This window comes from Corynebacterium sp. p3-SID1056 (assembly GCF_025152525.1).
Classification (GTDB): domain Bacteria; phylum Actinomycetota; class Actinomycetes; order Mycobacteriales; family Mycobacteriaceae; genus Corynebacterium.
In genome coordinates, this window is the sequence record NZ_JALXXL010000001.1 from 340,059 (window position 1) to 396,288 (window position 56,230).

Consider the following 56,230-nt stretch of genomic DNA (forward strand, 5'->3'; position numbering starts at 1 on the left):
CCAGCCGATCGGCGTGGGTCGAGGAGCCGGAGGCGAAGCCGAAGTCTTCGCGGATGCGCTTCAGCACCGCCTGCCCGCCCAGGTCATCCAGGTCGAAACCGCCGTCTTTGACCTTGGTGCCGAAAAGTTCGGCGGTTTTCGCGGCGTCGCGCGACAGGGCGTCGAAAAGCATGCGCTCGAAGTTGGAGGCCTTGGAGATGTCCATCGACGGCGAGGACGTCGCCTGGGTCTCGGCGGCCGAGCGCGGGCGGTAGTTGCCGGTGCGGAAGAACTCGTCGAGCACGTCGTTTTCGTTGGTCGCCACGATCAGGCGGTCGATGGGAAGGCCCATCTGCTTAACGACGTGACCTGCACACACATCACCAAAGTTGCCCGTCGGCACCGCAAAGGAGATCCGCTCGTCGTTGGACTCGGTCACGCGCAGGTAGGTGGAGATGTAGTAGACCGTCTGCGCGAGCAGGCGCGCCCAGTTGATCGAGTTGACCGCGCCGATGGCGTACTTCGCCTTGAAGGCGGCGTCCGCGTTGACCTCCTTGACCACGTCCTGGCAGTCGTCGAAGACCCCGTCGAGGGCGATGTTGAAGATGTTCGGGTCGTCCAGCCCAAACATCTGCGCCTGCTGGAAGGGCGTCATGCGGCCGGCCGGGGTAAGCATGAACACGCGGATGCCCTCGCGGCCGCGCATCGCGTACTCGGCGGACGAGCCGGTATCGCCCGAGGTCGCGCCCAGGATGGTCAGCGTCTCGCCGCGGCGGGCGAGCTCGTACTCGAACAGCTCGCCGAGTAGCTGCATCGCCATATCCTTGAACGCGGCGGTCGGGCCCTCAGAGAGGTGCGCGAGCGAAAGCTTCTCGTCCAGCTCGGTCACCGGCACGATGTCCGGGTGCGCGAACTTCGGGGTGTGGTAGGCCTTGGCGGTCAGCTCCTCGATCGAGGCGTCCGGGATGTCGTCGACGAAGAGTTTGACGACCTCGGCGGCAAGTGCGGCGTAGCCCTTGTCGCGCAGGAGCGTGCGCCAGTCGTCGAGAAGCGCGGGCGAAAGCCGCGGGTAGGTGGCGGGCATGAACAAGCCGCCGTCGGCACTCAAGCCGCCGAGCAGGATGTCGGTGAACTTGTGCGGGGTGGCGGTCTGGTCGCGAGTCGAAATGTAATCCACGGGACTTAAGCTTACGGGACGAGCACTCGCCACGGTGCGACAACCGAAAACGCCTAATGTTAGTGTGCGCGCATGAGAAAAACTACGGTGTCGTATCACCCGCGCGAACAGGTTACACGCACCGCGCTCGCCGTCTGGTGGGGTGCGGTTGCCGTATACATCATCGCGATCTTCGGGCGGACCTCCTTCGGCGTGGCCAGCATGGACGCCATGGAACGTTTCGACGTGAGTGCCTCCCGCATTGCCGTATTTACCGCAGTGCAGGTCGGCGTATACGCCGCCGCACAGGTCCCCACAGGCCTGGCAATCGACCGCTTCGGTCCGCGCTTCATGCTGGTCACCGGCGCGCTAGTGATGGCCTCCGGCCAGATCACGCTCGGGTTGACCGACAGCTACAGTGTCGCACTCGCCGCGCGCGTACTCATCGGCGCAGGTGATGCCACCGCGTTTTTGTCTGTGATGCGGATTCTGCCCTATTGGTTCCCGCCACAGAAGACACCGCTGTATACGCAGCTGACCGGCGCGCTCGGCCAGGTCGGCCAGTTCCTCTCCGCTGTGCCCTTCCTCGCGCTGTTGGGCGCGCGCGGGTGGACCGTCGCGTTCGTCTCGCTCGGTGCGCTCGGGCTCATCTTCGCGCTCGTCGCCGCACTCGTGGTGTCCGACTCCCCGGAATGGTCGGCGATGACGCGCGAGCAGCGCCGCGAGGTCCACTCCCAGAAGCGGGCACGGCGCGTGCCACTTGCGTTTACGCTGCGCACCGTGGTGCGCTCCCCTATCGCGTGGGAGGCCTTCTTCATCCACGGCTGGGGCATCTTCTGGATGTTCTCCTTCTCCCTTCTCTGGGGCGTGCCGTTGATGACGCAGGGCATGGGCCTGTCCGAGGCGCAGGCCGGCACCGCGCTGATCCTGTTTAGCGTGGGCAATGTGATTGCCGCGCCGATTATGGGCGTGGTCTCCGCTAGACTCGGCGTGCGCCGCGACCTCGCTGCACTCTGGATCGGCGCGATCGTTCCCATCGCCTTCGCGGTGCTCTTCGCCTCACCTACGCCCCGCGGCTTCGGCGCGGCGCTGGTGATCACCTCGCTGCTCGGGTTGTGTATGCCTTCGGGGAACTTCGGCTTTGACACGCTGCGCGAGTACCTGCCGGCTGAGATGGTGGCTACCGGCACGGGCTTCGCCAACATGGGCGGGTTCATCGCCTGCATGATCGGCTCGCAGCTCGTCGGGGTGCTGCTCGACTGGTCTGCGGACGGCGCAGCGTTTACATGGCACGATTTCCGTATCGCCTGGCTGGCGTTTTTCGGCACGGCGGCAGTGTGCCTTATCGGTTTGCTCGTCTCACGCAGGAAGGCGAAGCGGTTTACCCGGCACGTGCCTATTGTCAACCGTGGATGATTGCACGCTGCGCAAACCCGCTAATTAACATAAGCTGCCATGGCAAACAATCACCCACGCGAACAGCTCACCTCCCAAGCCCTCATCGTGTGGCTCGGCGCAGTCGCTGTGTATGCCGTAGCGATCCTTGGACGCACGTCGTTCGGCGTGGCAAGCGTGGAAGCTATCGACAGATTCGACGTCGACGCATCACGAATCGCAGTGTTTACCGCAGTCCAGGTCGGCGTCTACGCCTTCGCACAGATCCCCACGGGACTGCTCATTGACAAACTCGGGCCCCGCTTCATGCTCGTCGCCGGTGCCATCATCATGGCCGTCGGGCAGATCGTCCTCGGCCTGACCAGCTCCTACGGCGTGGCCATCGTCGCCCGCGTGCTCATCGGCGCGGGCGATGCCACCGCGTTTCTGTCCGCCATGCGCATTTTGCCGTACTGGTTCCCACCAAGGAAGACGCCGCTGTTTACCCAGCTGACCGCCGCGGTCGGCCAGCTCGGCCAGTTCCTCTCCGCCGTGCCCTTCCTCGCGCTGCTCTCCGCGCAAGGCTGGACCGTCGCGTTTGTCTCGCTCGGCGCGCTCGGCTTGCTCATCGCCCTGCTTGCTGCGGTTGCCGTTGCGGACACCCCCGAGTGGGCCGAGCTCACGCGCGGGCAGCGCCGCGAGATCAAGACACAGCGGCAGGAGTCGTCCTCGGCCATGCCGATCGGGCACATCTTGCGCACCGTCGTGCGCTCGCCGGTCACATGGGAGGCGTTTTTCATCCACGGCTGGGTCATCTTCTGGATGTTCAGCTTCTGCCTCCTCTGGGGCCTGCCACTGATGACCCTGGGCATGGGCTTGAGCGAAAGCCAGGCCGGCACCGTGCTCATCCTCTTTACCGCCGTGAATATCGCCGCCGCCCCCGCCATCGGCGCGCTGTCTGCCCGTATGGGCTCCAGCCGCGACCTTGCCGCGATCGCCCTCGGCGCGGTCACCCCGATTTCCTGGATGCTCTTCTTCGCATCCAGCACCCCGCGCGGCTACGGTGCCATCCTCACCATCGCCGTGCTCATGGGCCTGTGCGTGCCCACGGCGAACTTCGGCTTCGACGCGGTGCGCGAGCACTTGCCCGCCAACATCGTCGCTACCGGCACCGGCCTGGCGAATATGGGCGGATTCATCTCATGCATGATCGGCGCGCAGGCCGTCGGTGTGATGCTCGATCACTCCGCGCACGGCCAGACCTACCAGTGGGGCGTTTTCCGACACGCGTGGATCGCCTTCTATCTCACCGCCGCGCTCCTGCTCGTCGGCCTTGTGGTTTCGCGCCACAAGGCGAAGCACCACCTCGCCCCGAGCGTGAAGATCGTCAGCGAGGAGGCTCCTGGCGCCCGGTGAGGATGTCCACCACCGAGCGGATCGCCGCATCGCCTAGCTGCGGCAGCTGCCCGCCGGGCGTGGGATGCTCCGTGCGGGTGGTGCCGCGGCGCGTGTCGGGCTCGACTTCGAGCGAAAGCGTCGTGTCTTCGAGGTTGAGCCGGGCCTGCTTATCGACGCCCGCAACACGCGCCCCTTCCACCAGCGCCACCAGGTCAGCGTAGGTGGCATCGTTGAGATCGATTGAGAAATGCACAGCCATGTCCCCCACTCTAGGCTCAATCGAACTCGCGGGTGGGCTTCTCGCCCCAGAACACCTCCTCGATGACCTGGTGCGCGCGGCGGGTGATGCGCAGGTAGTCCTCCAAGAACTGCTGCTGCTGGTCCGGGTCGTAGCCGGCGGAGCCCGCCACCTGTGCGAGCTGCGGACCCGGCGCGGGCAGCTGGTCGGTGCGCTTGCCGGCGACCAGCACGAGCGCGCTGCGGGCACGGGTGGCGGTCAGCCACGCGGTGCGCAGGATCTTCGCCTGCGCGGCGGGCAGCACGTCTGGGTCGTCGAGCTCGGCAAGGAAGTCGAGCGCATCCAGGGTGGAGGTGGTGTGCAAGCCCTCATGCTCGTGGGCGTGCATCATGGTGAGCAGCTGAACGGTCCACTCGACGTCGGCAAGCGCGCCGCGGCCCAGCTTGGTGTGGGTGGCGCGGTCGGCACCGCGCGGGAGGCGCTCGTTGTCCACGCGGGCCTTGATGCGGCGGATTTCGCGGATGTCTGACTGGCTCGCCCCGCCCGAGGGGTAGCGGAACTGGTCGATCATGCGTAGGAAGGCCTCGCCGGTTTCGGCATGCCCCGCGACCACGGTGGCGCGCTGTAAGGCTTGCTTTTCCCAGACCTCGCCCCACTGGCTGTAGTAGCGCTCGTAAGAGGCGATCGTGCGCGCCACGGCCCCGGAGCGGCCCTCCGGGCGCAGGCCGAGGTCGACCTCCAGCGGCGGGTCGTCGGAAGGCTTGGCCAGGCGCTTGCGCAGCTGGTCCACGATGCGCGCGGCCCAGGCAGTGGCGTCGGATTCCGAGGTCTCCCCGACCGGTTCGGCCACCACCATCACGTCGGCATCCGAGCCGTATCCAAGCTCCGCGCCGCCGAGCCGGCCCATGCCGATAAACGCGATGCGGGCGGGCTGCTCGGCAAGGCCCTGGGCGACAAGGTCTGCGTGGATCTCGGACTCAAGCGCGGCCTGCAGCACCGCCTCCCACACGATGGTCAGTTCGGTGCAGACCTGGCGCACGTCCATCATGCCGAGCAGGTCGGCCGAGGCGATGCGCGCCAGCTCCGCGCGGCGCAGCGAGCGCGCCACCGCGACCGCCTTGTCCGGGTTCTCGCGGTGACGGTTCGCCGAGTTGATGATCGCCTTGTGCACCTGGTCGGGCGCCGGTTCTAACAGGCGCGGACCGCTGGAGCCGTCGCCGAGCAGCTTGACCACATCGGGCGCGGAGATGATGAGGTCGGAGGTGTACGGCGAGTTGCCGAGGATGTGCATGAGCCGGGTGCCGACCACGCCCTCGTCGCGAAGCATGCGCAGAAACCAGCTCCGATCGAGCGCGGCGTCGGAGAGCTTGCGGTAGTTGAGCAGGCCCGCGCCGGGGTCGGCGGTGCCGGCGAGCCAGTGCATGAGGGTGGGCAGCAGGATCGCCTGGAGTTTCGCCTTGCGCGAGGTGCCCTTGACCAGGGCGTTGAGGTGGTCGTAGGCGCGCGCCGGGTGGCGGTAGCCGAGCGCGGCGAGCTGCGCCTTGACGGCGTCGGCGGAAAAGGTGGCCTCGCCAATCGACAGGTCGACGACGGCCTCGAGCAGCGGGCGGTAGAAGAGGCGCTCGTGCAGGTTGGCCACCACCCGGCGCAGCTGGGTCAGCGCGCGCTGCATCTCCTCAACCGCGGTGCGGCGCGCCGTAGCCTGAAACCCGGCGGTGCGCGCGAGCCAGCGCAGGCGCTTCTCGTCGTCGGTGGCGGGCAGCTGATGCGTGCGCTTGAAGCGCTGCAGCTGGAGGCGGTGCTCGAGCAGGCGGAGGAACTCGTAGGCGCGGATGAGCTTGTCGGTGTCCTCGCGGCCCACGTAGCCGCCGACCATGAGCGAGGTCAGCGCCGCGACCGTGTTCGGCTCGCGCAGGCTCTCGTCGATGCGCCCGTGGACGAGCTGCAACAGCTGCACGGCGAACTCCACGTCGCGTAAACCCCCCTCGCCGAGTTTGAGCTCGCGCTGGCGCAGCGACTCCGGCACGTTGGCGAGCACGCGCCGACGCATCGCCTGGACATCCTCGACGAAGGAGTCGCGCTGGGAGGCCTCCCACACCAAGGGCGCAAGCTTTTCGACGTAACGCTCACCCAACGTAAGCGCACCGGTGAGCGGGCGCGCCTTGAGCAGGGCCTGGAACTCCCAGGTCTCGGCCCAGCGCTTGTAGTAGGTCACGTGGCTGTCCAGGGTGCGCACGAGCGCGCCCGCCTTGCCCTCGGGGCGCAGGTTGGCGTCGATTTCGAAGAAACAGGCGGTGCCCAGCTGCATGAAGTCGCTGGCGGTACGCGTGGCCTTGGCGGTGGCCTCCTCGGCGACGAAGATGACGTCGACGTCCGAGATGTAGTTCAGCTCGCGGGCGCCGCACTTGCCCATCGCGATCACGGCGAGCGCGGTGTCCGGTTCCTCCTCTCCGTAGACCTGGCGGATGGCGACGGCGAGGGCGGCGGTTAAGGCGGCGTCGGCAAGCGCGGTGAGCAGCGCGGTGGTGCGCTGGTACCCCAAAGGCTCGGCGCCGCCGTGGCCCTTGAGCGGGGTGAACGTGCCCGCGAGGTCGGCGGCGGCGATGCGCATCATGAGCGTGCGGTAGGTTTCGCGCAGCGCGTCCTTGGCCACGTGCTTGTCGGCGAAACGGGCGCCTGCGCGGTAGGTCGCCTCCTCGATGTGCTCCGCCTCGACGGCACGAAGCATCGCCTCTCGCATCTCTTCTTCGGTCGGCAGCGGGGCGGCGAGCTCGCGCCACAGGTGTGGGTTGGCTACCAGGTGGTCCGCGAGCGCCGTCGAGCCGCCGAGCAGGGCGAAAAAGCGGGTGCAGAACTGCGCGTCGGCCGCCAGCGCCTCGCGGACCTCGCGCCACTCGGATTCCGCGGGCAGCGCGCCGGCGAAGCGGTGCGCAGTATTGAGGGCGAGGTCGGGGTCGCCGGCGCCGGCGAGGGTCCAGAGCAGCTCCGCGTCGTCAAGCGACAGCTCCTCGATGTCTTGCGCCGCGCGCGGCGAGGTGAGCCCGAGTTTGGCCGGGGTGGGAAGCGCCATTACAGGTCCATCCCGCTATCGAGCTCCCAGGGCGTGACCTGGCTGGTGTATTCGTGCCACTCGTCCCACTTGGCGCGCAAAAAGTACTCGAAGACCTGCTCGCCGAGCACCTCAGCCATGAACTCGGACTGTTCGAGGTAGCGCAGCGCCTGGTCGAGGGAGTTGGGCAGGTCGCGGTACCCCATCGCGCGGCGCTCGCGGCGGGTCAGTGCGAAGACGTCGTCGCGGGCCGGCTCGTCGAGCTCGTAGCCCTCGGTAATCCCGCGCAGCCCGGCGGCCAACACTGCGGCATAGGCCAGGTACGGGTTGGCCGCCGAGTCGAGCGAGCGAACCTCGATGCGGCGCGACTCCGCCTTGTGCAGCCGGTAGGTGGGCACGCGCACCATCGCCGAGCGATTCGACACGCCCCAGGTCGCCGCCGTGGGCGCCTCCGAGCCGAACTGCAGGCGCTTGTACGAGTTGACGTACTGGTTGGTCAGCGCGGAAATCTCATTGGCGTGTTCGATGATGCCGGCGATGAACTGGCGGCCCGTCTTGGACAGGCTGATTTCGTCGTCCGGGTCGTGGAAGGCGTTCTCGTCGCCCTCGAACAGGGAGAAGTGCGTGTGCATCGCCGAGCCGTCCATGTGCGGAAAGGGCTTGGGCATAAACGTGGCGTGCACGCCGTTGGCCTCGGCGACCGTTTTCACGATGTAGCGGAAGGTGAGCACGTTATCCGCCATGGTCAGCGCGTCGGTGTGGCGTAGGTCGATCTCCTGCTGGCCGGCGCTGGCTTCGTGGTGGGAGAACTCGGTGACAATGCCCATGTACTCTAAGGCGGCGATCGCCTGACGGCGCAGCTTCGGCGCCTCGTTGCGCTTGGCCTGGTCAAAGTAGCCGCCGAGGTCGGCGGGCTGGGGGCGCTCGCCGGGTTCGAAGGGCTTGACCACGTAGAACTCGATTTCTGGGCTGGCCATGAATTCGAAGCCCATGTCGCGGGCGTTTTCGATCTGGCGGCGGAGCACCTGGCGCGGGTCGCTGTAGAGCGGCTCGCCGTCGGGCATGGTGATGTCGCAGAACATGCGCCCGGTCTGCAGCCCGGAGTCCTCGTCGAAAGGCAGCGCCTGGTAGGTCGACGGGTCGGGCTTGAGCAGGGTGTCCGACTCCGAGATGCGGGTAAAGCCCTCGATGGAGGAGCCGTCGAAGCCCGCACCCTCGTCGAAGGCGGATTCCAGCTCGGCGGGCGACATCATCACGGTCTTCAGCGAGCCGAAGATGTCGGTGAACCACAGCCTTAAAAACGCAATGTCTTGCTGTTCGACTTTGCGCAGCACGTCTTCCTGTTGAGTGTTCATACTCCCACTGTAGCGACGCTAGGCTTGGGGTTGAGTCGATGTGAGGGAGATGAACCATGCCGCAGGAGTTTTTAGAAGTTGAGGTCAAGCTCGCCGTGGACGAGGGGGTCAAGCCGCCGGGCATCTCGCTTGTCGACGCCACGTTGTCCATTACCTCCACCACCACCCACCACCTCTCCGCCACCTATTTCGACACCGAAGATCTGCGGCTCACGCGTGCAAAAACGGCGCTGCGTCGCCGCACGGGCGGCACCGACGACGGCTGGCACGTCAAGCTGCCGGGCGAAGGCGGGGCGCGCCGCGAGCTGCAGGTGCCGCTGCAGGATGCCCCCGGCGACGAGGTCCCGGCCGAGCTGCGCAAGGCGGTCGCGGACATCGTCGGCGATGCGCCCCTGGTCCCGATCGCGCGGGTGGACAACCGGCGCGTGGAGTCCGTCCTGGGCCGCGAGGGCACCGCGTACGCCGAGTTCTGCGACGACCACGTCACCTCCGAGTCCTACCTGCCCGGCGGCCAGGCGCAGACCTGGCGCGAGTGGGAGCTGGAGTTAAGCGAGGCGATCGCCGGGACCGAGACCGGCGAAACACTGCTGCACAACGCCACCGAGGCGATGCTGGCGGCGGGCGCACGCCCGGCGGATGCGCCGTCGAAGCTGGTCAAAGCGCTGGGCGAGAGCCTGCCGGCCGGGCCGGTCGATGAGGCGCTGCGGCGCACGCGCGAAAGGATCGTCGACTACATCCCACGCGTGCGCGCCGACGAAGCCGACTCCGTCCACCAGATGCGCGTAGCCACCCGCACGATGCGCTCCCTGCTAGCAACCTACGGCGTTGCAGGCGGTCACGCTGATGCGGCCCACGTGGAGGCCGAGCTCAAGTACGCGGCCGGGGTGCTGGGCACTGCGCGCGACGCGGAGGTCGTCGAGCAGCGCTTACGCGACCTCATCGCGTGTGATACCACCGGCACGATCGATGCGGCCACCGCGGCCCAGATCAACCGCGACCTGCGCGGGATGTACGACGCGGCGCACGCCGAAATCGTCGAGATGCTTGACTCGGAGCGCTTTGCGGGGCTGCTCGCGGACGTCGAGAAGCTGCACGGTGCCGCAGAGCACAGCGACGCGGAGCTCTACACGCAGCTGTGCGGCGCGTACACGAAGCTGCGGAAGCGCCACGCGAAGATGGAGAAATACGCCGAGGACGCCGCGCTGCCGCTGGCCGAGCGCGAGGCCTACATCCACGCCGTGCGCAAGGCGGCGAAGAAGCTGCGCTACGCCGCCGTCGCCGCCGAAGGCTCCGGGTTGAAGACGGGTCCGCTGGTCAAGGCGTGCACGCGCCTGCAGTCGGTGCTCGGGGACTTTCAGGACTCGGTCACCGCGCGCGAGCACCTCGTCCAGCTCGCGCAGGACGCGCACGCTCGCGGCGAGGACACCTTCGCCTACGGCGTGCTCTACCAGCGCGAGCTGGAACTCGGCCAGGCCGCGCTTGCCGGCTACCCGAAGGCGATGAAGAAGGTGAAGAAGGCCTTCAAGAAGCTCTAGTCTTCCCAGGCCTCATCCGCCTCGTCGGCGGCCTTGTTGCGCTGCGCGGCGATCTCGAGCGCGTGCGCGGCCTCCTCGCGGGTGTCGTACGGGCCCATGCGGTTGTCCCACGAGGCGACCTTGCCCTGGGAGACCTCGCCGGTGGTGGGGTTGAAGTAGAACTTGTCGTCAGCCATTGGTCTGCTCCTTTTTCACGGGGATGTTTTCGCCCACCCTACCCGCCTTGCGCGGTTGGTAGTCTAGGGTTTCACGCCAACTGCACACACCGTGGAGAAAGAACACTCAATGTCTTTGTGGACCGACCCGACCGACCAGCACGCCGCCCCGGTTGCAGACCGCGCACGCGCCGCGCACGAAACGCGCACCGGCCACGCGCCCGCGCACGCCGCGAGCGCGCCGGCGACGTGGATTTTGGCAGGCGAGAACGTGGACCACTTCGGCGGTGCCACACTGATCGGCCTGTCCAGCCTGCGCGCCGGGGTGGCGGTCAGCCCCCGCGACGACCACCAGCTCGTCTTTTCCGCTTCCGCGCCGGCCTCCGAGCCGGTGGTGGCGAGCGCGCCGCTCGGCGAACCCGCGGGCGCGGACCACCCGCTGGCCAAGCGCTGGGGCGGGCTGGTCCACCAGCTCATCCAGCGCCAGGTGCTTTCCCGCGACACGGCGGGGTTAGACGTGACGGTAATGTCCGACATTCCGCTGGGCGCGGGCCTTGGCGCGCTGTGGGCGGCGGATGCGGCGATGTGCCTCGCCCTTGCCGCGGGCCATGCGGAGCTTAACGAGGCGCCGTTCCGCGCCCGCCTGGCCGATATCGCCTCGCAGGCGGTGGAGACCTACTCCGAGCTCACGGGCTTGCGCTCGCGGCACACGGCAGCCCTGCGCGCGAGCGGGACCGGCATCGCGGTCATCGATTACGCGGACGGCTCGCTCACCGAGGCACCGCACCCCGGCCGCGAGGGCGTGCGCATCTTCTCGGTCGCGGAGAAGTTCGGCGAGGCGGACTACGGCGAGGTCGCCCACATCGCCGAGCACCGCGCGTTCATCGACGCCGCCTCCGCCAACTTCGGCGTCACCTCGCTGCGCAAGCTTCCCGACGCCATCGAGCGCGTCGTCGAGTGGGTCACGGCGCGGCGCACCGTCGGCGACGAGACCGCGCCGACGCCGGAGAAGGCGCGCGCCTGGGTGCACTTCTGCGAGGCGGAGACGCTGCGCAGCATGGCCGTAGCCAAGGCACTGCGCTCGCGCCACACGAACGACCTGTTCACCCTGGTCAACTCGCCGACCGAGATGCGCGGGCTCGTCCTGCCGGACGCCCTGATCGAGCTGTGCAAAACGCGCGGGGCGCTCGCGGCCCGGCCGGCGGCTACCGGCTCATCCAAGGCGGTCCTCGCCCTGGTGCCGTTGCGCGAGGCCGATGAGTTCGCCCGCGTGATGGCCAAGGAGTTCGACGTCGTGGAGATCACGCCGGGGCGCACCGCCTGCCTGGAGGACTCACCCGCGGACTAGTCGGCCGGCCAGGCGAACCCCACCTCGCGCGCGGCCACGTCGGCGCGCACGAGCGAGAACTGCGTCTCCGTGCCCTCCCCCGGCGCGCCGTGCGAGGGCGCAAGCACCGGCGGGTCCGCGACGAAGATGCGGGCCTCGTCGGCGTCGTTGACCTGCAGCGTCACGCCGTGAAAGTTGTGGCCGACCCAGGGGGCGAGCACGGTCGCCTCGGTGAGGTTGAGGCAGGCGCGGTCCACGGTGTGGGCGAGCTGGGAGGTCCGCCCCATCGTTTTCAGTACGCGCGGTGCGTCCTCGTGCACCCACTCCGGGATCTCTTCGCCTGCGCAAATGGCTAGGCAGACTTCGGTGGCGTAACGGTCGATGAGCCTGCGCAGCGGCGCGGTGACGTGGCTGTAGTAGCCGCCGATGCCAGCGTGGACCTCCGGGTCCTTTTCCCCGAGGTCGGCGTAGCCCGCCCCGCGCAGCAGCTTTTGCGCCTCGCGCATCATGGCCATGCCGCGCGGGGTGTCCGCGTCGATGCCCGCGAGGAACTCGCCGATCTCGCCGGCGACCGCGTAGCCCAAGTTGGCAGCCTCGCGCCGAAACTCCGCCTCCGCTGCGGCCGTCGCGGGCCCCAGTGTGCGCAAAAAGCCGACACCGGCGTCGACCATCATGCGTCCGGCGACCATTCCGGTCATCAGCGAGATTTCCGAGTTGTAGTCCATCACCGGGTGGCGCGGCTCGATGAACAGCTCAAAGGTGTCCTCCTCACCGACCACGCGCACGCTCGGCAGCCGCAGGTTGATCGCCTTGCGACGCAACGAGCTGCGCTGCCGCAGCCTTCCTACCTCCGGCAACAGCGCAATCGAAGGGTGCACATCACCGGCCGCGAAATCCGCGTGCACGCCCTCGTAGTCCAGGCGCGCCACCGAACGGACCAAGGCGCGCTCGACGTGGGCGTGCTCGACCTCGCCGTCGTGGTCGAGCTCGAAGGTCCACAGTACGGCGGGGCGGTCGACGTCGGGAAGCAGCGAGGCGGCGTCCTCGCTTAAGGCTGGCGGGTGCAGCCGCGCCGGCTCATCGGGCAGGTAAATCGTCTGCCCGCGGTGCAGCGACTCGTCTTTGACCGCACCGCCCGGCTCGACGAAGGCGGCGACATCCGCGATCGCGTAGCTGACGGTGTAGCCTGACCCCTCGCGCGAAGCGATGTGGACGGCCTGGTCAAGGTCGCGCGAGCCCGCCGGGTCGATGGTGACAAGGGGCAGCGAGCGGGCGTCGATACGCGTGGCGGCGAAGCGGTCTTCAAGCTGCGCCGCTTCTGCAAGCACCTGTGGCGCGAAGTCGGTGGGGACGGAAAATTCGCGCGCGATGGCGCGAAAGTTCAGCGGCGCGGCATAGAGTTTCATATCCCGCCATCGTGCCAGAGACTTTCGCCCCGTGCTGTGTGAATGGCGAATGAGCCAGCCTATGAGCCGGATTCTGTACCCGAAAGGGCGGTGACCATCCATCTGGGCCACCCATCGCTGGGTGCCTCAAGCAGCTACCTTCGGACTTGGGCGGGCAGCCTCATCGCGTCCGACGACCCCCGCTTGTGTCAAGCGGGGATTCTTGCCTTGCTCCCGGTGGGGTTTACCTGGCCGCCGATGTCACCATCAGCGCCGGTGCGCTCTTACCGCACCCTTTCACCCTGACCCGGCAAAGCGCCGGGCGGTCTACTTTCTGTTGCACTTTCCCGCGGATCGCTCCGGGTTGCCGTTAGCAACCACCGTGCCCTGTGGAGTCCGGACTTTCCTCGGCCACCCGCCAGCCCGCATGCGCGGCGGTTCGGGCGGCCGCGGTCACCCGGCCGGCTCATTCGCAAGGCGTCACTATACCCTACCGGTGGTGCGCAACATCGTTTATGCAGCGCACGACGCCAAAATCTGCCCAAAAATCCACGACGGAAATGCTGGCCAGGTCGAGGAAGCTGTGCGTAAACACCTCCGCGCCGGCGCCGAGCCCCTGCCGGATCACGGATTTGATCGGCATCATGTGGGTCACCACCAGGATCGTCTGCCCCTCGCGCTGCTCCTGCAGCTTCAGCCGCGCACGGGTCACCCTCCGGTGCAGCGCGGTAATCGATTCGCCGTTCGGCGGGGCTTTGCTTATCGACGACTCCCAGGCCGCACACGCCTCCCCGTCCTTCTTCCGCGCCTCCTCGCGGGTCAGCCCCTCGAGGTCGCCGAAGTCGATCTCGCGGAAGCCGTCGATGGTCTCGAAGGTATCGAAGCCGAGCGCGTCGGCCGCGGCCTGCGCCGTCTGCTGGGCGCGGGTTTGTGGCGAGGCCACGATCGCGTCGATCGGGCCGAGGCTGCGGAGCGCCTCGGCGGCCCGGCGCGCCTGCTCCTTCCCCAGCTCGGTCAGCTCCGGGTTGGAGGTGCCGGAGAGGCGGTGCTCGGCGGAGTGCGCGGTCTGGCCGTGGCGCAGCAGGATAAAGCGGGTGCGCGGGGTGTCAGTCGCGCCGTGGACGAGCGCGGCGGCGTGCGGGGCGTCCGTGTGCGTCGCGGCCTTCTTCGCCGCGTCCGTTCTCTTCGCGAAGGCTCCCTCCGCGCCGCCCACGATGCGGGGCGTGCCGTCCTTTTCGGCGGCGTCCATCGCGAGGTTCGACAGCTCGTCGGCTTTCTTGTTCTTCGCGCGAGGCACCCAGGTGTAGGTGACGCGCTCGAAGGAGCCGGCGAGCTTGCGCGCCTGGACCGCGAGCTTTTGCATGTCGGGGTGCTTGATCTTCCAGCGTCCGTTCATCTGCTCGACGACGAGCTTCGAGTCCATCGACACGGCGACCTCGGTCGCACCGAGCTCGGCGGCGGCCTCGAGCCCACGCAGCAGGCCGTGGTACTCGGCGACGTTGTTGGAGGACTTCGCCCCCACCACGTAGACGATCTCGGCCAGTGTTTCGCCGGCCTCGCCGTAGACCACCGCGCCGGAGCCGGCCACACCTGGGTTGCCGCGCGAGCCGCCGTCGGTAAAGACTGCGACCTTCATCTACACCTCCGGGTTGGGCAGCACGCGCACGAGCAGGGTGTCGCAGTTCGGGCAGTGCGGCAGGGTGTCCGGGTCCGCGCTCATCACCTCGGCGCGCTCACTGGCGGGCAGCTGGATGAAGCAGCCGTTGCAGGTCCGGCCGTTAAACGCGGCGGCGCCGACCGAGTCGTAGGCCTCGAGCACGTCGTCGGGAAGCTTGCCGCGCAGGGCCGCCGTGTCGACGTCCTCGCGCACCGGCAGCGCCTCGACAGCGCGGCGGGCGGTCTCGATCTTGCGGTCGATCTCGTCCAAGCGCGCCCCGTGGTTGTCGCGGTTGTTGCGCAGCGCGGCAATCTCGTTGTGCGCCTCCTTGAGCTCGGAGAGCAAGTCGGCGATGCGCGACTTCGCAGCGTAGCGGTCGTGCTCCAAATCTTTGCGGCGCTCGGGATTGGTTTCGGCTCCGAGCTGGCGCTTGTCGTCGATCTCACGCTTCTTCAGCTTGCGCTCGTCCTCCTGGATGCGCAGGATCTCCAGCTCCATGTCGTCCACGGCCATCTGCGCTGCCGCAGCGGCGGCCTGCAGCTCCTTCCGTTGCGACAGAAGCTTCTCCAGCTCCTGCTCCTCGGGCCGCGCGGATTCCGGGTGCGCGGCCACGCGGTCAGCCTGCGCCAGCTTCAGCAGAATCGGCTGCTCATTCGCAGTTAGCTTCACGGTTGCTCATCCCTCTTTCTCGTTCGTTGCCGCGGGGTGCGCGGACACCGTCCATGGGTCGGTGCGGATATCCAGCACCTGCGTTTCAACCCCTAGCGGCTCAACGATACTCGCCGCCTGCTGCGTCCACGGAAACTCGCTCGCCCAGTGCGCCGTATCAATCACCGCGGGCCCGCCGGCTCGCAGGTGCTCGTCGACCGGGTGGTGGCGCAAATCCGAGGTGACATAGACATCCACCCCGAGCTTCGCCGCATCGGCAAGGAAGCTATCGCCCGAGCCGGAAGAGACCGCCACCTTCTTCACCATCTGCTCCGGGTCGCCGGCGGCGCGCACGCCCCACACCGTCTCGGGCAAAGCGTCGGCGACCTGCTGGGTAAATTCCCGCAGCGTCATCGGCTCATCTAACTCGCCGACGCGCCCCAGGCCGCACGCCTGTTCCAGGTCGCGGGAGCCAGCCGGCTCGGCGACCTGGACGACGTCGAAGGCGGGTTCCTCGTAGGGGTGGGCGGTGCGCAGGGCGTGGATAAGCGTTGCGCGCAGCGTGGTGGGGGCGACGAACTCGACGCGGACCTCGCGCGCGGTGTAGTGCTTGCCCACCTGGCCATCGGTTGGGTCGGCACCCTCGACGGGGGTGAACTCGCCGGTGCCCTCGTGGCTAAAGGCGCACTCGCGGTAGTTGCCGATCGCGCCGGCGCCCGCGTGGAAGAGCTCGCGCTTGAGCCCGTCCGCGTCCTTCGGCGGGACGTGCACGCCCCACTTGTCGGTGCCGGAAAGGAAGATCGGCTTGATCGGGCGCCCCGGGCGCACGCCGATGAGCTCGGCGAGCACATCGGACACCCCCGGACGCGCGGAGTCGGCGTTCGTGTGCGCGGCAAACAGGGCGCAGCCGCCGGCGATAAGGGTGTGGACGACCTTGCCCTTCGGCGTGTTCGCCGCCACCGAGGTCACTCCGCGCATGAGCAGCGGGTGGTGCACGACCAGCATCTGCGCGCCGGCGGCAACCGCGGCCTCGGCGACCGCCTGGGTGCAGTCGAGGGCAAAGGCGACCTTTTGCACCTCGGCGTCCGGGTCCCCGCAGATCAGCCCCACCGCGTCCCAGCTCTCGGCCAGCTGCGGCGGGTAGGCAGTCTCCAGTGCGCGTACAACATCAGCTACGACAGTCATGGCAACCAGCCTACAAATTTGCCATGCTGGGGGCCGTGAAGGATACGCAAGTAACAGTGCTTCTCGACGTCGACGGGACCATCATCGACTCCTACCCCGGCATCCGCGAAGGCTTTCTCCGCGGCATCGACGCCGTGGGCGCCGAGCGGCCGAGTGAGGAATTCATCTGCCGCATCCCCGGCCCGCCAATGCGCGACTCCATGGCCGCCGCGGGGCTTTCCCCGGCACAGGTGGATTCCGCGATGGAGGCGTACTCGGACTACATGTCCGGCGAGGGCTGGCAACGCTTCGACGTCTTTGACGGCATGGCCGAGCTGATCTCCCGGTGGAAAGGCGAAGGGATTTCGGTGTGCACGGCGACGTCGAAAAGCGAGCGCTTTGCGCGACTCGCCCTCGAGCGCGCCGGGATCTTCGGCCACATCGACTTTCTGGGCGCTGCGAACCACGAACTCGGGCGCACCACCAAGGTCGAGGTCCTCGATTATGTGATGACGCAGCGCGCGCCGGCCAAGGCGGTGATGGTGGGCGATCGCACCCACGATTTTCGCGGCGCCGCCGAGTTCGGCCTGCCGTCGGTGGCCGTGACCTGGGGCTACGGCGCAGAAGAGGAATGGGCGCAGGCCACGCACACCGCGCACACCGCGCGCGACTTGGAGGAGATTATCAATGAGTACCGCTAAACCGCTCCACATCGATTTTGTCTGCACCGGCAACATCTGCCGCTCGCCGATGGCCGAGGTGATCGTCCGTGAGAAACTGACGGAGGCCGGCCTGGGCGAGCGCGTGCGCGTGACGTCCTCGGGTATCGGCGGCTGGCACGTCGGCGGGCCGGCCGATTCCCGTGCCCTGGCGGAGCTTGCCGCGCACGGCTACGACGGCTCGCGCCACGTCGCTGCCCAATTCGGCGGCGAGCGCTACGACGCCGACCTCATCGTTGCCCTCGACACCAACCACGTCTCCGAACTCATCGCCCGCGGCGTGGACGAACAGCGCGTGCGGCTCATCCGCTCCTTCGACCCGGACGCGCCCGAGGGTGCCGGGGTGGCCGACCCCTACTACGGCGGCTTGCGCGGGTTTGCCACCACCCGCGAGCAGATCGAAGCGGCCGCCGATGGCATTATTGCCTGGGTGAACGACCAGCTAGACTAGGCAGGCGTGAAGGGCAAACAGGATAAGGCAGGCGGCACCACGCGCTGGTGGAAGACGTTTCTCAACCCCGGCTGGGTCATCGCCGCCATCCTGATCGCCCTCTTTTCCTACTACGCCTTTACCTTCCTCGCGCCCTGGCAGCTGGGCAAGAACGAGGCCCTCGAGCAGCGCAACGAGCACATCGCCGAAGCCTTCGACCACGAGCCGGTCCCGCTCGCCGAGGCGCTCGACGGGTTTGGCCCGGACGACGAGTGGTCGCGCGTGGTCGCCACCGGCCGCTACCTCGACAAGGACGTGCTGCTGCGACTGCGGCCGGTCGACCGCAACCCCGCCTTCCAGGTGCTGCGCCCCTTCCAGCTCGATTCGGGCGAGACCATCCTGGTCAACCGCGGCTGGGTGCCCGCGCAGGACTCCACGGAGGTCCCCGAGATTGCCCCTGCTCCCACGGAAAGCGTCACCATCACCGCGATGCTGCTCGCCGGCGAGCCGGAGCATCCCAAGGCCCCGATGCAGGACCAGGGCTACGACATGGTCTACTCCATCAACCCCGCACAGGTCGGTGAGCTGACCGGCACCGAGCCTGCGGAGCCCTACCTGCAGCTGCTTTCCGACCAGCCCGGCGAGCTTTCCGCCATCCCGCTGCCGATGCTGGAGACCGGCAACCACCTGTCCTACGGCCTGCAGTGGATCGCGTTCGGCGTCATGGCCCCGGCCGGGCTGATCTACTTCGTCTTCGCCGAGGCCCGCGAGCGCCGCCGCTACCGCGAGGAGCAGGAGCAACTGGGAGCCGTCGCGCCCGCCGAGGAGGCCGCCACCGCGCCCCCGCGCGATCGCTACGGCCAAAGCAGGCGCAACCCGTGGCAACGGGCCTACGATAGGCAGGAGGAACGCTAACCCCGGCGAAGGAAGGACCCGCCCGATGCCACCGCAACTGACCGTCACCGACCGCGACATCCTGGCCGCCCACCTCGACCTCTTCGACCGCGCCGGATTGCGGTTGTGCCCCGGCATCGAGCCGGCCGATGTGGAAGACGGCGTGTGCGACGACCTGGAAAGCTTCCGCGTGGCGCCTGCCACCACGGTGCTCTCGCTTATCGACGCCGACGCGCACCCCTTCTTCGCCAACATCGCCTTCCCCGACGACGCAGGCGTCTTCCCCACCACGCACGCGCAGCTGCCCGCCTACATCCGCGACGTGTGCGCACCGGCCGGCACCGACCTGCGCGATGTGACGATCGTGCCCGACCCGGGCTCTGCCACCGCCGGCACCGCGCGACTGCAATTCGGCGAGTGGGACGTGGTGGACGTCTCCTACGACCTGGCCGCGGGCGGATGGGCCCCGGACCGCGTCAACGGGTCGCACGGGCTTGTCCCCGACCTGATTTCTGCGGCGATTCCCAACGGCGGCGAGGCCGGCATCTTCACCACCTCCAACGGCGAGACCGCGGTGGTCTACCTCCGCGACGCCGACGCCGATGTGCCCGGCGCGGTGGCGGTTCACGGCCGGCCCGCCCCGCACACCGCCCCCGATGCGAAGAAGCCGGTCACGGCCGCCGCCGCGCGCGCCGCCGAGCGCAACGCGGCGATTGACAACCTGTTTACCGTCCTGTTTTCCGAGGCGGAAGACTAGCTGCGGGATGCGTAGCATTGGTCGTATGCCAATCACGAGCAAAGTTCTGCAAAAGGAAAGCCCCGACGCACCGTTCAAGGTCGTGGAGATTGCACGGCGCGACCCGCGCGAGGACGACGTGGTCATTGACATTAGGGCCGCGGGTATCTGCCACTCCGATATTCACACGATCCGCAACGAGTGGGGCGAGGCGCACTTCCCGCTCACCGTCGGCCACGAGATCGCTGGCGTAGTCGAGGCGGTCGGCAGCAAGGTCACCAAGTTCAAGGTCGGCGACCGCGTCGGCGTCGGCTGCCTGGTCAACTCGTGCGGCGAATGCGAGCAGTGCCGAAACGGGCAGGAACAGAATTGCCTCAACGGCAACGTAGGCACGTACAACTCGAAGGACGTCGACGGCACGATCACGCAGGGCGGCTACGCGGAAAAGGTCGTCGTCAACGAGAACTTCGTGTGCACGATCCCCGAGGGGCTGGATTTCGACGTCGCCGCTCCCCTGCTCTGCGCAGGCATTACCACCTACTCACCACTCGCCCGCTGGAACGTGCAGGAAGGCGACAAGGTCGCCGTCGTCGGGCTGGGCGGGCTCGGCCACATGGGCGTACAGATCGCCGCGGCGAAGGGCGCCGAGGTCACCGTGATTTCGCGCTCACTGCGCAAGGAGCACGAGGCGTACGAGCTCGGTGCCCACCACGTGCTGGCCACCAGCGAGGATGATGAGTTCTTTGCCAACCACCGAGGCGAATTCGACGTCATCTTGTCCACCATCTCCGCGCACTACTCGCTCGACGACTACCTCAAGCTGCTAAAACCCCGCGGCATCATGTCCGTCGTCGGCCTGCCGCCGGAGCAGCTGGGCGTATACATGGGCAGCCTGGTCGGCGGCGGCAAGGTCCTGACCGGCAACAACATCGGTGGCATCAATGAGACCCAGGAGATGCTCAACTTCTGCGCCGAACACGGCATCGGCGCGGTCATTGAGAAGATCGGCGTCGACGACGTCGACGCCGCCTACGAGCGGGTCGTGGCCGGCGACGTAAAGTTCCGCTTCGTCATCGACACCTCCACCTTCGCCGAGCACTAGGGTCCCAGCGAGCCCCCTCGCATGTGCAAGGCCCCTTTCCGTTTTCCCGGAAAGGGGCCTCGCTTTTAGTGCGCCATGACGGGCTCGAACCGCCGACCTACTGGGTGTAAACCAGTTGCTCTTCCAGCTGAGCTAACGGCGCGCTAGCGCTACACAGTAGCAGAACCACCGCTTGGCTACCTAACTCGCAGGTCAGGGCGGAAACTACTTCTTGGTGCCAGCCGCGGTCAGGCAGGAACCCTGCCACTGGCCGAAGCGATCCGCCTTGGTCTGCATCAGGCCCGCCAGCTGGGCGGATTCGGAGATCTCGCCGGGGTGGACGCCGCCGGGTTTCGACGCGCCTGGCGTCATCAGCCAGACGCGGCCGTTGTCGCCGAGGTTGCGGATCGCGTCCATGAGCGCGTCGACCAGGTCGCCGTCGTCGGAGCGGTACCACAGCAAGACGACGTCACAGAGTTCGTCGGTCATCTCGTCCAGGAGCTGCTCACCGATTGCATCCTCGATCGCTTCCGAGATGGAAGAGTCGGCGTCTTCGTCCCAGCCGATCTCCTGCACAACATCGTCGGGTTGAATGTTCAACCGGTCTGCATACGTGTCGACACCTGCGGCGCCCAAAGTTTTGCTTCCTCCATGTAGATGATTCAACGACAGTGCAATAGAGCTTACATCTGTTGTGAGAATTGTGGCGGGAAAGTGGTAAATGTGGCGTCGATAAGCATTGGGCGATTAATGACGGAAAACCCGAAACGAAGTAGGGTGGTGGGGAACGATTGCCCAAACACAAAGGGAGGTTTTCTCGTGGCAGAGAAAGACCAGGCCAAAGAGTCGAACATCGAGCTCATCCGCGACGGTGTAGCGTCCTACCTGCACGACAGCGACCCGGAGGAAACCCAGGAATGGATGGATTCCTTCGACGGGCTGCTCGAAGAGTCGGATCCGGAGCGCGCTCGCTACCTGATGCTGCGCCTGCTCGAGCGCGCCAACGCGAAGCGCGTCCCACTGCCGGCGCTGTCCTCCACCGACTTCGTCAACTCCATCCCTACCTCCCTGGAGCCAGAGTTCCCGGGCGATGAGCAGATTGAGAAGCGCTACCGCCGCTGGATGCGCTGGAACGCAGCCATCATGGTGCACCGCGCGCAGCGCCCGGGCGTGAAAGTCGGCGGCCACATCTCCACCTACGCGTCTGCGGCCGCACTCTACGAGGTCGGCTTCAACCACTTCTTCCACGGCAAAGACGCCGAGCACGGCGGCGACCAGATCTTCTTCCAGGGCCACGCCTCCCCCGGCATGTACGCCCGCGCCTTCCTCGAAGGCCGCCTGAGCGAAGACGACCTCGACGGCTTCCGCCAGGAACACTCCCGCCCGCAAGGCGGCATCCCCTCCTACCCACACCCGCACGGCATGCGCAACTTCTGGGAGTTCCCCACCGTCTCCATGGGCTTGGGCCCCATGAACGCGATCTACCAGGCCCGCTTTAACAAGTACCTGCAGGACCGCGGCATCAAGGACACGGAGAACCAGCACGTCTGGGCATTCCTTGGCGACGGCGAGATGGACGAGCCGGAATCCCGCGGCCTGCTCCAGATGGCCTCGCTCTACGAGCTGGACAACCTCACCTTCGTAATCAACTGCAACCTGCAGCGCCTCGACGGTCCGGTGCGCGGCAACGGCCAGATCATCCAGGAGCTGGAGACCTTCTTCATCGGCGCCGGCTGGAATGTGATCAAGGTGGTCTGGGGCCGCGAGTGGGACGAGCTGCTTGAGAAGGACGAAGACGGTGCCCTGGTCAACATCATGAACACGACCAAGGACGGCGACTACCAGACCTTCAAGGCCAACGACGGTGCCTACGTCCGCGAGCACTTCTTCGGCCGCGACGAGCGCACCAAGAAGCTCGTCGAAGACATGAGCGACGAGGAGATCTGGGCGCTGCGCCGCGGCGGCCACGACTACCGCAAGGTCTACGCCGCCTACAAGCGCGCGCTCGAGACCAAGGGCAAGCCGACCGTCATCCTCGCGCACACCATCAAGGGCTACGGGCTCGGCCACAACTTCGAGGGCCGCAACGCCACCCACCAGATGAAGAACCTCACCCTGGAGGATCTCAAGCGCTTCCGCGACAAGCAGGAAATCCCGATCTCCGACGAAGAGCTGGAGAAGGATCCCTACATGCCGCCCTACTACCACCCGGGCGAAGACGCAGAAGAGATCAAGTACCTCAAGGCACGCCGCGAGGAGCTCGGCGGCTACTTGCCGGAGCGCCGCGAGACCTACACCGCGCTTGCACAGCCGGACTTTGAGAAAACCTACAAGGCGCTGTTCAAGGACTCGGGCAAGCAGGAAGTCGCCACCACCATGGCGCTCGTGCGCACTTTCAAGGCCATGATGCGCGACAAGGAGCTGGGCAAGCGCGTCGTGCCGATCATCCCGGACGAGGCCCGCACCTTCGGCCTGGACTCCTGGTTCCCGGTGCAGAAGATCTACAACCCGAAGGGCCAGAACTACGTGCCGGTCGACCACGACCTGCAGCTGTCCTACCGCGAGGCAACCGACGGCCAGATCCTGCACGAAGGCATCAACGAGGACGGCTCGTCCGCATCCTTCATCGCCGCCGGTACGTCGTACGCGACCCACGGCGAGCCGATGATCCCGATGTACATCTTCTACTCCATGTTCGGCTTCCAGCGCACCGGCGATAACTTCTGGGCCGCCGGCGACCAGATGGCCCGCGGCTTCATCATCGGTGCCACCGCCGGCCGCACCACGCTGACCGGCGAGGGCCTGCAGCACATGGACGGCCACTCCCCTGTGTTGGCAGCGACCAACCCGGCCGTGGTCACCTACGACCCGGCGTTCGCCTACGAGATGCCGTACCTGGTGTCCAAGGGTATCGAGCGCATGTACGGCAACGGTGCCGGCGAGGACGAGGACGTGATGTACTACATCACCGTCTACAACGAGCCGACCCACCAGCCGGCCCGCCCGGAGAACCTCGACGTCGAGGGCCTGCACAAGGGCATTTACCTTTACGACGAGGGCGAGAAGAAGGAGCACAACGTCTCCCTGCTCGCCTCCGGTATCGGCATGCAGCAGGCGCTGCGCGCCCAGAAGATCCTGCAGGACGAGTACAACGTCGGTGCCGCGATCTACTCGGTGACCTCCTGGGTCGAGCTGGCTCGCGACGGCGCGCGCGTTGCCAACGAGCAGCTGCGCAACCCGGGCGAAGACGCGGAAGAGCCCTTTGCCACCAAGCAGCTGAAGCAGACCGAAGGCCCGTACATCGCCACCTCGGACTTTGCTACCAGCCTGCAGGAGCAGATCCGCGCCTACGTGCCGGGCCAGTACATCGTGCTGGGCGCAGACGGATTCGGCTTCGCCGACACCCGCGAGGCTGCACGCCGCTACTTCAACATCGACGCCGAGTCCATGGCAGTTGCCGCACTGCTCGGCCTGGCCAACGAGGGCAAGATCGACCGCGATGTGGTCAGCAAGGCCGCCAAGGACCTGCACATCGACGACCCGACCTACCCCAACCCGAACGGCGGCGATGAAGACTAAGCCGTTCGCGTAAGAGAAGCGCCCTCTTTCCGGTTTCTGGAAAGTGGGCGTTTTGCGCTGGTTTGCGCTGGTTTGCGCTGGTTGGCGCGTGGGCCGCGTGACAAATTCTGCAACCCGCCGCGCATTCGCCCAGGTCGCGGAAAAATTATGGCGTGATTTGTCACACGCGATCCGCTCGACCGGCAGACTCAGCTTGTCTCCGGCTACCGGAACTCGAACTTGAGCTCTGCTTCCGGGTCGACGGCGTGAATGATGCCCGCGTAAAAGGTCTGGGCTTGTTCCTTCAGTAGGTCAAGGTTCAGCCGGATGTGCTCGGCGCGCTTCTCTTCACTCAGTACCGCGTTGATGCCCTCTGCGGTATCAATGTCTGCCGTCACGAAGCTCAGCACCTCGCCATGTTGGTGCACAGTTTTGAATTCCGGGTCAGAAAAGCCAATGAACTTAAACGGCGGAATAGTGAGTTTGAAGTGACCGGGCGCTACCTCCTCGACTTGTACTTCCTTGCCGTCGAGGCCCAGTTTGGCGGTGAACTTGTACTGCAGGATGTTCGTCTTTTGGCTTCCGGGGACGCCCCATTTGAAGAGTGTCGCCGTGTTCTGCGTGGTGTATAACCCCTGGGTAGAGGTGGAGAGCAGCACGATTTCTTCGCGACGTTGCACCGCGTGGATGATCTCCGAGTTGTCCGTCTCAGTGACAGTTTCTACTGGAGCGCTGAGGAAATCCGACTTCCCAACCAGGAACCCGCCACCTAGCAAAGCGAGAACCAGGACAAGCACACCGGCAACGGACAGGATTTTCTTGCTCATAATCCAGTAACTATATATTCGCCTTTCGACAAAGCAGATTCACGACGAACGTTGAACATCAGAGACGCTAAAGGCGGGTGTGCGCGTGACAAATTCTGCAACCCGCCGCGTATTCGCCCAGGTCGCGGAAAAAATTCGCCATGAGGCACCGAACGTTGCGGCGGATCGGGAACAAGACGCGGAACATTGTACAAAGTCATGAACAAAACCTCCTCCGGTTCGTTGTTCACAACCAGCCTGACAGAGAGGGATTATGGCGGAATCTGTCACGCTCGCGGCCGCTAGACCGGCAAATTTAGCCCGTCGCCGTAGATCTCGGCGAGCCGCGGCAGCAGCAGCGCGACCGCACCACCGATCGCGGCGATCAGCCCGATCACCAGCGCCGCCACCTGGGCGGCAGAAGACCCGGACTGTTGCGCAGGCGGCGTGGCGGGCTTCTCGGTCACACCCTTGCCGGCGCTGGCCACGGTAAAGCGTGCCTCGTCCACGGTGCCGTCGGCGTAGCGCACCGCGACGGTGAAGTCGGAGCCCGCGCGGGCATTCTTGGGTACCGTCGTGGTGACAGTGCCGTTCTCGTCGATTTGCGTGGTCCAGCGCGCGTGCGAGGTAGCGGACCACGAGGCATCCTTGGGCAGCTGCAGCGGGTTGGCGTTGAACTCGCGGTAGTTGCCGTTTGCGGGGCGGATCGTCACGCGCTGGCCGGGGTCGGCGCGCTGGGGCTCATAGGTGGGGTCGTAAAGAAAACTGTGGCTGGGCACAAGCTGCGGGTGCATCTGGACGAGCTCGGTGGAGTTGTCCGGGTAGCAGATACGAACGTCCAGCTTGTCGGTGGTGTTGGCGCCGCGCTGGATGGAGGGGTGCGGCGCGCCCTCTTTGCGCAGGTTGTGCTGGAGGTAGAGCTCGAGCTGCTCGCCGCGACGCTGCACTTTTATCGGCTCGGTGAGGTTGTCCTGCGTGGCGAGCGTCCATGTCGCGCCTTCCGGCATGCCCTCGATGTCGTAGAGCGCGGGCGTGCTGATGTAGTAGCCGGGAACCTTATACACGGTGCGCGGAGTGGTGTCGATGTAGGGCTCGTACGCGTCCTTCATCTGGGTGCCACTCGCCGCGCCGCTCTCGACGCGCGCGGTACACGGCGTGGCGGCCACTACTTCACCAGGCACAAGCACGCCCGCGGCCAGGCACGCTGCGACGACACTGGCGCTGAAGATTCGCGTCATGGCTCCACTCCTTCGATCAGGCGCAGGATGACGGTGGTGACGGCTCCCGGCGCGTCGAGTGGCGGCATGTGCCCGGAGTCCGGCAGCACTTGCATGTACGAGCTAGGCCAGATGCGGTGCAGCACCTCCGACTGCGACACGGGGGTGACGTTGTCTCGGTCACCAACCAGGATATATCCAGGAAGCTCAGCAAGTACAGTGCCAGCGTCCAGCTCGGAGTGATCAAGCAGGTCTTGGAAGTATCCGGCGTAGGTTTCCAGCGGGGTCTCGCGGATCATGGCGGCGTGGAAGTCGACGATGTCGTAAGGCATCGGCCGGAAGTAGAAGCCAAGGGCGAGCACCGGCGCGATGGTGTCGGTGACGACTTCCCGCACACCTTCGGCAAAGCGCGGGGTGGCGCGGGTGACGGTCTCGAGCGCGCGCCCGATCGGGCCGGCGAGGATCTGCGGCAGGCCCTGCATAGTGAAAGGCTCGACTGCGCTGGAGACCTGCACGCTGCCAGCCCACGGGAACTCGTCGGCATAGCGCCGCATCATGGACAGGGACACGGGCCCGCCGAGCGAGTGCCCCACCACGATCACGGGGCCGCGGGCGCCGCGGGCACGCAGGACGGCGGCGCAGGCATCGGCGGCGGCGTCGATGGTCAGCGCTGCCGGTTCGGGGGTCGGGTTTTGCCCGTGCCCGGGCAGGTCCAGCAGGATTTGGCGCACGCCGGGTGCCCGCTTATCGACGTCACGCACCTGCATATAAAACGTCTCTGCCGAAATATTGAAGCCGTGGACGTACACCACGGTGGTCGCGGCCGGATCTTCAGGCCCGATCTCGTAGAAGTGGACCTCGCTGCCCGCGACCTGAACGGTGCCGGTGCGGGTGTAGGCAAGGCCGATGGCGCCGTCGGCGTCGTGAAGCTTGGCGCGAGTGTGGAGCAGATTGCGGCGCGCGGCCGGCGTGAGCGTGCGCGCGTAGGCGAGGGGGCGAAGCATGCTTTCCACCTTATTATTGGGTGTATGAAACTCTCGCAACGCCTCAACCTCGGCGACTTCAGCAAGCTTCTCGACGCCGACGAGCCCGAAAAGGACACCCCCGCCGATGCGTTCTCGCGCCTGAGTGCGCTGATTGAGCGGGTCACCGGCGAAGAGGACAGCGTTTCCCCGTCGACGGCGCTCACGGACACGGGGCTCAGCTCGCTGGACCGCATCGAGCTGGCGATCCGCATCGAGGAAGAGTTCGGCGCGCGGATGACCGAGCGCATCTACGATGAGTACGAGACAGTCGGTGAACTCGCAGATTTCTTGGAGGATGAGCAGTGAGCATCGCGTACTTGACGGATATGGACGGCGTGTTGCACCGCGAGGGCGACATGATTCCAGGCGCGGACGAATTCATCTCGCGGCTGCGCGATGAGGACATCCCGTTCATGGTGCTGACGAACAACTCGATGCAGACCCCGCGCGATCTCTCCGCCAAGCTCACCCGCATGGGGCTCAACATCGAGCCGGAGCGCATCTGGACTTCTGCCACGGCGACGGCGAAGTTTCTCTCGCAGCAGGCCGGCGAGGCCTCGGCGTACGTGATCGGCGAGGCGGGATTGACCACCGCGCTGCACGAGATGGGCTGGATCCTCACCGAGGCGGACCCGGACTTCGTGGTGCTGGGCGAGACCCGCACCTACTCCTTCGAGGCGCTGACCACTGCGTGCAACCTCATCCGGCGCGGCTCGCGCTTCATCGCCACCAACCCGGACCTGACGGGTCCCGGCCCCAACGGCGTGATCCCCGCGACCGGGTCGGTTGCGGCCATGATCACGGCGGTGACCGGCCGTGCCCCCTACTACGTGGGCAAACCGAACCCGGTGATGATGCGCTCGGCGCTGAATACCTTAGGCGTGCACTCGGAGAACACGGTGATGATCGGCGACCGCATGGACACCGACATCAAAGCCGGCATGGAGGCGGGCATGCGCACCGTGCTCGTGCGCACCGGGATTAGCGACGACGCGGAGATCGCCCGCTACCCCTACCGCCCCACCGCGATCGTGGATTCCGTCGCGGATTTGGTCGGAAACATCGAGGCACCCTTCGGCGATTAGTCAGCGACGTAGAAGCGCTGCTTGCCACTGCCCGCGTCGCACTTGGCGCCAAGTATGCGTCGAGAATGCAAGCACCACGGCGAAATGTAAATGAGTCATGTGGGTACGGTTTTGTTTAAATGCACAAGAATAGTTCAGAACGGTCACACAGTTCGACTAGCTACAGGCAAATCAATTACACTTGGCGTACAGTCAACCCGCAGGACCTTTCATTCGCATTTTAAGGATCTTTTCATGTCAACTGCCTACCCCGGCCCCCAAGGTGGTCAAAACTACGATGGGACCGCCTCGTCGGAAAATCCAACTTCCCCCGCAAACCAGCAAGTCCATATGGGCACCCCATACGGCGCACCGATGCACCAAGGCGTCACCGACCAGTCTCCAAATAAGGAGCGCAACATAATCGGCATCATCGGCTTGGTATGCGCCATTTTGGGTGTAATCTTTTCATGCATCCCGGGCGCCTTGATCATTGGTTGGATCCTTCTACCGATCGCGTTCATCCTCGGTATAGTTGGCCTGTTCCCCAAGGGAAAGAAGAAGGGCACCGCGATCGCATCAGTCATCATCTCAATAGTCGGGGCGATTGTCGCTGCAGTGGCTTTTGTATTTGTCGTCGATAACGCATTCAATGAGGCCCTGAACAAGGAACCTACGGTTAGCAACAATGGCGACGTCTCCAACGAATCTTCCGAAGGGGCTAATTTAAAATCTGGCTCCGGCAAGTCGAGTGACGGCGAATCCCGAGACAACCCGCTACCAATCGGGACTACGATTTCATCAGACGAGTGGGACGTCACTGTTAACAGCGTAAACCTAGCTGCCACTGACGCAGTACTGGCCGAGAATGAGTTTAACGAGGCGCCGGCGGAAGGCCAGACGTACATTATGGCAAACGTCACCGCAACATATAAAGGTGATGACCCACAAGGCTCGTCGCCATTTTTCAGCATTGCATACGTAACTCCGCAGGGCAATGAGATTGACGGTTTCGATAACATCGCTGTCGTGCCAGATGAATTCGATAATCTTTCGCCCCTGTACGAAGATGCGTCTACGACGGGGAATTTTTCGTTCCTTGTCGACGAAGCGACCGCAGGCGAAGGGCTCCTCGCTGTGGCTCCGGACATGTTCTCACAGAAGCGTTTTGTGTCCGTGAACTAAGCTTCGCGCCATTCCCCGTTCAATGGATCGAGGTCGGTATTTTCCGACCTCCCCAGGACGCTTCGGGCGATGAATACTCGCCACTTCGATTTTAATCTGCCCTGTTATACGGAGCGGTTGGCCCTACCGCATTTGCCTCTCCTGAAGACGTCAAATTCACCGCTGTAAGTACATTGGCAAACACGCCCCTAAATGATTCAACCCATTGATTACCGTCTTGCGTGCTTTCAGTCCTCCGGGGGGAGAAAAAGCATCCGTTCACAACAATATTGACAGTTTTAGGGCGCGAGAATCGGTGCAACTTTGAGGAACGATTGCGGGCCTCAGCGTCTCCAGGTGATCAATATCTTAAGCAGGCACTTCACCGGTGCCAATGAAAATAGAGGTACCGAAGTTCACGAAGGGAACCTGCGTAGCTGGCCCGCGACTGGTGGCCCTCAGAACACGCTAAAAAGCTGATTGAATCAGCGCACGACCATAGACGCAGCGGTGCCCCGATATATTATCCATCGCGCGTGCTTCCGGCGACTTCGAGGACCCCGACGATGTTAACCGTCTCTTCACAGTAAATCGGGACTCACTTTCGCAGGACTTCCATCTGGCGCCAGCGACGAAGCCACTAAGCGAACATTGATGGGCCTCCGCGCAGCAAGTTGCTATTCAGCGCCACAACCGGCAGCCCACCACGCCAGAAATGCAGCAAAGCGACTAGTCGGCGACGTAGTAGCGCTGCTTGTTCACGAACTCGTCCATGCCGAGCGAGCCAAGCTCGCGGCCGAAGCCGGAGTTCTTCACGCCGCCGAACGGCAGCTCCGGACCACGAGCCTGCGGGATGTTGACGTGGATCATGCCGGTGACCACGCGGTTGGCCACCTTCTTGGCGCGCTCCTCGTCCTGGGAGAAGACGGCGCCGCCCAGGCCGTAGTTGCAGTTATTCGCCAGCTCGATGGCCTCCTCATCGCTGGAAACCTTGTAGATCTCGGCGACGGGCCCGAAGAACTCAGCCTGGTAGGACTCGGAGCCGACGGGGACGTCGGTGAGCACGGCGGGCGTAAAGTAGGCACCCTCGCCGGTCAGCTCGCCGCCGACGTGCAGCGTGGCCCCCTCTTCGACGGCCTTTTGTACCTGATCGCGCAGGGTTTCTGCCGCACCGCGAGAGGACAGCGGGTAGAAGTGGCCCTGCTGCGGGTTGAAGGGGTCACCCTGGGTGAAGCCTTCCGCGCGGCGAACCATGGCGTCGACGAAGTCGTCGTAGATGTCGTCCATGACGATGATGCGCTTGTTCGACGTACACGCCTGGCCCGTGTTGGCCAGGCGCTTGCCCCAGGCGGTGTCGGCGGCGGCCTCGACATCAGCGGTGTCCAGCACGATGTAGGCGTCGGTGCCGCCGAGCTCGAGCAGCGCCTTCTTCAGGTTCTGGCCGGCAGTGGCGGCAACAGCGCGCCCGGCACGCTCGGAGCCGGTAAGCGAGACACCCTGGACGCGGATGTCGGCGATGAGCTCGGCCACCTGGTCGTGGGTGGCGCGGATGTTGGTGAACACGCCGGCCGGCGCGCCGGTGGTGGCGCACGCCTCGTCGACAATCGCTTGGATGGCTTCGGCGGAGCGGGGGCAAATCTCGGCGTGCTTGAGCAGTACGGTGTTGCCCGCCATGATCGTCGGCGCGATGAAGCGCGCGACCTGGTAGTACGGGAAGTTCCACGGCATGACACCGACGATGACGCCGGTAGGCACCTTGCGGATGACCGCCTCGCCGCCGGTGTGCTCGATCGGCTCGTCGGCGCTGAGCTCGGCACCGTGCTCGGCGTAGTAGTTGAAGATGCCAACCACGTCGTCGAGCTCGCCCTCGCCCTGGTCGAGCGGCTTGCCCATCTCTTCGGCGATGATGCGGGTAAGTTCGGGGCGCTTGGCGTCGAAAAGCTGCGCGATCTCGCGCAACAACTTGGCGCGGTCGTCGAAGCTCACATCGCGCCACTGGGTAAATGCCGCATCGGCGCGGTCGAGGGCGGTGGCGAGCTCCGCATCGGTGATGAAGTCGAAGGTTGCGACTACCTCGTTGGTTGCCGGGTTTTGTACACGGTATTGATCAGACATGCGCTCCATCGTACGACCGCGGCGTGACGCGCGCTACAAAGTCGTGCGCTTTGGCGTATGCGTCTACTCGCTCGGCAAAGGTGGCCAGCGCCTCTGCGGGCGCGCGCAGCGTTTCGCGGCAGCTGTAGGTGCCGTCGGCCTCGCGCTGCCAGCGGGTGAACCAGATCGCGTCCTCGTCGTGAGTGGCGGGTGCTTCGGGCAGCTCGCAGAGCAGCTTCTCGACGCCACGCCGACACCCCCGCCCCATCCCGGCCACCGTAAACGTAGCGGCAGAAGTGAGCGCGTGCGTGGCTGGCGCGGTTGTGGCGCGCGTGAACGTAGCCGTCGAGGTGTACGGCGCGACCAAAGTCGTAGTCATGAGTTGGGGACCTTCCGTATCGTACTTCGCGGTGCCGCATGCGTGTGTGCGCTGTGGCGTGACGAGTGCCTTGCGCGAGCCCGCATGCGGCGGTGGACACCCCACACCCGGTGACTAGGCGGGTTGACGGCCGCGGTGACTAGGCGCGGCGGCGGAGTGTAAGACGAGAGGTTCGTCTTCCCCAACGGCCTCTTGTATCTCGCGGCCCATCTTGCGCCACACAAGTTCACCCCGGCAACCCTCAACCGCAGGTTGATCCCCCTATTTACTCAAGTTGAGGTAGAGGGTGACACACGCTCGAGGTTCGCCACAAGCAAATCTCATTGTGGCTTATATCGCTCTTGCGCATGTATTGTGTGGTGGAACACCTATCCCCTACGGAAAGGCACTCCCATGAACGAGACCACCGCACAGCAATGGCTCAACGACCTCGAGGCCGCGACCGCAAAGGCCGACCCCGCTGCAGCAGGCGAGGCCGCCGCAGCACTCTTTGAGCTCGAGGGCTTCTGGCGTGATCTGACCGCCATGACGTGGAACCTGTACACCGCCGCGGGCCGCGAGGAAATCGCGCGCATGGTCGCCGCCACGCACCCAAACAGCACGATCACCAACACCGAGCTGACGGAGGTCGCCGACGAGGGCGAGGGTGTCACACGGATCCAGTTCACCTGCGAGACCGGCAACTTTTCCTGCCGCGGCATCGCCAGGCTTCGTAACGGCAAAGCGTGGACACTGCTCATCTCCGGCCGCGAACTGAAGGACTTCCCCGAAAAGCGCGGGCGCAACCGCGAGCTAGGCGCGCAGCACGGCCCGAAGCAGGACCCGGAAAACTGGGCGGACCGCCGCGAAAAGCGCCGCGCCACCCTGGGCATTACGGAACAGCCCTACGTGCTGATCATCGGCGGCGGCCAGGGCGGTATCGCGCTGGGTGCGCGGTTGAAGCGTCAGGGGGTGCCGGCGTTGATCGTCGATAAGGCGGACCGCCCCGGTGACCAGTGGCGCGGCCGCTACCACTCCCTGTGTCTGCACGACCCGGTGTGGTACGACCACATGCCCTACCTGCCCTTCCCGGACGACTGGCCGGTCTTTACGCCGAAGGACAAGATGGGCGATTGGCTCGAGCACTACGTCGGCATCATGGACCTGGACTACTGGACCAACGCGGAGGTCACCCACGCCGAATTCGACGAGGAGCAGAAGCGCTGGAACGTCACCCTGAAACGCGACGGCAAGGAACTTACCCTGCACCCGACACAGCTCGTCTTCGCCACCGGCATGTCGGGGGTGCCGAACCGCCCGCAGCTGAAAGGCCAGGAGAACTTCAAAGGCGAGATCCGCCACTCCTCCGAGCACCCCGGCGGCGAGGGCGACAGGGACAAGGACGTGGTGATTCTGGGTGCGAACAACTCCGCCCACGACATCGCCGCGGACCTGGTGCACAACGGGGCGCGCCCGGTGATGATCCAGCGCTCGTCCACGCACGTCTCGCAGTCGGACTCGTTAATGAAGCACGTTTTCGGCCCGCTGTACTCGGAAGACGCGGTTGAGGCCGGGATCGACACCGACTCCGCCGACCTGCTGTTCGCCTCCTGGCCGTATAAGGTGCTCCCCGATGCGCAGCGGCCCGCGTTTGACCAAATCCGCGAGGAGGATGCCGAGTTCTACCAGGCGCTCGAAGACCGCGGGTTCATGGTGGACTTCGGCGACGACGACTCCGGCCTCTTCCTCAAGTACCTGCGCCGCGGCTCCGGCTACTACATCAACGTCGGCGCCTCGGAGCTCGTCGCTGACGGCTCGATCCCTGTGTACTCCCCCACCTCAATCGCCGAGGCCAAGGAGCACTCGGTCGTGCTTGACGACGGCACCGAGCTGCCCGCCGACGTCATCGTGCTTGCCACCGGCTACGGCTCGATGAACGGCTGGGTCGAGCACCTCATCGACAAGGAGACCGCCGATAAGGTCGGCCGCGTGTGGGGGCTTGGCTCGGACACTACGAAGGACCCGGGCCCATGGGAGCGCGAGCTGCGCAACATGTGGAAGCCGACTCAGGTGGACCAGCTGTGGTTCCACGGCGGGAACCTGCACCAGTCGCGCCACTACTCGCGCTACCTCGCGCTCCAGCTCAAAGCGCGCTACGAGGGGATGGACACGCCGGTCTACGAGCTGGCAGAGGTCCATCACACCTCCTAGAGCAGGCGCACCGCCAACACGCCCGCGAGGATCAACAGCAGCCCGAGCGCGCGGGTGGCGTTGATCCTGCGTTTGGCGGCACCGAACGCGCCGATCGATTCCATGACCTGGCCGCCCGCGATCGTGCCCGCGTTAAACGCGATGACGGTCGTGGCCGTGCCGAGGATGGGCACGAGCGTCGCGCCGCCGATGACGAAGGTCGCGCCGACGACGCCGCCCAGCCACATCCACCACGGCCCCGCGGTGGGTGTGCGGGTGAGCTGGCGCGGGCTGGTCACCAGCACCGCGATCAGTAAGAGCAGCGCGCCGACAGTGAGGTTGATCTCGGCGGCGTGCAGCGAGGAGCCAGCGATCGTGCCTAGGTACCCGTTGACTGCGGCCTGGATTGCTGAGCCCATGCCGACTGCGACACCGAGCAGACGGTAGAGCCACAGCCCGGCCCCGGCGGCGTCGCCGCTGGCACTGTTGCGTCCAACACCGAGCACCACACTAATCCCGACCAGCACCACCGCCGCGCCCACGACGCGCAGCAGGCTCACCGGCTGCTGGGGTGAGTGGAACAGGCCGAAGTAGTCGATGGTCAGCCCCATGATGACCTGGCCCAAAATCGGCAGCACCACGGTCTGCACCGCGCCGAGTTTGGGAAAGAGCAGGATGTTGCCTAGCACGAACAGCGCGCCCATAAACCCGCCCAGCCAGATCCACCAGGGCGCGTGCGTGCCCGGCGCGAACTGCGGCAAAGGGTTACCCACCAACACGGACGTGGCCAGGATGGATAGCAGCAGCGCGATGCTAAACGACAGCAGCGCCGAGACTACCGGCTGGTTGCCCACGCTTAAGCGCAGGCGGGAGTTCGCGGCAGTCTGGATGGGGATCAGCGCGCCGATTGCGAGTGCGATGGGTAGGTGCAACATAGTGAGAAATGCTAACGCCTACCCCGACGCATCCCCTACCCCAGGTGCTTGGCGGCGTCGACCACCAAATCCCAGAACTTGTCCACGTCCAGCTCGGTGGCCACAGACGTGGTGCACCCTTCCGGTGCGGGCGCGCGGAAGTCGGCGACGGTGCGGCCTGTGGTCAGCGCGCCGGAGAGCTCGACGTCGACCGGCACGGGCACGGTTTTCACCACCGAGGGGTCAATGAGGTAGGCCACGCAGCAGGGGTCGTGCACCGGCGGGTTATCGAAGCCCTGGTTGTCCTTGTAGTTGGTGCGGAAGGCGTCGAAAAGCCCGACGACCAGATCGCCCACGTCGGTGCCCAGCGCAGCAAAGCGCTGCTCCACCTCGGGCGTGGCCAGGGCCTGGTGGGTCAGGTCCAGGCCGACCATGACCACAGGCCAGGACTCGTTGAAGACGATGTGGGCGGCCTCTGGGTCGGCGACCACGTTGAACTCGGCGGATGCGGTCCAGTTGCCGGTGCCATACGCCCCGCCCATGAGCACGACCTCGCGGACGCGCTCCACGATGCGCGGCTCGAGGCGCGCCGCGAGCGCGATGTTGGTCAACGGCCCGGTGGGCACAAGCGTGACGGTGCCGGGTTCCTCGGCCATGATGGTGTCGATGATCGCGCGCACCGCGTGGGTCTCACGAATCTCGACGTCCGGTTCCGGTAGCTCGAAGCCGTGGATCTCCATGCCGGAGTCGCCGTGGACGGCCTCGGCGGTTTCCACCTCGCGCACGAGCGGGCGGTGCGCGCCGCGGTAGACGGGGACGTCGGTGCGGCCGGCGACGGTGAGCACCTGGGCCGCATTCCGGGTGACTTTGTCGATGGTGTGGTTGCCGCCCACCGTCGTCAAGCAGCACAGCTCGATTGAGGGGTCGCCGAGGGCGAGGAGGATGGCCACTGCATCGTCGTGGCCGGGGTCGCAATCGAGGATGATCTTACGCACGGTTGGCCTCCTCGGCCGCAATCGTGTCGGGCAGGTCCTGCGGGCGCGGGATGAGGAAGGAGGTGCAGAACGCGGCGATGAGCAGCACCAGGCCCGCGACCATGCCGGCGCGGTAGCCGCCGCCCTGGTCGGCGAAGGTGGTGACAACCGCGAAGATGACGGTGAACGAGATGCCGGCGCCGAGGTTGAACGCGCCCGCGTTCAGGCCCGGCAGGTAGCCCTGGTTGTACTTCGGGGCCAACGTGACGTGCAGCGAGCCGAGCATGATGTTGGCGATGCCGGCGTAGGTGATACCCGCCGCGATCGAGAGCAGCAGCAAAAGCGCCGGCGTCGGGTTGCCCACGATGAAAATACCCATGAGCACCGACAGCGCGGCGCCGCCGATGCCGATCTTCAGCACCAGGTTGTAGCCCAGGCGGCCGGCGAGGAAACCGGCAAGCGGGCCGACGATCAGGCCGGCGATGGCATAGGGCGTGAGCGTCCAGAAGGAGACGGTGCCGGCGGACAGGCCGGGGCCGTGTACCTGGTCCTGGGCCAGGTTGGGCACCAGGCCGTTCATGACGGCGAAGATACCGGTCATGGTGAGCGTGGTGGTGGTCAACAGCGCCCAGGTGCGGCGCTGCTTGAGCAGGTCCGGCTGCACCAGCGGGTGGTGGGAGGAGTTCTCGGTGCGCCAGAAGATCACAAGTGCTGCCGCGCCGATGGCCAGGAGGATGATCACCATGAACCAGTTGGCCTCGGCGAGCGCGCCGGCCTCGTTGAAGGCGGTGAGGATCGTGCCGATCGCGACCACGAGCGCGGCCACGCCCTTCCAGTCCATCGGCTCGAGCTCGTTGGACTTCGTCTCAGCCACGCCGTAGCGGATGGTAAAGACGGCAGCCAGCGCGAACGCGCCGATGACCCAGAACAGGGAGCGGAAGCCGAAGGTGGCGGTGAGCCAGCCGCCGAGGATGGCATCCACGCCCGCGATGCCGCCGTTAATGGAGGTCAAAATGCCCACCAGGAACGCGAACTGCTTCTCATCGCGCACCGCCTGGCGCAGCATCACCGAGGTCAGCGCGACCGTCGGCCCGGACACGCCTTGGATCACACGCCCGATGAATAGCATGGGCACGTTGACCGACAGCGCGGCAATCACCGAGCCGATGACGGTGACGACCATCATGCCCACCAGCACCTTTCGGCGCCCGATCAGGTCACCCCAGCGCGGCATGAACAGGGAGAACAGTGCGGCCGCGGTGAAAAACGCGGTCTGTGTCATGCCGATCTGGTTGGTGGTGGCGTCGAGCTCTACCTCCATCGTCGCCAGCGCGGGCGCGAGCATCGAGGCGTTAAGCTGGAACGCAAAAACGGCGGTGAGCAGGGCCAACATGAGCGGCCATACTTGTGATGACGGGAGTTTATGCCCGGCGGCGGGGGCCTGGGCACCATTCATGCTACTTGTCATGCGACACAGTGTATTGCAAAAACGGCCGTATCACACGGGTGGAAAATGGATTTTTAGGTGTTCCGCAACGACACCGGGGAAACCTGGTGTTCCGGGTCGTACCAAAGAATCCTGAAGAGCGCCCCCGATCTGAAGCCCCACAATCTGGTTTCACCAGAGAGCCGAAAGCGAAACAGTCGTTCTTCTACGGCAGGTAGTTCGCTGAGCCTCTTTTGGGCTTCCTTGGAAAGGGATTCGATGGCTTGGTCATGGTTCCTTGCCCGTTTCTTTCTCCCTGACATGACCGTCTCAGCGAGGCGATCCTTCCACTTCTCACTGGTTACCTCGTCGAGAAACTTCAGTAGTTCCACTGATTCAGAGGCGGAGAGGTCCCAGCGTCTTCCATCGTTCCCCGGGATAGCGTCAATTTCTCTCGCGGTCCAGCGGACGAACTCTTCCCGGTACCTTTCGGATGCTAAGGCTTCACCCGGGACGCGCTTTTCTGCGTCACCGGCATCCGGGAATGGAGTTTGCTTGATCTTGGCGTTGTTCCGTTGCTTCGCAAGCTTCTTGCGAGCGCGCTTGCCACCCATTTTCTACGCCGTAGATGCGGACTGGACGGCACTGTAGAAGTCTTGCATGACTTCTTCATTGATCGTGCTCGTGGAGGGCTCGCCGTCAGCGATGCCCTCTCGCGCTTCCCGCCAAGGCCGCTCGCTGTGCGCGAGGTCGCTCAACTGCTGGCCACTGAGGTGCCCGTACGCCTCTAGGACCACATCGATGGTTTCTTTCTCAGCGTCAGTGAGGTTGCCGGAGTCACCGGGGAACATCGCAAGCTCTGCAGTGAATTTCCCGCGGTGATGATCGTAAAGTTCCCGCACGATTGGCCCATTGGCCCAAGCTTCTATGCGCGCGTGGAATAGCGGTTTTTCATCCCACACCAAGTTCCACGCTTGAGCGTAGTAGACCAGCTTCTGCAACTTCATAGTGCTGACACTCCCCGATTGCCGTTCAAGAATGTAGCGCGCCACGTCATTTACTTGGGCCATAACATCTCCTCCCGCATACCCCCTGGATGTAAAAACACTCTAACCCATCAGCGCGTCCCACACGGAAGTGTTCGTCTCCTGCCACAGCGGCTTCGCCCACTCGCCGAACTCGCGGTCCGTCAGCGCCACCATCGCCTGCCCGTCGGTCACCCACAGGTAGGTTCCCGCCATGCCGAAGTGCCCGACCGTGTCCGCGGGCATCCCGTCGCCCGTCCAGTGCGGCGCCTTCCCGCCTTTAATCTCAAACCCGAGGCCCCACGGGCAGGGCTTCTGCATTCCATACCCAGGCACAACGCCGCGCAGGTCCCCAAATTGATTCGAAAACGCCTCGCGCAGCGTCTCTTTAGCCAAAAGCTGCGGCTCCAGCAGCTCCCCAGCAAACAGCGCCAGATCGCTTATCGACGCCCGCCCGCCATGGCCCGCCGACCCATAGACCTCCGCCGTACGCATTCCCAGCGGCTCGAAGACCCCTTCACGCATGTACTCACCGAAGCTGATCCCGGTTTCCTCTTCCAGGAAGTCCGCCAAGATCTCGTAGCCAGCGGATGAGTAGATGCGCCGCTCGCCCACCGGCTTTTGCAACTCGCGCGTATCAAAGCCGACACCACCGGCGTGCGCGAGCAGGTGCCGCACCGTCGCCCCCTCGGGCCCGCAGGGGGTGTCCAGCTCGAAAGCCCCCTCCTCCACCGCAAGTAGGAAACCGTAGGCCGAGAGCAACTTAGTCACGCTGGCCAGCTCGTAGACGCGCTCGGCATCGCCGTACGTGCCGGTGTGCGTGCCAATCAGCGCGGCGCTGACGTTATCGGCGGGCCAGGAATCCAAGTACGGGGCTAAATCGACGTGCATGAGCCTCAAGCCTACCAATGTGTACACGACACCAGGTTTGTGTAAGCTGTCTTACACCTGAGCGCCGCAAGGGGCGCGGGTCACCGGCCGAACGGCCTTCACAACTGCACGCAGCCTGCCCTTTTTCCAAAAAGCGCGGGCCCCAACGAGCACGAGAGGGAGAATCGATGACCGGTTCCTCTAAAGTTTCGCCCGGATCGACGGGCACGAAAGACAGGCCCGCGGGCCGCGACGACCACGACGCGCGCGAAGCACACGCCGACGGCGAGGGCGCAGGTTTCCTCGGCTTCATCGAACGGGTGGGCAACAAGCTGCCAGATCCTTTCTGGCTCTTTGTCATCCTCGCCGGCGTCGTCGCCGTGACCTCGTGGATCGGCCACAAGATCGGCATGAGCGCGGTCGACCCCGGCACCGGCGAGACCATCGAGGTGGAATCGCTGCTCACCGGCGAGAACATCTCGCGGATGGTCACCGACGCGGTGGAGAACTTCATCGCCTTCCCGCCGCTGGGCGTGGTGCTCTCGGTGATGCTGGGCGTGGCCGTGGCGGAGCAGACCGGCTTCCTCGGTGCCCTGGTGCGCGCGATGGTGGCTAAGGTCGGCCCCGGCATGCTCACCTTCATGGTGGCGCTGGCCGGTGTGACCGGCTCGGTGGCCTCGGACGCGATCTACGTGATCATCATCCCACTCGGTGCGCTCGCCTTCCACGCGGTGGGGCGCTCCCCGATCGTGGGCGCGATGGTGGCGTTCGCGGCGTCGTCGGCAGGCTTTAATGCCTCGCTGATCCTCAACATCACCGACCTGCTGCTCGCCGGTATTTCCACATCGGCGGCGAACATTGTCGACGAGGCCTACGAGGTCTCCCCGCTGGCCAACATCTACTTCGTCATTCCGTCGGCAATCGTGCTCGCGCTGGTGATCACCGCGGTGACCGAGCTTTTCGTGGATAAGAAAGCACAGGCGCTGGTCAACCACGATCACATCAAGACCGAGGAGCTCTCCTTTGACAAGATCGAGAGCCGCGAGCACGCCAAGGCGCTCAAAGAAGCTGAGTCCGGCGACCCGCTCGTCGAGGAAGCCGCCGGCAAGTCCAACGAGACCCCGGAGCCGGAGTACGAGCGCCAAGAGGGCGAGCTGACCGAGGAGCAGCTCAAGCTCTCGCCCATCGAGTGGAAGGGCATGCTGTGGTCCACCGTCGCGCTGGTGCTGTTCCTCATCGCCTACTTCGTGCTGCTGTTCGTCCCGGCCTCGCCCTTCGCGCGACCCGAGGAAGGCTTCATGGAGTCCCCGCTCATCCGCGCGATCGCCGTGCCGATTGCCCTGGCGTTCTTCCTCATGGGCCTGGTCTACGGCCTGATCGTGGGCACGATCACCTCCGCCGCGGACATCCCGGCGTTCATGGCGCGCGGCCTGCAGTCGCTGCTGCCGATGCTGGTGCTCTTCTTCGCCGTCTCCCAGTTCTTGGCCTGGTTTAGCTGGTCCAACCTGGGCGCCTGGACCGCAATTCACGGCGCGGAGCTGCTGCAGCGCTGGAACCTGCCGAATGTCCTGCTCTTCCTCGGCTTCGTGATCATGGTGGCCCTGATCAACCTATTCATCACCTCCGGCTCCGCGCAGTGGGCGCTCATGGCCCCGGTGGTCGTCCCGATGATGATGTACGTGGGCATCGCCCCGGAGGTCACCCAGATGCTCTACCGCATCGGCGATTCCCCATCCAACATCATCACCCCGATGTCGCCGTACTTCGCGCTCGCCCTGACCTTCCTGCAGCGCTATTACAAGAAGGCCGGCGTGGGCACGCTCATGTCGCTTGCACTGCCGTACACCATCGCGATGATGGCGGGCTGGTTCATCTTCTTCCTCATCTGGTACTACGTAGGCATCCCGCTCGGCCCGGGCTCGCCGATGGACTACCAGGTGGGCTAGCTCCCGCTTCTCGACGCCCCCTTCACCCCGGCCCCGCCTCCTACCCCAAGGAGCGCGGGGCCGGGGTCTTTTTGGCAGGGCCCACCGCTGAGTTTGCGATTTAAAATGTTGCACAGGTGTCATGCAGAGGTTTTAATAGGGACGTCCAGTTTCCCGTCATTGAGAGATTTTTCATGAATAACTTCAAAGACATCAACAAGCTCCTGAGCAATGTTGAAGCCCTCATCCCTCAGATCGTCGGTGCGATCGTCGCACTGACCGCGCTGATCGGCACCGTCGCCGGCCTGGCGCAGAACGGCAGCAGCGTCAACCCCGGCAACGGCGACTCTGGAGTCGTCGCGCCCTCCGACCCGAAGCTGGCACAGGAAAAGCTGCTCATCCCAGGCAGCAGGGACGCCATCACATACAACCACGTCGACTACGGCGTCGAGGTCAAGGTGGGCGACAAGGTCTACACCGACTCCGCTCGTAACGGCCAGTGCCACGGGTACAGCGGGTGCTACGTGGAGCGCGAGCTGAACAGCGAATTCCGAAAGGCCACCTTCACCGCGGTGTGGGACGAGAACGTCGTGAACAACACGTCGGACGAGGGCGAGATCAAGGTCTACGTCAACGGCAACCTCAACCAGAGCAAGATTGTGAAGAAGGGCGAGGTCGTCAACTTCGAGGTGCCGGTCAGCAAAATTGACACCCTGAAGATCCAGTTCCCGAAGCGGGACGGGCAGGGTCTCTCGATCATCAACGGTGTGCTGTACCGCTAAAACTCACCAGCACCAATGAAGCGGGCGGGGTCTGGAAACCGGACCCCGCCCGCTTTTTGTTTGCGCCGGCCGCTACCACTCGCTCACGTCTAACTCTTCATCCACCGGTGCGTCATACGCATCGCCAGCTTCCTGCTCCGCGATCATTGACTCTTGCACCGGCCACATCTGCGACGCACACTGCTGCGTCCAGCCGCTCGTGCCATCGGTAAAGAACGTCGTCCCCGTTTCGTGAATACTCGGGTCCCCACACGAGGCGATCTGTTTGTCCATCACGTGCGGTGCCTCCTGTCCGGGTGCCTCGGTAAAGCCGATCACGGGCTCCGCCTCCGCCGGCGGCGCCTCCGACAGCGTTTGCTCCGTCACCGCGCTCGGCTGGGTTTCCGGCGCAGATGCGGAAGTTTCCGCGGCCTCCACCTTCGCCAGGTCGAACTTCGCGTCCGCGATCCCCAGGGTCACCGCAGCTTCCGGGACCACAAACGCCCCGTGCACGCGTACCTTCTCTCCCGCCGCAGCGCCGGTCCACCACGGCTCGTACCCCGAAGGTCGCTCGCCCGCATCCGCGGGCTTGCCCGAATTCTTGAAGTTCTCCTTATCCCACACCACCGGCGTATCAAGGTAGACCTCCCCCTCTTCGGCACTCAGTACGCCACGTACCTGCACGAGCGTCTCGCCCTCTGCAACGTCAGCCTCCCCACCGGCCGTGCACTGCCCGCCGAGCAGAATCTCCTCGACCTCGAGGCTGCCCTCGCACTCCCCACCATCGCAGACAACGGGCACGGTATCCCCTACCGCCGCGAACTCTGGCACCGAGGTTGTCGACGTCACCGTCGTCGACTTCGCCTCACCAGATCCGGTCTCAGCACCCGAACATCCCGCAAGCGCCAGCACGCACGCCGCGCCGAGCACTACCACCACACGATTCACTTTGAACACCTCTACACAGTGAGAAACAATGACACACTTCTCACTCTAATGGGCCGAACGATCACCGCTCCGGAAACAGCGCAATCCCCCACACGCCCACGACCACGGCAACCGCCACGAGCACCCACCACGCCACCCCGCGCGGCCGCGTAAGCCAGATGTCCGCCACCAGCCACACCAGGCTCGGCACGCCGAGTGCCAGCCCGAGAAACGTCAGCGCCCGCCAATCCGGCAGCTGCCCGGCACTGAGCAGCATCACCACGCCTAGCCCGAGCAGTCCCCCGGCGAGTGCGCGCGGGCGGGGCCATCCAACGGGAATAATCATGCGCCCGATGCTACCGGCCTGGCCGCGCACGATACGCTTATGCACCATGACCGGCAGCTACCTGGATACCTACGACGCCGCCTGCGACCGCGCAGCCGCGCAGGTCATGGCGCACTACTCCACCAGCTTCTCGCTGGCGACCAAGTTGCTGCCCCAGCCGATGCGCACCGACATCCGCAACCTCTACGCCGTGGTCCGCATCGCCGACGAGATTGTCGACGGTGCCACCTCCCAAGCCAACGAGTGCCCCGCAACCGCCCTCAACGCCTACGAGGACGCCGTTGTCCACGCGCCCGCGCACCGTTTCCACACCGACCCGGTCCTCCACGCCTACGCCGCCACCGCCCGCACCTGCCACTTCCCCGACGACGAGGTCCGCGCCTTCTTCGCTTCCATGCGCTCGGACCTTCCCGACCAGCCGGACCTGCCGCTTACCAACTACGTCTACGGCTCCGCCGAAGTCATCGGCATCCTCTGCCTGCGCGTGTTCTTCCGCGGCAACGACACCGCACTCACCCCGGACCTCGCCGACGGTGCCCGCGCGCTCGGCTCCGCCTTCCAAAAGATCAACTTCCTACGCGACCAAGCCGAGGACTCCGCCCTCGGCCGCAGCTACACCAACCGCGCTCAAAGCGACTACCCCGCCCACCCCTTCATCCCCGAAATCCGCACCGAACTGGCCCAGGCCAAACAACAGATCCCCAATTTACCGGCCCGGGTGCGCCCAGCGGTGCGGGCGGCGACCGCGATCTTCGAAGACCTCACCGACCGCATCGAAGCCACCCCACCGGAACAGCTTCACACCACACGCATCCGCGTGCCCAACCACCGCAAACTCGCGCTCGCAGCCCGTGCGTTACGCGCCTAGCAGGTCAGCAGCTTGTCGGTGAACTGTGCCGGCGCGCCCTGACTCCGCAGCCGCGCAGTGTCGTAGCACTTGAACCCGGTATTCGTCTGTCCAGCCGGCTTCACCACTGCCCACTTGTCACCGTTGGCGCGGAACGCGACAATCCAGTCGGTCTGCTTCGCGCCGGCGACTGCCCACTTCCCGTCGCAGTACTCCACGCTCGTGCCCGAAGGGGTGGGCCACCCGGGCACAATCGCATCAAAGGCGCCCGGCTGGCACGACGCGCCCTTCACAGTCTTCTCCTTGCCCGCACTGAGCGCCGGGATCGCCAGCCCCGCAGCGCCCGCGAGCGCGCCGAGCTCGCCCAGCCCGGGCACCTGCGGTACCTCGAGTCCAGGCACGTCAATCAGGCCCTGGGAGACAGCGAAGTAGCTGCCCGCGCCCACCAGCGCCAGCACGCCGAGGCTAATGCCCACAATCGCGCCAGTGCTTAGCGACGACCCCTCGTCCCCCTCCTGGCCCTCATCCCCAGCCGAGCTACCAGAGCTGGTTTCCTGCTCAACGGCAGGGGCATCCTGTGCCTCCTCGGCGTAGGCGGGCATCACGGAAGGGGTAACGGCGGTACAGGCGACGGCGGCGGCGACGCCCAGCGGCAGCAGTGTGGTTTTCATGCCCACTACCCTACCCGCGGTTTTCCTCCTGCGCTTGCGTCGCAGCAGCAACGGCTTGGGCGGTGGCAAGGTCTTGCCATGGCATGCCAACGGTCTTGCACACCACGCGTCGATCGTCGGCAAGCTTCACCTCACCACGCACAACCTGAGCCATAGTGACTAGCTCCTCGCGTGTCACAGTGCCCTCCTCGGTGGCGAGCACCACGTCGCCGCCTTCGCGGTAGGCCACCGTGGGGTCCTCGACGATCACTTGCGCGCCGTCGAAGACGTCGGCGGCGAGCTCCCGGGTATCGGCGGTGTGCGCGCCCACCGCGAGCACGATCACGCGCTCGCCAAGGTCTTCAGAGTGCAGGATCGGCGTGGTGGCCGTCGTGGCGGTAACCACCAGACCGGCGCGCAACACCGCCTCCTTGGCCGCGTCACTTCCGGACTCGACCCATTCGTAGGCAAAGTCCTCCGGCTCGGTACGCGAGACGAACGTAATGCGCGGCTCGCGGACGCCGTCGAGCGCGCTTTCAAGCGTCGCCGCGTGCCCGAGCCCCTGTGCCCCGGTGCCGAAGATCGCCACGTCGAGTGGCTCGTTGGAGGCGGTCAGCAGGTCGAGCACCGCGGCGACGGAGACGGCCGGGGTGCGCAGGGCGGTCAGCGACGTGGCGTCAATAAGCGTGTGCGGCGTGAGCGTTTTCGCGCCCATGAGTAGGTAGGAACCCTGCACGAGCGGGACATCTTCTGTGGAGCCCGTCGGCTGGATGCCGAGAATCTTTACCCCCACTGCACTGTCCGTTGCCGACGGCATGAGGTGCATCTCGCCGTGCGGGAGCGGCACCTTCTCGCGCAGTGGATCGGTCGCGGGGTCGAAGCCGTCTGCGAGTGTGTCCCGCAGAGCGGCGACCGCAGCGGCCGGGGTGAGTGTGGCAAGGACCTGATCGTGGCTAATGAAACGCATGGCCCCACCCTACGTGGCGTAGAGCGGGGTCGACACGGAAGGAAGATCTTGGCTTTACCTGCGGTGTTGCGGAGCAGGATCGGGGATGACACCGGGCAGCGGGTTCGGCACCATTCCCTGCAACACCATATAGTATCCCGTCGACCCGAGCGCGAAAGTACCCAGAAGTACGGTCATAATAATATCGAAGCGACTGGCATTCTTCACCACAGCGAAGAAGCTACCTGCAGCAACAGCATCGTCGAAGCTGGAACCAACAGCACGCTCATAGCTGTTCTTCACAGAGCTCATCGAGTTCACTACTACGGATGCGTCGCGTTGTACGGCTTCAAAATTGTTGGGATACGGACTCGCGGCATGCGCAGGGATTGGAGAGAAAGCGGCAGTGGCCACGGCAAATACGGTGGCGGCCGCGATGGTACGATTTTGCATGCCACATACAGTAACACTATTTCGTATCGTTTGCCCAATTTACCCACCTTTACCAGGCGATTTGGTTCTTTTTAGAGAATGAGACAAAATAAGTACTCGTTGCACAGAGCGCGGCGGAAACGCGGCAGGAAGGCAACGAAGTGAATATTCCTCCATAGCTCAGTTGGCAGAGCATTCGACTGTTAATCGAAGGGTCACTGGTTCGAGCCCAGTTGGAGGAGCTGTACTTGTAAGGCCCCGCGCCCGACTGAAATGACCGGTCGGACGCGGGGTTTCGCGTTTGCGCGAGTCCGCGCCACAAAGGGGGTTAAGCGACAAAAAGGCACGTGCCCCCCCCTGGCACCATCACACTGCATGCTTTGTCGAAAGGCAGAAACACCACTCAGACAGACTTGACCAAGAGGAGTGTCCACTGGCGCGGGGATCTGATCCTACGCAATCCGCTGCTCTAGGCGCCAGGTATGTTTATCGACATCTGAAATATTTACGACATCGATCTCTAGTTCCCGCCAAGATGCCGTTGCCGACAAAAACGTTTCTCTCTGCTCTTCCGTATTGGGAGGATAGACAAAAGCTACGACGGGAACGTCGCTAGGAATCTCGATTTCTCGGTCATCGACGATAGCCCGCCCTCCATCTGAACGTAGGTTATCGACTCGCCATGTCCAGGCTTCCGTCGAGTCTAAAACGTCGGTAGCCGATTTTCTGGCAAAGCTGAAAGAATTGCTTATTTCGAGCATACGTTCTTGCTCAACTGCGACACCAAAGTCGAACTTGCGGGGTTTACCTACAGCATCAACCAAGGGGGCTTCCACAAAATGTGGTGCAATCTTTACTGAGTCTGTATATGCCGTCTTGACCGCTTGACGTACCTTAGTTACTTTGTGGCGGTTATCATTGGAAACACGTCGCGACAGGTAAACGCGAGAAAGTATGCCAAGCGCTGCGTCAATGTCGGTTGCGACAAGACGCCGTGGTGGTTCAATATGGATGGTGTTGTGCCAATCCTGCACCATGCGCCAAAAGATTTCTCCTCGTCCTGCGTTGACACCCAAGTCAAGTTCGCGTGTCGATGACTCAAGCTTTTTAGCCAGATCCTTAACAGCTTTCACCTGAGCATTTATCGCCGAGTCTAGCCGGCGGGAATCGGCAAAATGGGCTTTAAAAGTACCCTCCTCCATAGACTCTGCGATGACCCCGATACCGTATCTATCGAGGCTAAAAACGTCTGGCTGCGCACTTACTGTCCAGAATTGGAATAACATGATTCACCTCCCTTGGAAGTAACGTCTCAGCTCCAAAATTGCCGAAGACTTCCTAGAAACTACAAAGTCTACTAGAGTCTTAACGTCGTTTCGCGCCACGTTCCATTCAGAAGGGATAGCGGCGAGAATACGTTCTAGAATTGAATCATCCAGACCGTTTAGCTCTTGGATAGCTCGATCCCAACACTCATCAGCGATAGGCTCTCGCAGTAAGGGAACTTCGTCAATTTCCGGAAAACCAGAGCGGCGGTCCAATCCCCAGGGGTAGGGATGAGAACCAAACCATAACCCGTGGTCGACCGAGTAGATCTTGTTATCTTCAGATGAGTCAAAAACCACTTGAATGTCTAAGGCATTGCACAAGTGCCAAAGGGCAATGAGCTGTGGTATTCGATTGATGTTTCCATCTCTATTGACGTTCGCGATGGTAGGCCCCATTCGATCCACTCCTACTGTTGGGAGCACTCTGGACCCAAAAGCTAATCCGGGCTCAATGATTCTTCCATTGATGATTTGACGCAAGTCTTCAGGGACTCGAACTATCGACCAAGGAGCCACCGGGGCTCCAATCGCCTCCCCAACCATCGAGACTACGACTTCGTTTATTGTTGCTTCAGGCCCGTGATCGTTAGTCAAGAATTTGAGAATGTAAGCATTACCGTCGTCTGCGTATACCAGTGGAGGCTTGGTCCCTGTTGGGATCACGCGATCAACCATCACCACTTCTGGGTAACTGGGGCTACGCTCCTGCCTAGCGGCGCTTAAATCAAGAACATTGTCTTCTGCCACCGTGTTTCCTCGCAGTCAGATGTTATTTATCAAGAATCCAGCAGCCAATCATAATTGGATCCCCTACAACGATACCGCGAGTTCAGCGATCGGCCTCCGTCCATCTGTTGGTCGCGAAGTTAGACAGATTACGCGGCCCAGCTGATGGGCCGAATCTATTATTTCGCAGCTCCGGATAGACTTCGCCTCGGTGTTCTTGCCGGTATGTGGATCACCAGGTCGACATTGCACTGGACCTGACCCCTGTTTGGTAGACACCTCTGATTCCGGCCGTGTTGGGTCGGGGAAAGGTAATCTACCTCCATGCCTAGGAAGGTTTATTCGGATCAGTTCAAGCGCGACCCAGTCGCGATGTACGAGAACGATCCACATCTCTCGCTCAAGGCCGCAGCCGAAGATTTAGGGATCTACCGCACCACGCTTCGCACGTGGGTCGACACGTACGGCACCGGTGCAAAGACCCAGAGTCCACCGGTTGCACGTGCTGATCGTGCCAAGCAGCTCACGGATGCCGAAAAGATACGCCAACTGCAGCAGGAAAACGCCCGGCTGAAAGAAGAACGCGATATTCTGCGCAAGGCGGCCAAATATTTCATGGAAGAGACAAACTGGTGATCCGCTTTCAGTTTGTTGATGACCACCGCACCGAGTACTCGGTCAAGCGGATGTGCACCGTCCTTGGGCTCAATCGCAGCTCTTACTACAAATGGAAAGCCAGCAGCGCCCAACGACACCGTCGGCTGATTGACGATGCCATGCTAGGGGCGAAGGTCAAGGTGGTCTTTGACGAGAAAGACCAGCTCTATGGTGCCAAACGCATCGCGGCAGAGCTGACCTATAACGACGCTTACAACGACAATGGGCCGGTCAACCATAAGCGCATCGCCCGGATCATGAAGAAGCTTCGCCTGCGTGGCTACACGAAAAAACGCAAGGTCACCACCACCAGGCGTAGGCTAAATCGCGTGGTGTTTGCCGACCTGGTCAAGCGAGATTTCACGGCCCCGGCTGCAAATAGGGTGCTAGTTGGCGATATCACCTATCTGCCGATCGCGGACGGGTCGAATATGTATTTAGCTTCGGTGATTGACTGCTATTCCCGGATGCTTGTTGGCTTTGCTATCGCCGACCACATGCGCACCGAACTCGTCGAGGAAGCACTCGAGCACGCACACCACACCCGCGGGAGTCTTACCGGTGCGATCTTTCATTCTGACCACGGAAGTGTGTACGCCTCATCGCAGTTTCAGGCCACCTGCCGCAGGCTCAACGTCACCCAATCCATGGGCGCAGTCGGCACCAGTGCCGACAACTCGCTGGCGGAGTCGTTTAACGCCACCTTGAAACGAGAGGTCCTCAAAGACAAGAAAGTCTTTGCCAACCAGCTCGTCTGCCGACGAGACGTCTTCGCGTGGTGCGTGCGCTACAACACCAGCCGAAGACACTCCTGGTGCAAGTACCTCACCCCCACAGAGTACGAAGCCCACGCAGTGGGGTTGCCCGCAAATGGTGGACACGTAGTGGAGCTACCTCATAGTTAGGCAGCTGTTTCTTCTTCGTTGGTGGTCTGGGTGATGTGGTGCTCGAAGTCGACGGGGCTGACCATCCCGAGTGCGGAGTGCCGCCGTCGACGGTTGTAGACCACTTCAATCCAGCGGGCGACACCCGCGCGTGCAGCATCACGGGTAGGCCAGTGTTGCCGGTCGTAAAATTCGGTCTTCAGCGTCGACCAGAACGATTCAGCCATCGCGTTATCGAAGCACACCCCGGTACGCCCCACGGACTGAGCAATGCCCAGGCGGCGGCAAACGTCCCAGAGCTGCTCGCTTGTAAACTGTGCCCCACGGTCAGCGTGAAACACCAGGCCATCAGGAACGTCACCGCGCAGCGTATACGCCATCCGCAGGGCCCGCTCGACCAGGGAAGTATCTTGCACACTATCCATAGCCCAGCCCAGCACACGGCGGGAATGACCATCACGAACCGCACACAAGTATAACTAGCCTTCACCGGTGCGCAGGTAGGTAATATCCGACGTCCACACCCGATTCAGCTCACCGGCATCAAACATGCGCTTGACCAGGTCAGGAAGCGTGGACTTACGCTTGGACTGAACCGTGGTCACCGGGACGAAAGCACGCGGTGAAATCCCTTCAATGCGCATCAGGCGCATCCGCTTGGCCACGGTCTTACGGTTGAGCGTAATGCCGTAGCGATCAGCGAGTTCTGCGGTAATGCGCGGAGCACCATAAACCTCATCGGAGTCTTTCCAAATCCGGTGAATCTTGCGGTCAACATCGTCATAAAACGCTGCCCGATCATCGTTGCCTAAGAGTCGTTGCTGCTGGTTATGGGACCATTTATAGTAGCCGGAACGTGACACCTTCAACAGGCGTGCCATGCGTTTGATGCTGTAGTTTGCCTTCTCTCGCCGCATTAGTTCGAACTTTTCTGCTCGCGTTGCTTCGCAGCGAAGAAGGCTGTCGCTTTTGACAAAAACTCGTTATCCATCCGGGCCTCTGCCAGCTCCCGGCGCAAGCGCGCATTCTCGGCCCGAAGGTCCGCCTCGCTCATCCCATCGGCAGCCCCTCGGCGCTCCCGCTCATTTTTGACCCACTTGCCTAAAAGCCCCGGGGCGACACCGATCTCTCGGGCCACATGGGCGATCGGGCGCTGCGACTCAATCACGAGATTCGCGGCTTCACGCCGATACTCCGGCGTGTACTTCTTGCGCTGTTGGCTCACAATGAACATCCTCTCCTACGGACACAACATCCGTACAAGTTGGGTGTCCACTAAACGAGGGTAACCTCAAACCCCGTGGAGCGCCCATGCCAGATGCGCACGATCTCGAGGCCAGTGCGACACATCTCGAGCGAGCGCTTGCCAAGCTGCTCAGCACAGGACGCTTCCGCAAGTCCGCGCCCACAGCAACCAGCCATAGCACCAAAATCTAGCAATCGGTGGTTGACGGCACCACGCGCTACCCACATGCACAGCTCCTATCTGGGCATATCTAGCCTTGCCGCGTCAGATTTCAGGAAGCTCTTTGACTACCGTTGGATTTTAATGCACGCGTTGGTTGTTAACCCCTGCTGAAGGTCGACCTTGCTGCAATTATGTTCGGTGGGACCGCAGTACAATAACGATTACACTGTGAAGGCTCAATTACGAGGTTCGAATGAAATGAATGGCCACAATGCCAGTTTAGATTTATCAAAGCCGACCATTGAGTCAATTCTCCTTAAATCAAATGGTGAGATTCGCCTCCAGGAGGATTCAATCCTCGCAGTAGTGGGGCCAAATAATTCTGGGAAAACACATTTTCTCAAGCAGCTACGTTCAGTACTTTTTGGCGGAAGAACCCTGGGTATCAACAACGATGACGGATTGATCGACTCTACAAGGTTGCGCTGGCCAACTAACGATCCAAGAAAATACCTTTTGGATTTTGCCGCACAGAACTTCCCCAAGCGAGAAAGTATCTTCTCATTAGATCTGCCATTCGAAGTTTATGGATCAAGCGGCAATATAAGCGAAAGGGACATAGAAGAGCTTGCAGCACGTGGTGATATATTTGGCCCGTTCGTCGAATCGTTTGTACGGATGGATGAGCCACTTAGTCGTATTTCGGAGACCGAGCGGCAATCAATGGAAAACCTGGAGAGTGCACTTGTCCGACTAAAGTCGCAGGACGTAGCCTACAAATCCGTACGACAGGATTTCCAGTTCATTTTTGACGAGGAAATTCATTTTCATCCCCACAACGGAAAGCTGAATTTCTTTCTCGGGCGTCCTGCGGTCTCTATGCCCTCTATAACGGAGGCAAATTCCAAAGAGGTGTACCAGTTCCTCGAAAACGCGAGGACGATCGACCATCAGGGTTTGGGGATGCGGAATGTAGTAGGACTACTCCTTAGGCTCTATACCGATTCTCGAAGTGTGATATTGGTTGATGAGCCAGAGGCTTTTCTTCATCCACCCCAAGCCAACAGATTAGGTCAGGTCATAAGTCAGGTTTGCCTGCACCATAAACGACAGGTCATCTGTGCCACTCACGACCGTAACCTTCTCAGCGGGCTATCGAAAGGTGAAGAAAATCAGCTGGTCGTACAAAGGTTGGCGTTTAGAGAGGCAAGAGGCTCAAGATACTCATCATTGACCGTGGACCCAGTCGCGTTTAGCGATATTAGAGGGAAAAGCCGTATCCGGTTTACGCCGATTCTAGAAAGCTTATTCGCCTCAGTGGCAATCTTAGTTGAGAACGAAAAAGATGCTCTCTTCTTTGAAACTGCACTTGAATCACGGTGGCAACGACTGCCCAGTCAGGGTGCTCGAGCGTTGCGTGACTCCTTGATCTTTATTCCGACCAATGGAAACAGCAACTTTCCTTCGACAGCGAACCTGTTGAAGGATTTACGGAGTCCGACGGTGGTGGTCGGGGATCTCGATCTAGTGTCAGATCCAAAGCGGCTGATGAACACGGCACGGGCAATGAAATCAAGCGACGCTGACAAAGCAGGCGACCTAGCAAGACGAATTGGAGAACGCTTCGAGCAGCTTTATGCAAGTGAGTTTGCGAAGTTCGAGAAAGGGGTTCGAGAGGGAAAAATAAAGAAAAAAGTCGCGGAGGAAATTCGGCTCCAACATGAAGATGAAGTCATCAGTTCCCTGGTCAGTGAGTTGATCGTACTACTTAAACACAGCAGAGTTCTCTTGATCCCAGATGGGGAACTAGAGGATTTTGGCAGAGACATCACGAATTCAAGAGACAAGAACGAATGGGTGAGGTTGGCAATCGACGAGAAGGTATACGAGCGAGAATCAGTTCAAGAATTTTGCGACTCAGTGATTGCAGCTGCGTTCAGTGCGGTTGAGAATAAAGAATAAAGCCGGGGCTATCTGCTTAAAAAGGCAGTCAACTACCAAAAAAGCTGCCGCCGGTTCGTTGGCTCCCCCTTGTTTGGAGGCGTAACCTCATATCCAAGTTCAGCCAAAGTTCTCGCCGCTTTGCCTGGGTGATCCCGGACAGCTGCTCCAAGTTGCTTGTCTAGCCAGCTCTCGCGTGATTGAAGCAGGTTCTTCTCCCAACCCGGCTTACCTCTAAAACCACATTCTTTGATCACGAACCACAGAAATTCTTCCAACGAAGGGCGAAACCGGAGACCCCCGACGGGTAAGTGCAAATCCTCCAGATTGCCAGAACGCTGTTTTGCTTTCTTGCCAGAAAAATTCTTCATAGTAGCAACACTCAATAGCCCCGCAACTCCGGAGTAATGAATGTGGGCCGCCGGAGCAGAAGTGTTTCCGCGTTCATATTCAAAACGGAGCCCTGGGCGAGTGACCACCCGCAGCTCATATTTACTTCGCCTTACTGCAAGATGCCGCTCAGATTCTGCTACTGATAGTTCGTAAAAAACGTTAACCTGAAAAATCTCACTGTAGTCCGAAGCAGAAACATCGATTTCATTTTGCCCTGCTCCATGAACAAGCGGCACAAGAAGATCCCCCACAACTGTTCCACGATCTTCGTTTAGCTCAACTGAAGCCTTGACATCATTTGGGGTCTCGAGGGGGAAACTCGCAAGAACAAGCTCTAGCGCATATTGAAGGAATTCTACAGCTTCCTGCGCTTTCCGATCCGAATATTGTTGCGTCCCCCCACCCATGTATTAGTCCTCCTGCAAAAGAATTTTTACGCGACGCAATTCATCGTAGATAGCGCGTTCTTGCAGAGTCAGAGACCCCGAATCCGCTAAAAACTGCAAATTCTCTGGCGCAACATCGTTTTCACCTAACAGCGCTTCGAGTTTGGACAAAAGACTGCGTTTCCGGGCGGTCAGCTCTGCGTCATTCGTACGCTGCAATTCTAACTGCATCTGGTCCCTCCTTTTAGCGAAAATCTTACCCTACACTCGCTCCCAGGCGGCAAGCGATCATCGCGATTGTGCTGAGTGGTCTTATTCAAACTCCCCGCCCCAACTACACTGACCTCGTACAACCCTCTCCCCCTACCCCATGGAGCGCCCATGCCAGATGCGCACGATCTCGAGGCCCGCGTGCAGCTGCTCGAGCGCGCGCTCGCCAAGCTGCTCGGCACCGACGACTTCGAGGCTCTCCTCGCGCAAGAAGCGCGCACAACAACCTCCCGCAGCACCAGCACCACCCACGCCGAAACCCCCGCCCCACAGCTCCCGCTCGACCCCGCACCCGCGCTACAGGCCGCACCCGCGCCACACCCCGCACCCAAACCCCAAACCACACCACCCGAAACCACAAAGATCTCCAACTCCTCCTCCCCCGACGCGAAGCTCCGCCTGTTCGCCGACTACTTCCGCGGCCGCGACGACGTCTACGCCACCGCCTGGCGCAACGGCGAGAAGAAAGGCTGGTCACCCGCCTCCTACGGCCGCTACGACCGGAACAACCCAAACCTCAAACCACTCACTCCGCAGGTCCTCGAGCAGCACCTCCGCCGCGATAACAACCTCCACGTCGGCCTCTACCCGCTCTGCAAGGGCGATACCTGCTTTCTCCTAGCGTGCGATTTCGACGATGCCGACTTCCGCTCCGCCGCCCGCACCTACGCGGACACCTGCCGCGAGTTCGGCCTCGACCCGCTCATCGAGCTCTCCCGCTCCGGCACCGGCGCGCACGTCTGGCTCTTCTTCAACGAGCCCGTCCCGGCATCCCTCGCCCGCACCGCAGGCATCGGCCTGCTCGCCAAGGCTAGCCCGAAGCAGTACTTCGCCAGCTTCGATCGCTTCTTCCCTTCCCAGGACACGCTGCCGGGCAAGCGCCGCGGCTTCGGCAACTTGATCGCGCTCCCGCTCGCCGGACAGCACCGCGCCGAGCAGCGCACCGTCTTCGTCAACCACGACTTCGAGCCCGCCGACGACCAGTTCGCCGCTCTCGCCAACACCACCAAAGCCTCCAAACAACAGCTCAAACAGATCGCCGCTGCCCTCCAACCCGACCCGGAGACCCAACTACCCCAACCACCAGCCAAGGCAGAACTCAAAGCCCTCAAACGCTCCGGCAAGGTCCGAGTCACGCACGATTCCCGCGTCCACATCGACCTCGAGGGCGTCGACGCCACCACCGCCACCGCGCTTCGCCACCTCGGCGCGATCCCCAACCCGCAGTTCTACATCCGCCAGGCCCAGCGCCTGTCCATTTACCAGACTCCCCGCCTGATCATCCGCTTCGACGAACGCGACGGCACACTCACCCTCGACCGCGGGGCCCTCGACGAAGCCATCAGCATCCTCAAAACCGCCGGCTATACCGTCACCCGCCGCAGCAAAACACCAAAGCCGCGCACTCTGCCCGCCGAGTTCACCGGCGAGCTCTACCCCGCCCAGCGCAAGGCCGTTAACGCAATGCGCAAACATCGCACCGGCGTCCTCGTCGCCCCACCCGGCGCGGGCAAGACCGTCATGGCCTGCGCACTGATCGCGCACCGCCAAGTCCCCACCGCCATCATCGTCCCCAACGTGGAGCTCGCCGCCCAGTGGCGCGACGCACTCACCACCTTCCTCAACAACCCCACCATCGGCCAACACGCCGGCAAGTCCAAGAAACTCAGCGGCGACATCGACATCATCACCGCCCAGTCGATCAGCCGCACCGACTCCCGCACGCAGTTCCTCGCCGACTACGGCTACCTCATCATCGACGAGTGCCACCGCGTCGGCGCCGCCGGCCTCACCCGCGTACTCGCAGACCTCAACGTCCGCTTCGTCACCGGACTGACCGCCACCCCATTCCGCTCCGACGGCCTCGACGCACTCTTGCCACTCATTTGCGGCCCCATCCGCCACACCATGGAGCTCGAGCGCCCCGGCCCGAAGCACTACGTCGTGCAGACCACCGAGTTCACCTACGACGAGCCCCACCTCTACTGGCCCGACCTCGACAACGCCCTCGCCGCCGACGACACCCGCAACGCCCTAATCGCCGAGACCATCGCCCGCGCCGCCACCAGCGGCATGAACGTCCTCGTCCTCGCCAAACGCCGCGAGCACATCACCACACTCGAAACACTCCTCGCCCGCAACCACCCCGACCTCCCAGTCCCCGTCTTCACCCTCCACGGCGCGCAGCACGCCAAAGACCGCAGCGCCACCCGCAAGGCGCTCACCACCGCACCCCGCTTCGTGCTCATCGCCATGACGCAGATCGCCGGCGAGGGCGTGGACCTCCCGGCTCTCGACGCCCTCGTGCTTGCCGCCCCAGTCGCGTTCAAAGGCAACATCATCCAGCAGATCGGCCGCGTCACCCGCGGGACCACAACCTCCGCCACGGTTTTCGACTTCCACGACCACCTCGTCCCCGCCCTCACCGCCGCATTCCG

General features: G+C 63.7%; 50 protein-coding genes, 2 tRNA genes, 1 other RNA gene and 1 pseudogene (2 of these 54 only partly in view). 21 read left to right on the forward strand and 33 right to left on the reverse strand.

The genetic code is table 11. The features are described 5' to 3' along the window. On the reverse strand, nucleotides 1–1,156 hold the 5' portion of the coding sequence (gene thrC / locus M3G14_RS01570; RefSeq protein WP_259924226.1) for a threonine synthase. Its footprint begins 287 nt before the window's first position; 1,156 of the gene's 1,443 nt are visible here — the first part of the coding sequence; the start codon lies at nucleotides 1,154–1,156; its stop codon lies beyond the left edge, outside the window. 72 nt (nucleotides 1,157–1,228) lie between these two features. On the opposite strand from thrC, the gene M3G14_RS01575 reads away from it, so the two are divergent. Beyond that, nucleotides 1,229–2,551, forward strand: coding sequence for a nitrate/nitrite transporter (locus M3G14_RS01575; RefSeq protein ID WP_259924228.1), 1,323 nt, complete (start codon nucleotides 1,229–1,231; stop codon nucleotides 2,549–2,551). Between the two features lie 39 nt (nucleotides 2,552–2,590). Continuing rightward, nucleotides 2,591–3,925 (forward strand): nitrate/nitrite transporter, encoded by a 1,335-nt coding sequence (locus M3G14_RS01580; protein WP_259924229.1) that lies wholly within the window; start codon nucleotides 2,591–2,593, stop codon nucleotides 3,923–3,925. On the opposite strand, the gene M3G14_RS01585 is transcribed toward M3G14_RS01580, so the two are convergent. Genes M3G14_RS01585 through M3G14_RS01595 form a run of 3 tightly spaced genes read right to left on the reverse strand, consistent with a single transcriptional unit; the run spans nucleotide 3,897 to nucleotide 8,549 of the window. Beyond that, entirely contained in the window at nucleotides 3,897–4,166 is a 270-nt protein-coding gene (locus M3G14_RS01585; protein WP_259924230.1) for a hypothetical protein, read from the reverse strand. The two genes, M3G14_RS01580 and M3G14_RS01585, sit on opposite strands and share 29 nt — an antisense overlap. A 16-nt stretch (nucleotides 4,167–4,182) precedes the next feature. Continuing rightward, the gene (locus M3G14_RS01590) at nucleotides 4,183–7,215 is read right to left on the reverse strand and encodes a bifunctional [glutamine synthetase] adenylyltransferase/[glutamine synthetase]-adenylyl-L-tyrosine phosphorylase (RefSeq protein ID WP_259924231.1); all 3,033 of its coding nucleotides are present in this window, start codon (nucleotides 7,213–7,215) and stop codon (nucleotides 4,183–4,185) included. Continuing rightward, a complete protein-coding gene (locus M3G14_RS01595) occupies nucleotides 7,215–8,549 on the reverse strand; it encodes a glutamine synthetase family protein (RefSeq protein WP_259924232.1) in 1,335 nt (444 codons plus the stop codon). Before M3G14_RS01595 ends, M3G14_RS01590 begins: the two co-directional genes overlap by 1 nt. 56 nt (nucleotides 8,550–8,605) lie before the next feature. Between M3G14_RS01595 and M3G14_RS01600 the strand changes: the two genes are divergently transcribed. After that, nucleotides 8,606–10,084: a CYTH and CHAD domain-containing protein gene (locus M3G14_RS01600; RefSeq protein ID WP_259924234.1), complete on the forward strand. Its 1,479-nt coding sequence runs from the start codon at nucleotides 8,606–8,608 to the stop codon at nucleotides 10,082–10,084. Here the strand turns inward: M3G14_RS01600 and M3G14_RS01605 are convergent. Then, nucleotides 10,081–10,260 (reverse strand): hypothetical protein, encoded by a 180-nt coding sequence (locus M3G14_RS01605; protein ID WP_259924235.1) that lies wholly within the window; start codon nucleotides 10,258–10,260, stop codon nucleotides 10,081–10,083. The two genes, M3G14_RS01600 and M3G14_RS01605, sit on opposite strands and share 4 nt — an antisense overlap. A gap of 109 nt (nucleotides 10,261–10,369) precedes the next feature. Between M3G14_RS01605 and M3G14_RS01610 the strand changes: the two genes are divergently transcribed. Then, a complete protein-coding gene (locus tag M3G14_RS01610) occupies nucleotides 10,370–11,587 on the forward strand; it encodes a galactokinase (protein WP_259924237.1) in 1,218 nt (405 codons plus the stop codon). On the opposite strand, the gene M3G14_RS01615 is transcribed toward M3G14_RS01610, so the two are convergent. The 5 genes from M3G14_RS01615 to M3G14_RS01635 form a co-directional block, all read right to left on the reverse strand. Further along, nucleotides 11,584–12,972: a ribonuclease catalytic domain-containing protein gene (locus M3G14_RS01615; protein ID WP_259924239.1), complete on the reverse strand. Its 1,389-nt coding sequence runs from the start codon at nucleotides 12,970–12,972 to the stop codon at nucleotides 11,584–11,586. The two genes, M3G14_RS01610 and M3G14_RS01615, sit on opposite strands and share 4 nt — an antisense overlap. Before the next feature lie 46 nt (nucleotides 12,973–13,018). Next, nucleotides 13,019–13,420: RNase P RNA component class A (gene rnpB / locus M3G14_RS01620), an RNA gene on the reverse strand. A gap of 21 nt (nucleotides 13,421–13,441) precedes the next feature. After that, entirely contained in the window at nucleotides 13,442–14,587 is a 1,146-nt protein-coding gene (locus M3G14_RS01625) for a bifunctional RNase H/acid phosphatase (RefSeq protein WP_259924241.1), read from the reverse strand. After that, nucleotides 14,588–15,277 carry a zinc ribbon domain-containing protein gene (locus M3G14_RS01630; protein WP_259924242.1) on the reverse strand — a complete coding sequence of 230 codons (690 nt, stop codon included), beginning with the start codon at nucleotides 15,275–15,277 and terminating at the stop codon, nucleotides 14,588–14,590. Between the two features lie 6 nt (nucleotides 15,278–15,283). Then, nucleotides 15,284–16,441 carry a Nif3-like dinuclear metal center hexameric protein gene (locus tag M3G14_RS01635; protein WP_259924245.1) on the reverse strand — a complete coding sequence of 386 codons (1,158 nt, stop codon included), beginning with the start codon at nucleotides 16,439–16,441 and terminating at the stop codon, nucleotides 15,284–15,286. A gap of 35 nt (nucleotides 16,442–16,476) precedes the next feature. Here M3G14_RS01635 and M3G14_RS01640 point away from each other — a divergent pair, with 35 nt between their 5' ends. Genes M3G14_RS01640 through M3G14_RS01660 form a run of 5 tightly spaced genes read left to right on the forward strand, consistent with a single transcriptional unit; the run spans nucleotide 16,477 to nucleotide 20,301 of the window. After that, nucleotides 16,477–17,121, forward strand: a complete 645-nt coding sequence (locus M3G14_RS01640) for an HAD-IA family hydrolase (RefSeq protein WP_259924246.1) — start codon at nucleotides 16,477–16,479, stop codon at nucleotides 17,119–17,121. Further along, a complete protein-coding gene (locus M3G14_RS01645; RefSeq protein ID WP_259924247.1) occupies nucleotides 17,108–17,590 on the forward strand; it encodes a low molecular weight protein-tyrosine-phosphatase in 483 nt (160 codons plus the stop codon). Before M3G14_RS01640 ends, M3G14_RS01645 begins: the two co-directional genes overlap by 14 nt. Before the next feature lie 6 nt (nucleotides 17,591–17,596). Continuing rightward, nucleotides 17,597–18,484: an SURF1 family protein gene (locus tag M3G14_RS01650; RefSeq protein WP_259924248.1), complete on the forward strand. Its 888-nt coding sequence runs from the start codon at nucleotides 17,597–17,599 to the stop codon at nucleotides 18,482–18,484. Nucleotides 18,485–18,509: 25 nt separating this feature from the next. Beyond that, the gene (locus M3G14_RS01655) at nucleotides 18,510–19,220 is read left to right on the forward strand and encodes a hypothetical protein (protein ID WP_259924249.1); all 711 of its coding nucleotides are present in this window, start codon (nucleotides 18,510–18,512) and stop codon (nucleotides 19,218–19,220) included. A 25-nt stretch (nucleotides 19,221–19,245) separates the two neighbouring features. Then, nucleotides 19,246–20,301: an NAD(P)-dependent alcohol dehydrogenase gene (locus M3G14_RS01660; RefSeq protein WP_259924250.1), complete on the forward strand. Its 1,056-nt coding sequence runs from the start codon at nucleotides 19,246–19,248 to the stop codon at nucleotides 20,299–20,301. Between the two features lie 69 nt (nucleotides 20,302–20,370). Here the strand turns inward: M3G14_RS01660 and M3G14_RS01665 are convergent. Both M3G14_RS01665 and M3G14_RS01670 read right to left on the reverse strand, forming a co-directional pair. After that, a tRNA-Val gene (locus tag M3G14_RS01665) sits at nucleotides 20,371–20,443 on the reverse strand. A gap of 62 nt (nucleotides 20,444–20,505) precedes the next feature. After that, complete coding sequence (locus M3G14_RS01670) at nucleotides 20,506–20,946, reverse strand: DUF3052 domain-containing protein (protein WP_396122170.1); 441 nt, start codon at nucleotides 20,944–20,946, stop codon at nucleotides 20,506–20,508. Nucleotides 20,947–21,099: 153 nt separating this feature from the next. Here M3G14_RS01670 and aceE point away from each other — a divergent pair, with 153 nt between their 5' ends. Then, complete coding sequence (gene aceE, locus M3G14_RS01675; RefSeq protein ID WP_259924252.1) at nucleotides 21,100–23,859, forward strand: pyruvate dehydrogenase (acetyl-transferring), homodimeric type; 2,760 nt, start codon at nucleotides 21,100–21,102, stop codon at nucleotides 23,857–23,859. Nucleotides 23,860–24,062: 203 nt separating this feature from the next. On the opposite strand, the gene M3G14_RS01680 is transcribed toward aceE, so the two are convergent. The 3 genes from M3G14_RS01680 to M3G14_RS01690 all read right to left on the reverse strand — a co-directional run bounded on the left by M3G14_RS01680 (nucleotide 24,063) and on the right by M3G14_RS01690 (nucleotide 26,865). Next, on the reverse strand, nucleotides 24,063–24,665 hold the full coding sequence (locus tag M3G14_RS01680) for a hypothetical protein (protein WP_259924253.1): 603 nt from the start codon (nucleotides 24,663–24,665) through the stop codon (nucleotides 24,063–24,065). A gap of 281 nt (nucleotides 24,666–24,946) precedes the next feature. Next, entirely contained in the window at nucleotides 24,947–25,882 is a 936-nt protein-coding gene (locus tag M3G14_RS01685; RefSeq protein ID WP_259924254.1) for a Rib/alpha-like domain-containing protein, read from the reverse strand. Further along, the gene (locus tag M3G14_RS01690; protein ID WP_259924255.1) at nucleotides 25,879–26,865 is read right to left on the reverse strand and encodes an alpha/beta fold hydrolase; all 987 of its coding nucleotides are present in this window, start codon (nucleotides 26,863–26,865) and stop codon (nucleotides 25,879–25,881) included. Before M3G14_RS01690 ends, M3G14_RS01685 begins: the two co-directional genes overlap by 4 nt. A 24-nt stretch (nucleotides 26,866–26,889) precedes the next feature. Between M3G14_RS01690 and M3G14_RS01695 the strand changes: the two genes are divergently transcribed. The 3 genes from M3G14_RS01695 (at nucleotide 26,890) to M3G14_RS01705 (ending at nucleotide 29,135) form a co-directional block, all read left to right on the forward strand. Beyond that, a complete protein-coding gene (locus M3G14_RS01695; RefSeq protein WP_259924257.1) occupies nucleotides 26,890–27,192 on the forward strand; it encodes an acyl carrier protein in 303 nt (100 codons plus the stop codon). Nucleotides 27,193–27,212: 20 nt separating this feature from the next. After that, complete coding sequence (locus tag M3G14_RS01700; RefSeq protein ID WP_259924311.1) at nucleotides 27,213–27,971, forward strand: HAD-IIA family hydrolase; 759 nt, start codon at nucleotides 27,213–27,215, stop codon at nucleotides 27,969–27,971. 234 nt (nucleotides 27,972–28,205) lie between these two features. Continuing rightward, nucleotides 28,206–29,135 (forward strand): DUF4352 domain-containing protein, encoded by a 930-nt coding sequence (locus M3G14_RS01705; RefSeq protein WP_259924259.1) that lies wholly within the window; start codon nucleotides 28,206–28,208, stop codon nucleotides 29,133–29,135. A gap of 708 nt (nucleotides 29,136–29,843) precedes the next feature. On the opposite strand, the gene M3G14_RS01710 is transcribed toward M3G14_RS01705, so the two are convergent. Beyond that, the gene (locus M3G14_RS01710; RefSeq protein WP_259924260.1) at nucleotides 29,844–31,229 is read right to left on the reverse strand and encodes an NAD-dependent succinate-semialdehyde dehydrogenase; all 1,386 of its coding nucleotides are present in this window, start codon (nucleotides 31,227–31,229) and stop codon (nucleotides 29,844–29,846) included. After that, the gene (locus M3G14_RS01715) at nucleotides 31,222–31,587 is read right to left on the reverse strand and encodes a hypothetical protein (protein ID WP_259924262.1); all 366 of its coding nucleotides are present in this window, start codon (nucleotides 31,585–31,587) and stop codon (nucleotides 31,222–31,224) included. The genes M3G14_RS01710 and M3G14_RS01715 overlap by 8 nt, the downstream gene beginning before the upstream one ends. A 393-nt stretch (nucleotides 31,588–31,980) precedes the next feature. On the opposite strand from M3G14_RS01715, the gene M3G14_RS01720 reads away from it, so the two are divergent. Then, nucleotides 31,981–33,777 (forward strand): NAD(P)/FAD-dependent oxidoreductase, encoded by a 1,797-nt coding sequence (locus tag M3G14_RS01720; protein ID WP_259924263.1) that lies wholly within the window; start codon nucleotides 31,981–31,983, stop codon nucleotides 33,775–33,777. Here M3G14_RS01720 and M3G14_RS01725 read toward each other — a convergent pair. The 6 genes from M3G14_RS01725 to M3G14_RS01750 are packed head-to-tail and all read right to left on the reverse strand — an operon-like array spanning nucleotide 33,774 to nucleotide 38,986. Further along, nucleotides 33,774–34,691, reverse strand: a complete 918-nt coding sequence (locus M3G14_RS01725; RefSeq protein WP_259924264.1) for a DMT family transporter — start codon at nucleotides 34,689–34,691, stop codon at nucleotides 33,774–33,776. The genes M3G14_RS01720 and M3G14_RS01725 overlap by 4 nt on opposite strands. 35 nt (nucleotides 34,692–34,726) lie before the next feature. Beyond that, nucleotides 34,727–35,665: a nucleoside hydrolase gene (locus M3G14_RS01730; RefSeq protein WP_259924265.1), complete on the reverse strand. Its 939-nt coding sequence runs from the start codon at nucleotides 35,663–35,665 to the stop codon at nucleotides 34,727–34,729. Continuing rightward, nucleotides 35,658–37,112 carry an MFS transporter gene (locus tag M3G14_RS01735; RefSeq protein ID WP_259924266.1) on the reverse strand — a complete coding sequence of 485 codons (1,455 nt, stop codon included), beginning with the start codon at nucleotides 37,110–37,112 and terminating at the stop codon, nucleotides 35,658–35,660. The genes M3G14_RS01730 and M3G14_RS01735 overlap by 8 nt, the downstream gene beginning before the upstream one ends. Nucleotides 37,113–37,165: 53 nt before the next feature. Continuing rightward, nucleotides 37,166–37,684, reverse strand: a complete 519-nt coding sequence (locus M3G14_RS01740; RefSeq protein WP_259924267.1) for a hypothetical protein — start codon at nucleotides 37,682–37,684, stop codon at nucleotides 37,166–37,168. Between the two features lie 3 nt (nucleotides 37,685–37,687). Continuing rightward, on the reverse strand, nucleotides 37,688–38,140 hold the full coding sequence (locus M3G14_RS01745) for a Panacea domain-containing protein (protein ID WP_259924268.1): 453 nt from the start codon (nucleotides 38,138–38,140) through the stop codon (nucleotides 37,688–37,690). 39 nt (nucleotides 38,141–38,179) lie between these two features. Next, on the reverse strand, nucleotides 38,180–38,986 hold the full coding sequence (locus tag M3G14_RS01750; protein WP_259924269.1) for a serine hydrolase: 807 nt from the start codon (nucleotides 38,984–38,986) through the stop codon (nucleotides 38,180–38,182). A gap of 167 nt (nucleotides 38,987–39,153) precedes the next feature. Here M3G14_RS01750 and M3G14_RS01755 point away from each other — a divergent pair, with 167 nt between their 5' ends. Together M3G14_RS01755 and M3G14_RS01760 are read left to right on the forward strand one after the other, a co-directional pair. Further along, nucleotides 39,154–40,911: an AbgT family transporter gene (locus M3G14_RS01755; RefSeq protein WP_259924270.1), complete on the forward strand. Its 1,758-nt coding sequence runs from the start codon at nucleotides 39,154–39,156 to the stop codon at nucleotides 40,909–40,911. A 173-nt stretch (nucleotides 40,912–41,084) separates the two neighbouring features. Next, entirely contained in the window at nucleotides 41,085–41,672 is a 588-nt protein-coding gene (locus tag M3G14_RS01760; protein ID WP_259924271.1) for a hypothetical protein, read from the forward strand. Between the two features lie 72 nt (nucleotides 41,673–41,744). On the opposite strand, the gene M3G14_RS01765 is transcribed toward M3G14_RS01760, so the two are convergent. Both M3G14_RS01765 and M3G14_RS01770 read right to left on the reverse strand, forming a co-directional pair. Then, entirely contained in the window at nucleotides 41,745–42,599 is an 855-nt protein-coding gene (locus M3G14_RS01765) for a hypothetical protein (RefSeq protein WP_259924273.1), read from the reverse strand. A 61-nt stretch (nucleotides 42,600–42,660) separates the two neighbouring features. Continuing rightward, nucleotides 42,661–42,924 (reverse strand): hypothetical protein, encoded by a 264-nt coding sequence (locus M3G14_RS01770; protein ID WP_259924274.1) that lies wholly within the window; start codon nucleotides 42,922–42,924, stop codon nucleotides 42,661–42,663. A gap of 46 nt (nucleotides 42,925–42,970) precedes the next feature. On the opposite strand from M3G14_RS01770, the gene M3G14_RS01775 reads away from it, so the two are divergent. Then, complete coding sequence (locus tag M3G14_RS01775; RefSeq protein WP_259924276.1) at nucleotides 42,971–43,792, forward strand: phytoene/squalene synthase family protein; 822 nt, start codon at nucleotides 42,971–42,973, stop codon at nucleotides 43,790–43,792. Here M3G14_RS01775 and M3G14_RS01780 read toward each other — a convergent pair. From M3G14_RS01780 to M3G14_RS01790, 3 genes are read right to left on the reverse strand one after another with little or no spacing between them, the layout of a single operon-like run. Continuing rightward, nucleotides 43,789–44,442 carry a hypothetical protein gene (locus M3G14_RS01780; RefSeq protein WP_259924277.1) on the reverse strand — a complete coding sequence of 218 codons (654 nt, stop codon included), beginning with the start codon at nucleotides 44,440–44,442 and terminating at the stop codon, nucleotides 43,789–43,791. The two genes, M3G14_RS01775 and M3G14_RS01780, sit on opposite strands and share 4 nt — an antisense overlap. A gap of 10 nt (nucleotides 44,443–44,452) precedes the next feature. Beyond that, on the reverse strand, nucleotides 44,453–45,388 hold the full coding sequence (locus M3G14_RS01785) for an ornithine cyclodeaminase family protein (protein ID WP_259924279.1): 936 nt from the start codon (nucleotides 45,386–45,388) through the stop codon (nucleotides 44,453–44,455). A gap of 54 nt (nucleotides 45,389–45,442) precedes the next feature. Next, a complete protein-coding gene (locus tag M3G14_RS01790; RefSeq protein ID WP_259924280.1) occupies nucleotides 45,443–45,820 on the reverse strand; it encodes a hypothetical protein in 378 nt (125 codons plus the stop codon). A 148-nt stretch (nucleotides 45,821–45,968) separates the two neighbouring features. On the opposite strand from M3G14_RS01790, the gene M3G14_RS01795 reads away from it, so the two are divergent. Next, nucleotides 45,969–46,041: transfer RNA gene (locus M3G14_RS01795), tRNA-Asn, on the forward strand. A 210-nt stretch (nucleotides 46,042–46,251) separates the two neighbouring features. On the opposite strand, the gene M3G14_RS01800 is transcribed toward M3G14_RS01795, so the two are convergent. Together M3G14_RS01800 and M3G14_RS01805 are read right to left on the reverse strand one after the other, a co-directional pair. After that, nucleotides 46,252–47,085: a hypothetical protein gene (locus M3G14_RS01800; protein ID WP_259924281.1), complete on the reverse strand. Its 834-nt coding sequence runs from the start codon at nucleotides 47,083–47,085 to the stop codon at nucleotides 46,252–46,254. 3 nt (nucleotides 47,086–47,088) lie between these two features. Then, nucleotides 47,089–47,874: a HipA family kinase gene (locus M3G14_RS01805; RefSeq protein ID WP_259924282.1), complete on the reverse strand. Its 786-nt coding sequence runs from the start codon at nucleotides 47,872–47,874 to the stop codon at nucleotides 47,089–47,091. 303 nt (nucleotides 47,875–48,177) lie between these two features. Between M3G14_RS01805 and M3G14_RS01810 the strand changes: the two genes are divergently transcribed. Beyond that, nucleotides 48,178–49,415, forward strand: a protein-coding gene (locus M3G14_RS01810; protein WP_396122172.1) for an IS3 family transposase whose coding sequence is annotated in 2 segments (ribosomal slippage) — nucleotides 48,178–48,475 and nucleotides 48,475–49,415 — 1,239 coding nt in all. Because the reading frame shifts where the segments join, the coding sequence is not laid out codon by codon here. Here the strand turns inward: M3G14_RS01810 and M3G14_RS01815 are convergent. Next, nucleotides 49,412–50,628: pseudogene (locus M3G14_RS01815) on the reverse strand (IS3 family transposase). The gene M3G14_RS01810 and the pseudogene M3G14_RS01815 overlap by 4 nt on opposite strands. A gap of 402 nt (nucleotides 50,629–51,030) precedes the next feature. Here M3G14_RS01815 and M3G14_RS01820 point away from each other — a divergent pair. After that, complete coding sequence (locus tag M3G14_RS01820) at nucleotides 51,031–52,764, forward strand: ATP-dependent endonuclease (protein WP_259924284.1); 1,734 nt, start codon at nucleotides 51,031–51,033, stop codon at nucleotides 52,762–52,764. Nucleotides 52,765–52,796: 32 nt separating this feature from the next. Here M3G14_RS01820 and M3G14_RS01825 read toward each other — a convergent pair whose 3' ends face one another. After that, a complete protein-coding gene (locus tag M3G14_RS01825) occupies nucleotides 52,797–53,543 on the reverse strand; it encodes a hypothetical protein (protein ID WP_259924285.1) in 747 nt (248 codons plus the stop codon). A 3-nt stretch (nucleotides 53,544–53,546) separates the two neighbouring features. Further along, the gene (locus M3G14_RS01830; protein ID WP_259924286.1) at nucleotides 53,547–53,753 is read right to left on the reverse strand and encodes a hypothetical protein; all 207 of its coding nucleotides are present in this window, start codon (nucleotides 53,751–53,753) and stop codon (nucleotides 53,547–53,549) included. A 150-nt stretch (nucleotides 53,754–53,903) separates the two neighbouring features. On the opposite strand from M3G14_RS01830, the gene M3G14_RS01835 reads away from it, so the two are divergent. Continuing rightward, nucleotides 53,904–56,230, forward strand: partial view of a DEAD/DEAH box helicase gene (locus tag M3G14_RS01835; RefSeq protein WP_259924288.1) — the 5' portion only. It continues 40 nt past the right edge of the window; only the first 2,327 of its 2,367 coding nucleotides appear in the window; its start codon is at nucleotides 53,904–53,906; its stop codon lies off the right edge, out of view.

Excerpts from the sequence above, each read along its gene's own strand:
- M3G14_RS01575 (WP_259924228.1), top strand. The coding sequence starts at position 1,229 with ATGAGAAAAACTACGGTGTCGTATCACCCGCGCGAACAGGTTACACGC.
- M3G14_RS01580 (WP_259924229.1), top strand. The coding sequence starts at position 2,591 with ATGGCAAACAATCACCCACGCGAACAGCTCACCTCCCAAGCCCTCATC.
- M3G14_RS01585 (WP_259924230.1), bottom strand. The coding sequence starts at position 4,166 with ATGGCTGTGCATTTCTCAATCGATCTCAACGATGCCACCTACGCTGAC.
- M3G14_RS01590 (WP_259924231.1), bottom strand. The coding sequence starts at position 7,215 with ATGGCGCTTCCCACCCCGGCCAAACTCGGGCTCACCTCGCCGCGCGCG.
- M3G14_RS01595 (WP_259924232.1), bottom strand. The coding sequence starts at position 8,549 with ATGAACACTCAACAGGAAGACGTGCTGCGCAAAGTCGAACAGCAAGAC.
- M3G14_RS01600 (WP_259924234.1), top strand. The coding sequence starts at position 8,606 with ATGCCGCAGGAGTTTTTAGAAGTTGAGGTCAAGCTCGCCGTGGACGAG.
- M3G14_RS01605 (WP_259924235.1), bottom strand. The coding sequence starts at position 10,260 with ATGGCTGACGACAAGTTCTACTTCAACCCCACCACCGGCGAGGTCTCC.
- M3G14_RS01610 (WP_259924237.1), top strand. The coding sequence starts at position 10,370 with ATGTCTTTGTGGACCGACCCGACCGACCAGCACGCCGCCCCGGTTGCA.
- M3G14_RS01615 (WP_259924239.1), bottom strand. The coding sequence starts at position 12,972 with ATGAAACTCTATGCCGCGCCGCTGAACTTTCGCGCCATCGCGCGCGAA.
- M3G14_RS01625 (WP_259924241.1), bottom strand. The coding sequence starts at position 14,587 with ATGAAGGTCGCAGTCTTTACCGACGGCGGCTCGCGCGGCAACCCAGGT.
- M3G14_RS01635 (WP_259924245.1), bottom strand. The coding sequence starts at position 16,441 with ATGACTGTCGTAGCTGATGTTGTACGCGCACTGGAGACTGCCTACCCG.
- M3G14_RS01645 (WP_259924247.1), top strand. The coding sequence starts at position 17,108 with ATGAGTACCGCTAAACCGCTCCACATCGATTTTGTCTGCACCGGCAAC.
- M3G14_RS01655 (WP_259924249.1), top strand. The coding sequence starts at position 18,510 with ATGCCACCGCAACTGACCGTCACCGACCGCGACATCCTGGCCGCCCAC.
- M3G14_RS01660 (WP_259924250.1), top strand. The coding sequence starts at position 19,246 with ATGCCAATCACGAGCAAAGTTCTGCAAAAGGAAAGCCCCGACGCACCG.
- M3G14_RS01680 (WP_259924253.1), bottom strand. The coding sequence starts at position 24,665 with ATGAGCAAGAAAATCCTGTCCGTTGCCGGTGTGCTTGTCCTGGTTCTC.
- M3G14_RS01685 (WP_259924254.1), bottom strand. The coding sequence starts at position 25,882 with ATGACGCGAATCTTCAGCGCCAGTGTCGTCGCAGCGTGCCTGGCCGCG.
- M3G14_RS01690 (WP_259924255.1), bottom strand. The coding sequence starts at position 26,865 with ATGCTTCGCCCCCTCGCCTACGCGCGCACGCTCACGCCGGCCGCGCGC.
- M3G14_RS01695 (WP_259924257.1), top strand. The coding sequence starts at position 26,890 with ATGAAACTCTCGCAACGCCTCAACCTCGGCGACTTCAGCAAGCTTCTC.
- M3G14_RS01700 (WP_259924311.1), top strand. The coding sequence starts at position 27,213 with ATGGACGGCGTGTTGCACCGCGAGGGCGACATGATTCCAGGCGCGGAC.
- M3G14_RS01705 (WP_259924259.1), top strand. The coding sequence starts at position 28,206 with ATGTCAACTGCCTACCCCGGCCCCCAAGGTGGTCAAAACTACGATGGG.
- M3G14_RS01710 (WP_259924260.1), bottom strand. The coding sequence starts at position 31,229 with ATGTCTGATCAATACCGTGTACAAAACCCGGCAACCAACGAGGTAGTC.
- M3G14_RS01715 (WP_259924262.1), bottom strand. The coding sequence starts at position 31,587 with ATGACTACGACTTTGGTCGCGCCGTACACCTCGACGGCTACGTTCACG.
- M3G14_RS01720 (WP_259924263.1), top strand. The coding sequence starts at position 31,981 with ATGAACGAGACCACCGCACAGCAATGGCTCAACGACCTCGAGGCCGCG.
- M3G14_RS01725 (WP_259924264.1), bottom strand. The coding sequence starts at position 34,691 with ATGTTGCACCTACCCATCGCACTCGCAATCGGCGCGCTGATCCCCATC.
- M3G14_RS01735 (WP_259924266.1), bottom strand. The coding sequence starts at position 37,112 with ATGACAAGTAGCATGAATGGTGCCCAGGCCCCCGCCGCCGGGCATAAA.
- M3G14_RS01740 (WP_259924267.1), bottom strand. The coding sequence starts at position 37,684 with ATGGGTGGCAAGCGCGCTCGCAAGAAGCTTGCGAAGCAACGGAACAAC.
- M3G14_RS01745 (WP_259924268.1), bottom strand. The coding sequence starts at position 38,140 with ATGGCCCAAGTAAATGACGTGGCGCGCTACATTCTTGAACGGCAATCG.
- M3G14_RS01750 (WP_259924269.1), bottom strand. The coding sequence starts at position 38,986 with ATGCACGTCGATTTAGCCCCGTACTTGGATTCCTGGCCCGCCGATAAC.
- M3G14_RS01755 (WP_259924270.1), top strand. The coding sequence starts at position 39,154 with ATGACCGGTTCCTCTAAAGTTTCGCCCGGATCGACGGGCACGAAAGAC.
- M3G14_RS01760 (WP_259924271.1), top strand. The coding sequence starts at position 41,085 with ATGAATAACTTCAAAGACATCAACAAGCTCCTGAGCAATGTTGAAGCC.
- M3G14_RS01770 (WP_259924274.1), bottom strand. The coding sequence starts at position 42,924 with ATGATTATTCCCGTTGGATGGCCCCGCCCGCGCGCACTCGCCGGGGGA.
- M3G14_RS01775 (WP_259924276.1), top strand. The coding sequence starts at position 42,971 with ATGACCGGCAGCTACCTGGATACCTACGACGCCGCCTGCGACCGCGCA.
- M3G14_RS01780 (WP_259924277.1), bottom strand. The coding sequence starts at position 44,442 with ATGAAAACCACACTGCTGCCGCTGGGCGTCGCCGCCGCCGTCGCCTGT.
- M3G14_RS01785 (WP_259924279.1), bottom strand. The coding sequence starts at position 45,388 with ATGCGTTTCATTAGCCACGATCAGGTCCTTGCCACACTCACCCCGGCC.
- M3G14_RS01790 (WP_259924280.1), bottom strand. The coding sequence starts at position 45,820 with ATGCAAAATCGTACCATCGCGGCCGCCACCGTATTTGCCGTGGCCACT.
- M3G14_RS01800 (WP_259924281.1), bottom strand. The coding sequence starts at position 47,085 with ATGTTATTCCAATTCTGGACAGTAAGTGCGCAGCCAGACGTTTTTAGC.
- M3G14_RS01825 (WP_259924285.1), bottom strand. The coding sequence starts at position 53,543 with ATGGGTGGGGGGACGCAACAATATTCGGATCGGAAAGCGCAGGAAGCT.
- M3G14_RS01830 (WP_259924286.1), bottom strand. The coding sequence starts at position 53,753 with ATGCAGTTAGAATTGCAGCGTACGAATGACGCAGAGCTGACCGCCCGG.